The sequence below is a fragment of the Abyssibius alkaniclasticus genome (genome assembly GCF_020447305.1).
GTDB classification, from domain to species: domain Bacteria; phylum Pseudomonadota; class Alphaproteobacteria; order Rhodobacterales; family Rhodobacteraceae; genus Abyssibius; species Abyssibius alkaniclasticus.
This window is the reverse complement of record NZ_CP095732.1, coordinates 2,937,891-2,992,905: the sequence shown is the minus strand read 5'-3', so window position 1 is coordinate 2,992,905 and position 55,015 is coordinate 2,937,891. Positions and strand designations below refer to the sequence as shown.

Sequence of the window (55,015 nt, the reverse complement as noted above, 5' to 3'; positions counted from 1 at the left end):
TCATAGCCGCCGACATCGGTTTCGGGGTCGGCCTCGGCATAGCCTTTGGCCTGGGCGGCGGCCAGCACATCGGCATAATCGGCGCCGGTCGCCTCCATCACGGTCAGGATGTAGTTGCAGGTGCCGTTCATCACGCCCATCACGCGGGTGATGTCGTTGCCCGCCAGCCCTTCGCCAAGCGATTTGATGATCGGGATGCCGCCGGCGATGGCGGCCTCATACCGCAAGGACACTGCGCAATCTTCGGCCAATGCGGCCAGCATATTGCCGTGTTTGGCCAGCAAGGCCTTGTTGGCGGTGACGACATGCTTGCCGAATTTCAGCGAGTTTTCGACGCAGGCCTTGGCGGGGCCGTCTTCGCCGCCCATTACCTCGACCACCAGATCGACGTCGGGGCGGCGGGCGAGCGCGATCGGGTCATCCTCCCAGGCGTATCCATCGAGCTTGACGCCCCGGTTCTTGGAGCGGGAACGCGCGGAAATGGCGGTAATGACAATGGGCCGGCCCGCGCGGGCGGCCAGCATATCGCCATGTTTTTGCACGATTTTCACAATACCAGCACCCACGGTGCCAAGCCCGGCAATGGCAATGCGCAAGGGGGCCGGGGAATGGGGTGCAGTCATGTGATCAGTCCTTTTGTCCATTTGCATATGCCGCCAGCAGGGCCGGGGCGTTCTGCAACACTTTCCTGACGCCGCGCGCCGCCTGGCGGATACGGTGTTCGTTTTCCACAAGGCCAAGGCGCACATAGCCTTCGCCGTATTCACCGAAACCGATGCCGGGCGCAACAGCTACGCCCGCTTCCGCCAAAAGAATTTTGGAAAAGCCCATGCTGCCAATCTCGGCAAAGGCGGCCGGAACCGGCGCCCAAGCAAACATTGTGGCGGGGGGCGGGGGAATGTCCCAACCGGCGCGGCCCATCGCATCGATCAGCACATCGCGACGGGCTTTATAGGTGGCGCGGATCTCGTCGATGCAATCATCCGGCCCGTTCAGCGCGGCGGCTGCGGCCACCTGCACGGGGGTGAATGCACCGTAATCGAGGTAGGATTTGATGCGGGTAAGCGCGCCGATCAGCCGTTCATTGCCCACGGCAAAGCCCATGCGCCAGCCGGGCATGGAATAGGTTTTGGACAGCGAGGTAAACTCCACCGCCACATCGCGCGCACCTTCGATTTGCAGAATCGAGGGCGGCGGCGTGTCGTCGAAGTAAATCTCGGCATAGGCAAGGTCGGACAGCACCCAGAGATGGTGCTTTTTGGCGAATTTGATGAGTTCGCCGTAAAAGGCAAGGTCGCAGACCTGCGCGGTAGGGTTGGAGGGGAAGTTGACCACCAGCGCCACCGGCTTGGGCACGGAATGGGCGACGGCGCGGTCAAGCGCGCGAAGGTAATCTTCGGGGTCGAAACGCCCGTTCACCTGCGCGGGCACATGGCGCAAGGTGCCACCGGCGATCATGAAGCCGTAAGGGTGGATCGGGTAGCTGGGGTTGGGCACCAGCATCACATCGCCCGGTGCGGTGATGGCCATAGCAAGGTTGGCCAGCCCCTCTTTCGAGCCAAGGGTGGCGATGACCTCGGTTTCGGGGTTGAGCGTGACACCGAAGCGGCGCGCATAATAGCCGGCCTGAGCCCGGCGCAGCCCCGGAATGCCGCGCGAGGCGGAATAGCGATGCGTGCGGGGCTTTTGCACGGTCTCGATCAGCTTCTGGACGATATGGGGCGGTGTATCCATATCCGGATTGCCCATGCCAAAATCGATGATATCCACCCCCGCCGCGCGCTGGGCGGCCTTGAGGCGGTTCACCTCGGCAAACACATAGGGTGGCAGGCGTTTGATGCGGTAGAAGTCTTCGGTCATCTGGCGGGGTTCCGGCTGGGGTTCGCGCTGGGTTATAGCGGCAGGCAAGCGGGCTGAATAGGGAAAATCGAGCGCCTAGCCGGCATTGCGTGCAAGTGCCGCAAGCAGGGCGGCGCGGCGTGCGGGCGTAAGCACGGGCGCGGCAAAGGCGGCGGCGGCACGGGCGCGCAGACTGGCGGCGCGGGCGGCAATGCTGGCCGGATCATCGGGCAGGCGGGCAGGGGTGCTGCGCGCAAAGCTGCCGATCGGCAGAAGCTGCGGCCAGTCCAGCCCGGCAATGCTGGTGGGCAGGTCGGCGCGCGCATCGCGCAGACTGGGGCTGACCGAGCAGCCCGCCAGCACAAGCGCCGCACACATCGCGGTGCAGAGCGCAACATTTCGGCATGTTTGGCGGCGCGGCATGGGCGACCTTCAGGATAAGCATTTGGCGTGGGCGTTTGACCCCGCTACACTGGTAGCCTGCCCCGCTGCGAAGGTAAAGCGGGTGCCGAACGGAGGATTGCACCATGACCGCGCCAACACCACTGCCCCCGGAGGCCGAAGCCAGCGCCGCTTTTGCCGCCAATATGGCCGAAGCCGCCCAGCTTATGCAGGCGATCTGGGCGAAGATGGCCGAGGCACAGGGCGATGGCACGCAAGAGGCCGACCCGCTGAACACCATGCCCCTGATGGCCGAAATCACCCAGGCCCTGTGGCGCGACCCGGCCCGGCTGGCCGAAGCAACGGTGAATTACTGGCAGGGCCAACAGGCGATCTGGCAGGCGGCAATGGCAAAGTTCATGGGCGGCGCGCCCGGGCCCGTGCCGCGCCTGCCCGATGGTGGCAAACGTTTCGCGCATAAGGACTGGCAGGAAAACGCGCTGTTTGAGAGCATCAAGAACAGCTACCTGCTGATGTCGTCTTTCGTGCAAAGCCAGGTGACCGATGCAAACCTGCCCGCGCGCGACCAGCGCAAGGCGGCGTTTCTGACCCGCAATGCTGTCGAGGCGATGAACCCTGCGAATTTCTTCGCGCTCAACCCCGAAGTGCTGGAAACCACCTATAGCGAGCATGGCGCAAACCTTGTGCGCGGCCTCAAGATGCTGCTGGAGGATGTGACGCGCGGCAAGGGCAAGCTGCTGATCCGCCAGACCGATATGGACGCGTTCGAGGTGGGGCGCAACATGGCGGTGACGCCGGGCAAGGTGATTTGGGAAAACAACATCGCCCAGCTCATTCAGTATGCGCCCGCCACGGAAAAGGTGACGGCCAAGCCGTTCCTGTTCGTGCCGCCCTGGATCAACAAATATTATGTCGCCGATCTCAACCCCAAGAAATCGCTCATGAAATGGCTGGTTGAGCAGGGGCATAGCGTGTTTGTCATTTCCTGGGTGAACCCGGATGCAGCCCAGGCGGGCGAGACCTGGGACAGTTATTTGCGGACCGTTATGGAAATTATCGACGTCGTGCGCGCCGAATGCGGGCAAGAGCAGGTGAACCTTGGCTCTTACTGCATTGGCGGCACCCTGGCGGGCACCTTGCTGGCCTATATGGGCAAGACGGGCGACAAACGCGTCGCCTCGGCCACGTTTTTCACCGCGCAGCTTGATTTTGAGGATGCGGGCGAATTGCAGGTCTTTGTCGATGACAAAACCCTGTCGATGGTCGATGAGCAGATGGATGCAGGCTATCTGCCCGCCGATGTCATGGCCAGCGCGTTCAACGCCTTGCGCGCCAATGACCTTGTCTGGAATTACGTGGTCAACAATTACATGCTGGGCAAAGACCCGTTCCCCTTCGATCTGCTCTATTGGAACAGCGATTCCACCGCCATGCCCGCCAAGGTGCATCATTTCTATCTGGAGCAGTTCTACATCAGGAACGCCTTTGCCAGGGGCGATTTGCGCGTGCTGGACACGCCGGTTGCGCTGGGCGATATCAACCTGCCGGTTTACCATGTGGCCACGCGCGAAGATCATATCGCGCCGGCCAATTCGGTTTATCTTGGCGCGCAGATGATGACCGGCGCGAAAGTGAAATTCGTGCTGGCAGGCTCGGGGCATATTGCCGGGGTGATCAACCCGCCCGCCGCCGGGAAATACCAGCATTGGACCGCGCCAAACCTGAAGGCGGAGACGGTGGAAGCCTGGCGCGAAAAGGCCAAAGAGGTGGCCGGAAGCTGGTGGCCCGATTGGGACAAATGGCTGAAAAAGCACGGCGGCGGGCAGGTGGATGCGCGCAAGCCCGGCGCGGTTGCCGGGGTGATAGAGGATGCGCCTGGGCGCTATGTGAAGCTGCGGTTTGACCAGCGTTAAGTGCTGGCATTTGAACAAATGTTCATTTAACTTGCTGCCAGTGGAGTGAACATGGCACGCAAATCCGGATCATCGGGCGAAAAAACCAAGGCTGAACTGCGCGCCGCCGCCACGCGGCTTTATGCGCGCTATGGCTGTGCGGCGGTTTCGGTGCGCCAACTGGCGGCCGAAGTGGGCGTGCAGGCCGGCGCGGTCTATCTGTATTTCGATGACAAGCAGGCGCTGCTGTTCGATCTGCTCGACACGCATTTAACCGCCCTGGCCGAGGCCTGGGAAAAGGCGAGCCGTGTGCCGCTGGATGACCCGCTGGCCCGGCTTGAACGCTTCATCTGCTTCCATCTGCGCTGGCATCTGGTGCGCAAGGATGCGGTGTTCATTTCCTATATGGAGCTGCGCAACCTGACGCCGGAAAACTTTGCCAGGATCGAGGCCAAGCGCCACGCCTATGAAGACGTGCTTGACGGGATTTTGCGTGACGGCGTGGCGCGCGGCACGTTCAGGCTGGCCGATACGCGCATGGGCGTGTTCGCCATTCTCGGCCAGCTCAACGGTGTCAATGTCTGGTATAAGGAAGGCGGGCGGCTGTCGCTTGATGCGCTTTGCGCCGTGCAGATGGATATGGTGCGCGGGCTGGTCGGCATGAATTCGCAGCGCGAGTTGGTTCAGGCCGCGCAATAGGCTCAGGCGGCGGCGCGGTGGGCCTGGCCCCAGTCGCGCAGCGCGTTGGGGGTTACGAAACTGTGGCCGCGCGCATCGCCCCGGATCACATCGAACGGGGCTTCGGGGCAGCCAAGATCGGACAGGACCAGCGCCGCCCCCTCAAACCGATGCGAAGATGTGTAAAGCCCCGGCGTGGCCAGCACCCGCAACCCGGCCGCAATGGCGGCCTTCGCCCCGGCATCGCTGTCATCGATGGCAAGGCAGTGCGGCGGCGTCAGGCCCATTGCGCCGATCACGGCCTGATAGGGGTGGGGCGCGTCGCGGCTGTCATCCTGGCAGCGCACACAGTCAAACCAGCCAAGCGCATCAAACCCGAAGGCGTGAAAGACCAGAAGCTCGAAATCGATCAGGCTGCCGGTGCTGACGGCGGCAATCGGCAGACCCTCGGCGCGGGCTTCGTTCAGCAGGCGAATCGTGCCTTTGCGCGGGGTTGCGGCCCCGGCGCGCAAAGCGCGGGCATAGGCGGCGGTCTTGGCGGCAGAGAGCGCGCGCAACTGCGCATCGGTGCAGGGGTTTTCGGGGTTTTGCGCCTGTTCATAGGCGCGCAGCCGCGCCACACCATCGGGGATGTGCAGAAGCGTTGAAAACAGCGCCCGCCCCCAATGCCACGGCAGGCCGCATTGCGCAAAACTCGCATTCCACGCCTGACGGTGAAGATCGGCGGTTTCCGCCAAAGTGCCGTCAACGTCGAAGATAATGGCCTGAAGTTGCATCTTCCTGCTCCGCTTTATGCTTGGCACAGTTTTGCGGCAGAAAGATGAACAGTGTCTTACCAAAAGCGCGCAGGGCCGCAAAATTGCGCGGCCCCACACCAGGTTTTGTGGTTTTAGTGGTTGGGATACATAGGGAAAGCGGTGCAGAGCCTGGCCACTTCGGCGCGCACAGCGGCCTCGACCGCCTCGTTTCCATCCGGCCCGTTGGCGGCAAGCCCATCGACCACCTGCACGATCAGCTCGCCGATTTTGGCAAACTCGGCAAGGCCGAAGCCGCGCGTTGTGCCCGCGGGCGAGCCAAGGCGCACACCGGAGGTGACGGTCGGCTTCTCGGGGTCAAACGGGATGCCGTTCTTGTTGCAGGTGATATGGGCGCGGCCAAGCGCGGCCTCGGTATCATTGCCCTTCACGCCTTTGGGGCGCAGATCGACCAGCATCAGATGCGTGTCGGTGCCGCCGGTCACGATGTCCAGACCGCCCTTCATGAGGGTTTCGGCCAGCTTCTGGGCATTGGCGATGACGGCGGCCTGATAGGTCTTGAATTCGGGGCGCAGCGCCTCGCCAAAGGCCACGGCCTTGGCGGCGATGACATGCATCAGCGGGCCGCCCTGAATGCCGGGGAAAATGGCGGAATTGACCTTTTTGGCGATAGCCTCGTCATTGGTGAGTATCATGCCGCCGCGCGGGCCGCGCAGGGTTTTATGCGTGGTGGTCGTGGCAATATGCGCATGTGGAAAGGGCGATGGGTGCAGGCCCGCCGCCACCAGCCCGGCAATATGCGCCATATCGACCATGAGAATTGCGCCAACCTCGTCGGCAATTTCGCGAAAACGTGCAAAATCAAGCTGGCGGGGAATGGCGGAGCCACCGGCGATGATCAGCGCGGGTTTGTGCGCGCGCGCCAGTTCGGCCATCGCGTCATAGTCAAGCAGGCTGTCTTGCTGGCGCACGCCGTATTGCACGGCGTTGAACCATTTGCCCGACTGGTTGGGCGCCGCGCCATGCGTAAGATGCCCGCCGGAGGCAAGATTCATGCCCATGATCGTATCGCCCGGTTTGATGAGCGCGTTGAACGCGCCCTGATTGGCCTGGCTGCCGGAATTGGGCTGCACATTGACAAATTCGCAGCCGAACAACTGCCTGGCGCGCGCGATGGCCAGATTTTCGGCCACATCCACCCAGTCGCAGCCGCCATAATAGCGCCGGCCGGGATAGCCTTCGGCATATTTGTTGGTCAGCACCGAACCCTGGGCTTCCATCACCGCGGCGGAGACGATGTTTTCCGAGGCGATCAGCTCGATCTCGTCGCGCTGGCGGCCAAGCTCGCCGGTCATCGCGGCAAAGATTTCAGGGTCGCGGGAGGAGAGGGATTCGGTGAAAAAACCGGCGTCGCGATTGGCAGTTGTCATGGCGCATCCTTTGGCTGTTGGTGGCGCAGTGGTAGCAGAGTCGTTTCCGATAGGAAACATGTGAAAGCGACACGGTATCGTGTGAACTCGACGCGGCGCGTTCTGGCGCGTGTTTAGGGGCGCGCGCGCAGCACAAACACCCCGGAAATGCGGAAATGCTGGCGGATTGTCACAAGTTTGTTGCCGAAAGTGGCCAAAGCTTTCCCATATTGGCGGGCGGGGCACGATTGCAACGCTTGTGTTCATGGCCCCTGCAAGCGAAACTGTGGCCAAATGGCAGAACGCGGCAAATCGGGGGCCAGTTGAGTTTGAGCAGAATCAGGTTTTTGGCCAGCGCGGCCGACACGGCCCAAAGCGCCCTGGCGGCGCTGGTCGCACGTTACGGGCAGGCCGAGGCGGCAGATGCCGAAGTAATTGTGGCGCTGGGCGGCGACGGGTTCATGCTGGATACGCTCAACCGCAGCCAGGCGCTTGGCCTGCCGGTTTACGGCATGAACCAGGGCACGGTCGGGTTCTTGATGAATGCCTTCAGCATTGAAGGGCTGCTGGCGCGGCTTTCCGGTGCCGAACGCGCGGTGATCCATCCGCTGCGGATGCAGGCACTGGGGCGCGATGGCGTGGTGCATAAGGCGCTGGCGATCAACGAGGTCTCATTGTTGCGCACCGGCGCGCAGGCCGCGCGGCTACGCATTTCGGTGGATGGGCGCGTGCGGATGGACGAGCTGGTCTGCGATGGCGCGATGGTTTCAACCCCGGCAGGCTCGACCGCCTATAACTATTCGGCGCATGGCCCGATTCTGCCGATTGGCGCTGAAATTCTTGCGCTGACGCCAGTTGCCGCCTTTCGCCCGCGCCGCTGGCGTGGCGCGCTGTTGCCGATGGGCGCAAGCATTGGCTTTGAGGTGCTGGAGCCCGAAAAACGCCCCGTGAACGCCATTGCCGACAGCAGCGAGGCGCGCGATGTGCTGCGGGTGGATATTTCCAGCGCGCGCGACATAAGCCATACATTGTTGTTCGACCCCGGCCACGGGCTGGAAGAACGCCTGTTAAGCGAGCAATTCCAATGAGCGAGACCAACAAGAAACCCGCCTTGATGCAACTGAGCGCACAGCAGAAAACCCGCTACTGGCTGATCGGCCTGGCGCTGGCCATTGCCCTGCTATGGCTGCTGGGCAACGCGGTTGTGCCCTTTCTGGTGGCGACCGCAATCGCCTATTTTCTGGAACCCGTCGTGCAGCGCCTGCAAAAGCTGGGCACCAACCGGCTTTGGGCGGTTATCCTGATTTCGCTTCTGGCGCTGATCGTGGTGGTTGCGATTTTCCTGCTTGTCGTGCCCATGCTCATCCAGCAGGCCACGGCCTTGTTCTCGGTCGCGCCTGAATATATTGCGCGGCTGACCAGCTTTCTGGGCGAACGTTTCCCGGCGCTGTTTGAACCGGACTCGCCGCTGCGCAAGGCCATGACCGGGCTGCAAACAGTGCTGAAGGATTTTGGCGTGGCCGTGGTCAACCAGGCGCTGAACACCTCGTTGGCGCTGGTCGACTTTCTGCTGCTGGTCTTCGTGGTGCCGGTGGTGACCTTCTATCTGATGCTCGACTGGCCGCGCGTGATCGCGGCGGTGGATAGATGGCTGCCGCGCGACCATGCCGGCACGATGCGGATGCTGGCCGGGCGGGTTGACAAGGTGCTGGCGGGCTTTGTGCGCGGGCAGTTGACGGTATGCGCCATTCTCGGCGGGTTCTACGCGCTGGCGCTGGCGGCGATCGGGTTGCAATTTGGCGTGGTGATCGGGATATTTGCCGGGCTGGTTTCCTTCATTCCCTTTGTCGGCTCGCTGCTTGGCGGGGTGCTGTCAATCGGGCTGGCGCTTTACCAGTTCTGGGGTGATCCGGTCTGGATTCTGGCGGTCGCGGCGGTGTTTCTGGTGGGGCAACTGGTGGAGGGCAATGTGCTGACACCGAAGCTTGTGGGCGGCTCGGTGGGGCTGCACCCGGTCTGGCTGCTGTTTTCGCTGTCGGCCTTTGGCGCGCTGTTCGGATTTGCCGGGCTGTTGGTGGCCGTGCCGGTTGCCGCCAGCATTGGCGTGCTGGGGCGCTATGCGCTGTCGCAATATCTGGAAGGCCGGTTCTATCTTGGCAATGATCAGGACGAGCCATGACGACCGCTGAACAACTGGTGCTGGACCTGCCGGTCAGGCGCGCGCAGGGGCGCGATGATTTCTTCGTTGCCCCCAATAATGCCCTGCCGCTGGCCATGCTCGATGCGCCCGAAACCTGGCCGCTGCACCGGTTGGTGCTGCACGGGCCAAAGGCCAGCGGCAAAAGCCATTTGCTGAATATCTGGGCCGATGAGCGGGGGGCTGCGCGCCTGGATGGCGCGGGGCTTGCAACGGCTGACATTGCCGCGCTGATCGGCGCACCCGCCGTGGCGATTGACAGGGCCGAGGGTGTGGCGGCCGATGCGGCGGCGCAGACCGCCCTGTTCCACCTGATCAACGGGCGCATGGCGCGCGCCGCACCGCTGCTTATGGCCGCACGCCAGCCAAGCGCGCGCTGGGGGGTTGCGCTGGCTGACCTGCATTCGCGGCTGGAGGCGACCGCGCAGGCCGAGCTTCTGCCGCCCGATGATGCGATGCTGGCCGCCCTGTTGGTGAAGCTGTTTGCCGATCGGCAGATAGATGTGGGCGCCGACCTTGTGCCCTATCTGATCAACCGGATCGACCGGTCATTTGCGGCGGCGATTGCGGTCGTCGCGCGGCTGGACCGCGAGGCGCTGGCGCGCAAATCGCGGCTGACGGCCCGGTTTGCGGGGCAAATTCTGGCGCTGGATGCAGAAGGCGGGCAACATGGCGATTGATGGCGATTTTTTGCACAATGCAACCGGCCCGCTGGCGGCGGGCGAAACGGTTGCCGCCGATGCACCACAGCGGTTTTTCAACCGCGAAATTTCGTGGCTCGCCTTCAACTGGCGGGTGCTGGCGGAAAGCGAGAATGCGCGCATTCCGGTGCTGGAACGGCTTCGGTTTCTGACAATCTCTGCCAGCAATCTGGATGAGTTTTACACCGTGCGCGTGGCGGGCTTGCGCGAAATGGTGCGCAAGGGGCTGCGCAGCCTGTCGGCCGACGGGCTGAGCCCCGAAGAACAGCTTGACCTGATCAACGCCGATGCCCGCGCGCTGATGGCGCGGCAGTTTGTAAGCTGGCGCGGCATTGCCGCTGATCTGCGCGCCACGGGGATTGCGGTTGTCACCCCAGATGACCTTTCAAAGGAGGATATTGCCGCGCTGGAGCCGGTGTTTCTGGACGAGGTGTTTCCGGTGCTGTCGCCGCTGGCAATAGACCCGGCGCATCCGTTTCCCTTCATCGCTTCGGGCGGGTTTGCGCTGGCGCTGCAACTGCGCCGCAAGCGCGATGGTGCCGATCTGTTCGCCCTTCTGCCGGTGCCCGCCCAGGTGCCGCGCTTTCACCGGCTGGCCGATGGCGCCGATGGCGTGGCGCGCTTCTTGGCGCTGGAACATATGATAGAGGTGTTTCTGGCGCGGCTGTTTCCCGGCTATGCCGCGCAGGGCCATTGCGCCTTTCGTGTGCTGCGCAATTCCGATCTGGAGGTCGAGGACGAGGCCGAAGACCTTGTGCGCGAGTTTGAAACCGCGCTGAAACGCCGCCGGAGGGGCGAGGCGATCCGCCTGAAAATTGCCGCCGATGCGCCGCGCAAACTGTATGAGCTTGTCGTGCGCAACCTGCATGTCAGCGAAGATGAGGTCATCGCGATGGAGGGCATTATCGGCATTGCCGATCTGCGCGAACTTGTGCTGGACAGCCGCCCCGATCTGCAATGGCCGCCCTTTACGCCGCGCACGCCCGAACGTGTGCGCGACCATGACGGCGATATTTTCGCCGCCATCCGCCAGAAGGACATGCTGCTGCACCATCCCTATGAAACCTTTGATATTGTTGTAAGATTCCTGCAACAGGCGGCGCTGGACCCGGATGTGGTGGCGATCAAGCAAACGCTGTATCGCACCAGCCGCAATTCGCCCATTGTGGCGGCTCTGGCGCAAGCGGCAGAAGAGGGCAAGTCGGTTACTGCGCTGATCGAGCTGAAGGCACGTTTTGACGAGGCGGCGAATATCCGGCAGAGCCGCGCGCTGGAACGGGCCGGGGCGCAGGTGGTTTACGGGTTTATCGACCAGAAAACCCATGCCAAAATTTCCACCGTTGTGCGGCGCGAGGGGGGCAAGCTGGTGACATATACCCATTTCGGCACCGGCAATTACCACCCCGGCACGGCCAATGTATATACCGATTTAAGCCTGTTCACATGCGATGCGGCGCTTGGGCGCGACGCGACCAAGGTGTTCAATTACGTTTCAGGCTATGCCGAACCCGAGGGGCTGGAGGCGCTGTCGATCGCGCCATTGTCGCTGAAGCAAACCCTGCTGGAGCATATCGCCGCCGAGGCTGAATTTGCCCGCGCGGGCAAACCAGCCGCCATCTGGGCCAAGCTGAACGCGCTGGTCGACCCCGATGTGATTGATGCGCTTTATGCGGCTTCGGGCGCGGGTGTGAAAATAGACCTTGTGGTGCGCGGCATTTGCGGGCTGCGGCCGGGGCTGGCGGGCTTGTCGGAAAATATCCGCGTCAAATCCATCGTCGGGCGGTTTTTGGAGCATTCGCGGATTTGCTGCTTTGGCAACGGGCACGGGCTGCCCTCGAACAAGGCGAAGGTGTTCATTTCATCGGCCGATTGGATGGGCCGCAACCTTGAAGGGCGGGTGGAAACGCTGGTGCCGATCTTGAACAAAACCGTTCATGCGCAGATTGTCGAGCAGATCATGGCCGCGAATCTGGCCGATCAGGCGCAAAGCTGGGTGCTGATGCCCGATGGCCGCTATCTGCGCGATGAAACCGAGGAGCGCCCGTTCAACTGCCACAGGTTCTTTATGGAAAATCCTTCCATGTCGGGGCGCGGGCGCGTGGGGGCCAAGGATGCCCCGCGCCTGACGCATAGCCATGATTAGGGGGGCCAGATGAACGCCCAGAGTAATGACCGCGTTGCGGTGATTGACGTTGGCTCCAACTCTGTCCGGCTTGTGGTGTTTGACGGGGCGGCGCGCAGCCCGGCCTATTTCTTCAACGAAAAGGTGCTGGCGGGCTTGGGCGCGGGCTTGGGGCAAAGCGGGCATTTGCACCCCGAAGGCCGCCGCCGTGCAATGGCCGCGCTACGGCGTTTCGCCGCGTTGCTGGAACGGCTGCGCCCGGCGCGGGTGATGACGATTGCCACAGCCGCCGTGCGCGATGCCGCCGACGGGCCGGAATTTTGCGCGCAGGTGCTGGCCGAAACCGGGCTGGAACTGACCGTGGCATCTGGCCCCGAGGAAGGCCGGCTTTCCGCCCAGGGTGTGCTGCTGGGTTGGCCCGAGGCCGAGGGCATGGTCTGTGATATCGGCGGGGCAAGTCTGGAGCTTGCGCAGATTTCCGGCGGGCAGGTGCTGGCGGCCGAAACCGCCCCGCTTGGCCCGCTGCCGCTGATGGAGTTTGAAGGTGCGCCGCGCGCGCTGCGCCAGCGTATCAAGCGCGACATGGCCAGGCTGCGCAGCAATTTCAGCGGGCCGGTGCCGCGGCTGTTTCTGGTGGGCGGAAGCTGGCGGGCCGTGGCGCGGCTCGATATGGCGCGGCGCAATTATCCGCTGCATGTGCTGCATGAATATGAACGGCCAACCGCCGATATTTTGCGCATTGCCAACTGGATTTCGCACCAGGAGCCCGCGCATCTGGCCACGCTGACCGATACATCGCTGGAGCGTTTGCGCCTTCTGCCCACGGCGGCCCTGGTGCTGAAACAACTGCTTGATGCGCTTGCGCCCGGCACGGTGGCCTTTTCAAGCTACGGCATTCGCGAGGGGATGCTTTACGAGGCGATGCCGCCGGATGTGCGCGCGCTCGACCCGCTGATCGAAGCCTGCCGTTATACGGAATCGCAGAATGCCCGCTTCCCCGGCTTTGGCGATGCGCTGTTTGACTGGTTGCAAAACCTGTTTGGCGACCTTCCCGCCGATGATGTGCGCCTGATGCGCGCCGCCTGCCTGTTGCATGACACGACATGGCGCGCGCATCCCGATTACCGCGCTGATATGTGCTTCGAGGCGGTGACCCGCGCCAATATGGGCGGGGTCGACCATGCCGGGCGGCTGTTTTTGGCCGTGGCCAACCGCGCGCGCTACAAGAATGACGGCTCGGCGGTGGATGACCACCCCGCGATTGCGCTGCTTCCAGCCGAACGTGTGAAGCTTGCCACGTCTATTGGCCGTGCGATGCGGCTGGGGGCCATGCTGGGCGGTGCCCATCCCGATACCTTGCCCGATACCGAATTGCAGCTAAAGGCGGGCCAGTTGCGGCTGGTGCTGCGCGGCGGCGCTCAGGAGCTGATGGGCGAGGTGGTGGAGCGGCGGCTTAACGGGCTGAACACGGCGCTTGGCCTTGATCTGCCGGCCATGCTTGATATTCAGGCCAAAGACTAGGGCAAGGGGGCAAATCATGCGGCGCAAGGGCGGACCGGTTGTGCAGGATGCGCTGGCCTTGCGGCTGGACGGGGCGGGCAATGCGGCGCCGATAACGCTGGCCACGGCCATGAAGCGCGCAAGCGATGCGCCGGGCTTTACATGGCTGCATCTGCACCGCGACGAGGTGGAAACCCGCGCGCGTTTGCGCAAATGCGGGCTGGACCATTTCATTTGCGATGCGTTGATGGCCGATGAAACCCGCCCGCGCTGCACCGTGCATGGCGACGGGGTTATTTTGAACCTGCGCGGTGTGAACCTCAATCCGGGGGCCGAGCCGGAGGACATGGTCTCGGTCCGGCTATGGGTGGAAGCCGGGCGGGTGATCGGCGTCTGGCTGCGCAAACTTTCCGCGGTCGATGATCTGGGAGAGGCGATTGCGCGCGGCCAGGCCCCAAGCACGCCGGGTGGCTTTGTGGCCGCGCTGGCGCTGCGGCTGGCCGCGCGGGCCGAGCCGACGATTGCCGCGCTGAACGAAGGAATAGACGGGCTGGAGGAGCTGGTGTTGCAAGACAGCGCCGATGTGCCGCGCAGCCAGCTTTCGGCCTTACGCCGCAGCGCGATTTTGCTGCGCCGCTATATGCTGCCGCAGCGCGATGCGCTGACCGCGCTGGAGATCGAGCCGCTGGCCTGGCTTGGCGAGCAGGATCGCAGCCATTTGCGCGAGGCGGCCGAGCGGATTTACCGGCTGGGCGAAGACCTTGATGCCATTCGTGACCGCGCCCAGGTGGTGCATGATCAGGTGATGGATGCCCGCGCCGAGGCGATGAACCATCAGATGCTGGTGCTGTCGGTCGTGGCGGCGGTTTTTCTGCCGCTGGGGCTGATCGCCGGGCTGATGGGCATGAATGTGGGCGGCATCCCGCTTTCGGCCACCAAATGGGGGTTTGGCATTGTGCTGCTGGGCATGGGCGGGCTGACCGCCTTGCTTATCTGGTGGTTTCGCAAGATCGGGCTGTTCCGCTAGGGGCGGCGGGCGCTACTGCGCCCATTCCCCTTTGCGAAACACGGGTATGCGCGTGCCATCGGCGGCGATACCGTCGATATCGGTCTCACCCGAGCCGATCATCCAGTCGACATGGATCAGGCTGGAATTGCCACCCTTGGCGGCGATGTCGTCATCAGACAGCGTCGCGCCACCCTCAATACATTCCGAATAACACTGGCCAAGCGCAATGTGGCAGGCGGCGTTTTCGTCAAACAGCGTGTTGTAAAACAGCAGCCCGCTTTGCGAAATGGGCGAGGAATGCGGCACGAGCGCCACTTCACCCAGCCGCGCGGCCCCCTCATCGGTGGCGATGAGGTTTTTGAACACGTCCTGCCCGGTCGAGGTTTTGCTCTCTACAATCCGCCCGCCCTCGAAGCGCACCTCGATATTCTCGATCAGGCTGCCCTGATGCGACAGTGGCTTTGAGGCGCGCACAACACCTTCCACCCGCTGGGCATGGGGGGTGGTGAACACCTCTTCTGTGGGAATGTTCGGGTTGCAGATAACGCCGTTCTTGGCGGGGGCCGCGCCACCCGCCCAAAGATGGCCATCGGCCAGACCCACCGTAAGGTCGGTGCCGGGGCCGGTGAAATGCAGCGCGGAGAAGCGCGCATCATTCAGCCAGGCCGTGCGTTTGGCAAGGTTGGCGTTATGCGTGGCCCAAGCCGCCACCGGGTCGCCACCATCAACACGCGCGGCGGCGAATATCGCATCGGCGAGCCTGGCGACGGCGGCGTCATCATCCAGATCGGGGAACATCTGTTTTGCCCATGCAAGGCCGGGATAGGCGATGATGCTCCAGTTGATATCGAAATTCGTGATATGCTTGCCCGCAGGCTTGTAGGCGATGGAATTCGCCTTGCCCGCGCGCGAGACCTTGGTGCTATCCTGAGCGGCCAGCAGCATCGGGTTGTCGCCCAGAATCGCAAGGCGCGCCGCCCCTGTGGCATAGGCGCTGGCCATGCCCTCGTAAAGCCAGGCGGGGGCGGCATCGAATGCCGCATCATGGCCGTGCTGGAATTTGGCCAGCGTGATTTCATCATCCGACAGGATGGGCGTGACCACGTTCGCACCGGCCTTATAGGCGGCGGCAACCACGCGGCGCACCAGCGGCAGGGTGTTGACATTGCCGGTGAGGATCAGGTCCTGGCCTTCCTGCAGGTTCAACCCTGTGCGGATGGCAAGCTCGGCCAGCAGGTCGAGTTTTGCGGGGTCGATCGGGCCAAGGTTTTCTGGCTGTGTCATGGTGGCTCCTTCAGGCAGGGTGCAGCTTGCCAGCGTCCAGCCGCAAAACGCGGTCCATCTGGCCGGCAAGGGCGTGGTTATGGGTGGCGATCAGCGCGGCAAGCCCGGTTTGCCGCACAAGGTTCAGCAAAACTGCAAAGACCTGATCCGAGGTTTCGGGGTCGAGATTGCCGGTCGGCTCGTCGGCCAGCAGGATTTTCGGGCGATTGGCCAAAGCCCGGCAAAAGGCCACGCGCTGCTGCTCGCCGCCCGAAAGCTCGGCCGGGCGGTGGTTGGCGCGGTGGCCAAGGCCCACCTGTCCAAGCAATTCACGCGCACGGGCGGTGGCGGCGGCACGGGCCACGCCATTGGCGCGCTGCGGCAGGCTTACGTTTTCAAGCGCGGAAAATTCCGGCAGCAGGTGGTGGAACTGATAGATGAAGCCGATGGACTGGCGGCGCAATCGGGTGCGCTGCGCATCGCGCGCGGTGCTGGCATCGACCCCGTCAACGGTGATCTGGCCGGCATCGGCAGAGTCAAGCAGGCCCGCCACTTGCAGCAGCGTGGATTTGCCCGCCCCCGATGGCGCGATCAGCCCGACGATTTCGCCCGGCATCAGCGCCAGATCGGTGCCTTGCAGCACATGCACGGCATGGTCGGTGTTGAGCAGGAAGCCCTTTTTGATGCCCGAAAGGCTGAGAACGGGGCTATTCATAACGCAACGCCTCGGCAGGTGACAGGCGCGCGGCGCGGCGTGCGGGCGCAATGGTGATGAGCAGCGACAGCACCAGCCCAAGGCCCATTGCCGCGCCCACATCTTCGGCGCGCAGCACAGCGGGCACCGAGGTGAGCAGGCGCACGCTCGGATCCCAGACCTGCCCGCCCGAGGCCCATTCGACCAGCGCCTGAATGTCCTGAATATAGGTGGCAAACAGGCTGCCCGCGATCACGCCCAGAATGGTGCCGATAATGCCGATCAGGCTGCCGCAGATGAAAAACACCCGCATGATGCTGCCTTGTGTCAGGCCCATCGTGCGCAGGATGCCAATGTCGCGCCCCTTGTTCTTGACCAGCATGACAAGGCCGGAAATGATGTTCATGGCGGCGATCACCACGATCAGCGACAGCACGATGAACATCATCCGGCGCTCGACATTCAGCGCATCCAGAATGCCCTGATTCGCCTGGCGCCATGACCAGAACCCAAAATCGGGGCCAAGGGCTGCGGCCATTGCCGGGCGCAGCGCATCAATGGAAGCCGGCTCGTCTACAAATACCTGCAAGGCATCGGCAAAGCCTTCGCGGTTGAAAAAGCTTTGCGCATCGCCAAGCGGCAGATAGGCGCGAATACGGTCGATATCATAGCGCCCGACCCTGAAAATATAGGTTACAGGATAGGTGTTGATGCGCGGCGCAATGCCAAAAGGCGTGGCAACGCCGTTCAGCGAGGTGAGGGTGATCCTGTCGCCGATACGCAGGCCAAGCTCGCGCGCGATTCCTTCGCCAATGGCGATGCCGCCCTCAAAATCATCAAGGCTGCCGATTTTCTGTTCGGGGTTGGAGATGAGCGGGATTTGCCGCAGATCCGCCTCGGCAATGCCGACCACCTCCACGCCGATATTGCGGTTATTGCCGCTGGCCATAAGCTGGCCGGTCACAACGGGCGCGACATTGGCAACGCCGGCAACCGCGCGCAGCTTTTCGGCCTCGGCCTCGTAATCGGCGATAAGGGCCGCGGCATTGGTATCGGCGTCATAAAGCGCCGACATAACGGTGGAATGCGGGTTGGCCCCCAGCACACGGGCGGTGAATTCCTCACGAAACCCGACCATGACGGCCTGCACAACGATCAGCGTGGCCACGCCAAGCAGAACGCCGATCAGCGCATACCAGGCAATGACGGAAATGCCGCCTTCCTTGCGGCGGGCGCGCAGGTAGCGCCAGGCGATCATCCATTCGAATGCGGCAAAGGGTTTGGTGGCCATAGATCCTCGGTTTTGCTGGGTGCAAACTGGGCTGTTGGGGTGGAATGGTCAAGCGGGCTGGCGCGATTGTGACGATGGCTCGGCGGGATGGTGCGCAATGAATGCGCACCCTACGGGTGTTGAATACGCCATAGAGGTGGCGGGTAGGGTGCGCATTTATTGCGCAGCTTCATTGCGGTTAAACGCCCGCGTAAATCTGCGCCAGACGGTCGATTGCGGCCTCGGGTGTCAGCTCTTCGCTTTCGTTCGTGCGGCGGCTGGTCAGTTCCACCACACCCTTGGCCAGGCCGCGCGGGCCAACGGTAATCCGCCAGGGCAGGCCGATCAGGTCCATCGTGGCGAATTTGCCGCCCGCGCGCTCGTCCCGGTCATCATAAAGGGCTTCGAGCCCGCGGGATGCGAGCCCCGCAAATAGCGCATCACAGGCGGCATCGGCGGCAGAATCGCCCTGTTTGAGGTTGACGATACCGGCATGGAACGGGGTAACGCCCTCGGGCCAGATGATGCCGCGCTCATCGTGGTTCGCCTCGATCAGCGCACCGATCAGGCGCGACACGCCAATGCCGTGGCTGCCCATTTCGGCGGGCACGCGGCTGCCATCGGGCATGACCACATCGGCACCCAGAGCTTGCGAATATTTCGTGCCGAAATAGAAGATCTGGCCAACCTCGATGCCGCGCGCGCTCATCTGCCGCTCGGCGGGCACATCGGCGTAGATCGCCGCATCATGGGTTTCGTCGGTGCGGGCATAGGGCGTGGTGAATTCTTCGCAGATCGCCGCGACCTGCTTGACATCGGCGTAGTTCACCGCGCGCTCGCCAAGTTTTAGGTCGGTCACGGCGCGGTCGTAGAACACCTCGGATTCACCGGTTTCGGCCAGCACCAGAAATTCGTGGCTGTAATCGCCGCCAATCGGGCCGGTATCGGCCTTCATGGGGATCGCTTGCAGGCCCATACGTTCATAGGTGCGCAGATAGCTGACCATGTGGCGGTTATAGGCGTGGATGGCGCTTTCGCGGTCCATATCGAAGGAATACCCGTCTTTCATGAAGAACTCGCGCCCGCGCATGACACCGAATCGGGGGCGGATCTCGTCGCGGAATTTCCACTGGATATGGTAGAGCGTTTTCGGCAAATCCTTATACGAGCTGATCGTCTGGCGAAAAATATCGGTGATCAGCTCTTCATTCGTGGGGCCATAAAGCATGTCGCGGCCATGACGGTCGGTAATGCGCAGCATTTCCTTGCCGTAATCATCATAGCGGCCGCTTTCGCGCCACAGATCGGCCGATTGCAGCGTGGGCATGAGCATGGGGATATGGCCCGCGCGCTGCTGTTCCTGGTGAACGATGTCCTCAAGGCGGCGTAACACCTTGAATCCCAAGGGTAACCACGAATAAATGCCCGCCGATGCCTGCTTGATCATGCCGGCGCGCAGCATCAGCCGGTGGCTGGCGATCTGCGCCTCGGCGGGGGTTTCTTTAAGCACGGGCAAAAAATACTGGGTCAGGCGCATGGGAGATTATCCTGTGAAGAAGCGTTCGCATCGGTTTAGGGCAAGGTTTGCGGGCGTGCAATGCCGCAAGCTTTGCCAGATGGTCAAAAAATCCTGTTTGCATTGGGGCTTTGCATCTGCTTTAACCCCTTTACGGAACGTGACAGCGGCGCCGTTTGGGGCAACCCGGACAGGACGAACCGGCGCTCCGACATGATTAAGGGCTACCATAACGGCTCAAGTCTTGGGGAGAGAGAATGGCTCGCGCTTGCGGGCCATTTTCGCATTCAGGGGGCGGGTTTTGCGCCCGCGCCAAGCCCAGCCATCATTGCTGCCTTGCGCAGGGGCTCGACCCCGTGCAGCAGTTTCAGCCCCTGGCGGCGCAGGTCGTGCAAGGGTGCGGCACTGGCCATCGAGGCGCGGTTGAGCGCATCGACCCCGGCAATACGCGCGGCCATATCGGGCATACGCGCGCGGCTGTAGCGCGCCAGAAGCGCGGGCGCGCCGATATCCTGGCCAGCATTGCGTGCTTCGGCAAGCAGCCCGGCCAGCGCGGCCAGATCGGCCAGCGACATGTTCAGCCCCTGCGCGCCGATGGGCGGGATGACATGGGCGGCTTCGGCCAGCAAAGCAAGGCGCGGGCCGTCAAGCCGCGCGGCCTGCTGGGCGATGATCGGCCAAGTCGCGCGCCCTGCGACAAGCGTGAGCGCGCCAAGCACATGCGCGCTGCGCGCTGTGGCGGCTTGACCGAAGGCGGCATCGTCAAGCGTGTTGAGCGCGGCAATTTCGGGGCCGGTCGCCATCCAGACCACCGCCGATTGGTGCGCATCGGGCAGGGGCACCAGCGTGAAAGGGCCGCCGGATTTATGCACCTCGGTCGAAACATTCTCATGCGGCATATCGGGATGCTGCACCACGAACACCAGCGCCTTTTGCCCGTAGGACCATTTTTTGGCGGCAATCCCGGCGGCCTTGCGCAGCGGTGAATTGCGGCCATCGGCGGCGATGACCAGCGGCGCACGCAGCTGCCTGTTGCCCGACAGGGTGACGATTGCACCGCTGCTGCGCGCCAGCATCCCTTCCACCCGGCAGGGGGCCAGAAGCTGGGCATTGGCGCGGGTTTGCAGATGCGCCAGCACCTCGCGCCGGATCAGCCAGTTGGGCAGGTTATAGGCAAAGGCGGGCTGGTTAATGTCATCCGACACAAAATCGGCGGTTTCAAGCGCGCCCTCCGCTGCGCTGGCATCGACAATGCGCATGATGCGCAAGGGCGCGGCATGGGCGGCAAGGCGGGGCCAGAGCCCGGCACGTTCCAGCAGTTGCACCGAGGGCATGAGAAAGGCGGTGGAGCGGGTATCGGCCCCCGCAGCCGCGCCATCGGTCACAGGCGGCACAGGGTCGGCGCAGATGACATCAAAGCCGATTTCGGCCAGCACGGCACTGGCCAGCAGCCCGGCGATGCCGCCACCGGCGATCAGGATGTCTGTGTCAATACGCTCCATGCGCAAATAGGTGGCACGGGCGGGCAGGCCGCGCAAGGCCTGCGGCGATTTGCCTAGGCGGCAATCACCCGCAAAAAGCGCGCCAGATCATGCGTTTGGAAATGCAGATGCGGGGCCGGGTCGGCGGCACCGATCAGCACGCATTTCATGCCAAGCGCATGGGGCACGGCAAGGTTGCGCGGGTCATCCTCAAACATCGCGGCTGTGCTGGTGGTCAGCTTGGCGGCTTTGAACACACGGTCAAACGCCTCGGCATGGGGCTTGGCGGCAAAGCCTGCATCTTCCACGGCGTAAAGGTCGGAAAAGCAGCCATCCAGCCCCAGATGCCCGACAAGCCGGTGGCCATAGGCGCGCGCGGCATTGGTGTAGATGACCTTGCGCCCCGGCAGGGCGAGAATGGCATCGCGCAAGGCCGCGCTGGGGGTGAGCGCCGACAGGTCGACCTGATGCACCTTGTCCAGAAACGGCACCGGGTCGATATCATGCTCGGCCATCAGGCCCGCCAGCGTGGTGCCGTATTTCACCCAGTAGGATTTGCGCAGCACATTCGCGGCGGGCTGGTCAATATTCAGGTTTTCGGTGATAAAGTCGACCATCAGGGCTTCGATCTGCTCGAACAGGCGCGACCCGGCGGGGTAGAGCGTGTTATCAAGGTCAAAGACCCAGGTATCGACATGGCTGAAGGCTTCGCGTGACATGGATTTTGCCTAACCTATCGGGCGGGCGGGGGCAATGCGCACTTTCACTGCCGCAAATTTCTGTTTAGCGTATGCCGAGCTTTGGAGCCTTTATGGACACACAAAACAACACGCGCGACGCCTATGCCCTGGTGCTGGAGGCGATAGACCGGGGCGATTATCAGCCCGGCGACAGGCTTGTGGAATCGGAACTTGCCGAACGGTTTGGCGTGTCGCGCACACCCATCCGCGAAGCCCTGCAACGGCTGGAAACCCAGGCCGTGCTGGTGCGCGACGGGCGCAGCATGGTGGTCGCCTCGCTCAGCCATGACCAGTTGGGCGAGCTTTATGTCGTGCGCGCGGCTTTGGAGGGGCTGGCGGCACGGCTGGCGGCGCAGCACGCCGGGCCAGAGGAAATTCGTGTGCTGTATGACATGATTGCCGCCGACCGGAAATTCATGACCGACCCCAAGCGCCTTTCGCGGGCCAACAAGCGGTTTCATCGGCAATTGCATTTGGCAAGCCACAACCGGTTTTTGATTCAGCAGCTTGAAATGGTGCATCGGACGATGGCGCTTCTGGCGACAACCTCGCTGGCCGCCGAAGGCCGCCCCGAAAAGGCGCTGGATGAGCATGAGAAAATTGTTGCCGCGATCGAGGCGCGCGACGGGGTGGCGGCGGAAGCCGCGCTCAAGGCGCATATTTCCAAGGCATTCGAGACCCGATTGAAGCTGAACGCGGAGGCACGACACCATGACTGAGGCAAGCCAGTTTGTTCTGGACAACCTGCAAAGCCGGGGCTGGTTTGCGCCGGAACCGGGCTATTTTGGCGATAACGCCGCCGCCTATGGCGCCCAGGATGAAGCCCTTGGCGAATTGGCAAAAGCGCGCGGCGGGATCGGCGGCTACAAGATTGCCTATAACTCGAGCGCCCAGCTTGCCGCCCTTGGCCAAAGCCAGCCCGGTGCGGCCTATGTCTGCGCCGCTCAGATTGTGCAAACCGGCGCGAAACTGGCGGCAGCGGATTACGATAACCTGATGATCGAGCCGGAAATCGGCGCGGTTCTGGGCGCAGAGCTTGTGCCGGGAAAAACCTATACCGCTGCCGATATGGCCGGGCTTGTGGCGCGCTGGTTGCCGGTGTTCGAGCTGCTCGACCGGCGCAATAGCGACGGGCATTTTCATGTGCCAACCGTGCTGGCGCATAATATTTTCAACGAAGGCGCTGTGCTTGGCGGGCCGGGCGTGGCCGAACTGCCCGAACTGGCGGCGCTGCATTCTGTGGTGTTTGACAATGGCGCCCGCCTGCATGATGCAGCCGGCGCCGCCCCGCAAGACCCGGCCGAGGCCGCGGCCTTTCTGGCCAACCATTTTACCGGCCGCGGGCAGGTGATGAAGGCCGGAAGCCTGCTGCTTTGCGGCACGCATATGCCCATTTTCAAACCCGAAGCGGGCCACGAGTTGCGCTTCGAGCTAGGGGCGCTTGGCGCGGTCAGCTTCAGCATTGTCAAGTAGCAGCCCGTGGGTGGTTTTCGCCCAGTAGAACGGCGCGGTGATGATCTGCGCAACCGCACGAAAGGCCGCAAACGCCCCGAGCGGCCAGTAAAACGGCATGGTCAGCACAAAGGGCAACAATCCGCGCCGCGCGGGGGCGCGCAGGGCCAGCCAGGCGACAGCCAGCATGATGGACTGGCCCAGAATTGACGTGATGAAAAACAGCGCAACCACCGGGCCGGGCAGCACCGATAGCAGCGAGGTCCAGCCGGTAAGCCAGCCCGCCCACATGCCCCAGACCAGCGGCATGGAGATATAGGCGGTGAGCGTGCCCATGACCAGAACCTGAAAGGCCAGAAAGTTGCGCAAGCCCATTTCGCGCAGCAATCGCAACGGGTTGCGCATATGGCTTGCCCAGGTCATGGCATAGCCCTTCAGCCAGCGAGAGCGTTGCTTGACCCAACCAAAGGGCAGGCAATTCGCCTCTTCCCAGGTTGTGGTTTCAACGATTTCGCAGCGATAGCCGTAGCGGGCCAGACGAAAGCCCAGATCGGCGTCTTCGGTGACATTATGCGCATCCCATCCGCCAATTTCCTCCAGCAGGGCGCGGCGGAAAAATACCGTCGTGCCGCCAAGCGGTATGGGCAGGCCAAGCCGCTGCACGCCCTTGAGCAGCACGCGAAACCACACGGCATATTCAATGGTAAAGCAGCGCGACAGCCAGTTGGCGCGGCTGTTGTAGAAATCGAGATAGCCCTGCACGCAGGCAACATCGGGGGCGGCGGCCTGCAAATGCGCAACGACCTTTGAAATCTGGTCCGGTTCGGGGCGGTCCTCGGCATCATAAATGCCGACAATACTGCCATAACAAAAGGGCAGCGCATAGTTCATGGCCTTGGGTTTGGTGCGCAAGGCATCCTCGGGCAGGCGCAAGACGCGGATCCAGGATGGCAGCTTGCGCCGCGCCAAAGCCTTGGCGGTGATCGTGTCATCAGCCTCGGTCAGAATGATCACATCCAGCAATTCATGCGGATAGTCAAAGGCGGCGATGCGCGAAAACAGCGATTCAAGCACCGCATCTTCGGCCAGAAGCGGAATGAGGACAGAGACTTTCGGGCGCGGGCGATGGGCGGAAAGCTGGGGCAGGGCGGCGGGCGGGGCACTGTGCCGGGGCAAATGCGCAAACAATGCGCCAAGCCGCAGCAGGCTGGTGGCCGCGTTCATCAGCACAAACCAGCACAGCGCCAGCACGATGGTGGTAATCGGGGCCAGCGCCAGCCCGGCGGCAACCAGCAACACCCCGGCGCTGATGAAATGGCGCAAGCCCGGCGCAATGGTCCGGCACGAAAGCGCGGGCGGGCAAAGCTGGTGGGCGCGTGCCAGAAGCGATGCGCCAAAGGCGGCGCTGATCGCCGGATGCAGCGTGCCAAGCCTGGCGCGCCGCAAGCGCAGCCCCGGCAAACTGGCCCAGTCTGGCGGTAAATCGGACAGGGAAATTCCGGTTTCGCTGACAATGACCGTGCGCCCGGCCACGCGCCGCCAGGGCAGCCAGCCGTCGCGCAAACACTCCAGCGGGTTGATCTGGGCGAGCAGGGCCGGGTCGGGCGGCTCTTGCGCCAGGTCAACCGGCGTGGCGCCGTCCTGCTGGGACAGCGCCTCATCCAGCGCCTGCTGGCTGATCTGGCCATTGGCCAAAAGCACCTCACCCAGGCGCACATTCAGGCCGGATTGGCGCTGCAAGGCCAGATCAAGCTCGGCGGCGGCCAACAGCCCGTTGCGGCAGAGAATTTGACCAAGCGGCTCGGGCTGATTGGGCGCGGGCAATGCCGCTTGGGCATGGGGGGCAAGGGCCAAATATCACCTACAGGCAGAACGCAATACTACGCGCTCAGCTTGCAGTGATTGTGCTTAACAACTCGTTAAGCCGGCATGGCTAGGCGGTGGCGGCCATCGCGGCGACGAAACGGTCGAACAGATAGGTGCTGTCCATCGGGCCGGGGCTGGCTTCGGGGTGGTATTGCACCGAAAACACCGGCCGGTCCTGCATCCGGATGCCGCAATTGGAGCCGTCAAACAGCGAGACATGCGTCTCGATCACGCCATCGGGCAGGCTTTGGCCATCGACCGCGAAACCGTGGTTCATCGAGGTGATTTCCACCTTGCCGGTTTCGATATCCTTGACCGGATGGTTGGCGCCATGATGGCCGTGATTCATTTTCAACGTGCGCCCACCCAGCGCCAGCGCCAGCATCTGGTGGCCAAGGCAGATGCCGAAAATCGGCAAGGCGGTGCGCGCCATGATATCGCGGATCATCGGCACGGCATAGGCGCCGGTGGCTTCCGGATCGCCCGGCCCGTTGGACAGGAACACACCGACGGGGTTATGGGCCAGCACCTCGTCTGCCGTGGCGGTGGCGGGCAGCACGGTTACATCGCAGCCCGCGCTGGCAAGGCAGCGCAGAATGTTGCGCTTGGCGCCGTAATCCAGCGCCACGACCTTGTGGCCGGCCCCCGTGCGGCGCGGATAGCCATTGGGCCAGGCCCAGCGCATTTCATCCCAGCGGTAGGATTGCGCGCAGGTCACATCCTTGGCCAGATCGAGCCCGACAAGGCCCGACCAGGCGCGCGCGCGTTCCTGCAGGGCGGCCACGTCGAACTGGCCATCGGCGGCGTGCTGTATGGCGCAATGCGGCGCGCCCTGGCGGCGGATGGCGCGGGTCAGGCGGCGGGTATCAACCCCACCCAGGCCAATGCGGCCACGGCGCGCAAGCCATGCGCTCAAAGTCTCGGCCGCGCGCCAGTTGCTTGGTGTGGTCGGGTCCCATTTCACCACCATGCCGGCGGCAACGGGGTCGTTGCTTTCGTCATCCTCGGCGTTGATGCCGGTATTGCCGATATGCGGGAAGGTGAAGGTCACAACCTGCCCGGCATAGCTCGGGTCGGTCATGATTTCCTGATAGCCGGTCATCGCGGTGTTGAAACACAGCTCGGCCACGGCCACACCCTCGGCCCCAAAGCCGCGCCCGTAAAACACCGAGCCATCGGCCAGCGCAATGCAGGCGGTTGGCATTGTGCCCGGCGCGGGGCTGAAAACCGGTTTTGTTTTTGCGGAATCGGCACTGACCATTGTGGTCCCCTTATGCAAATTGGGCGGAAACTACGGCTGCAAGGCAGGCGCGTCAAGGGGGTAGGTCAACTTAAAAGTGTAACAATATCAACAACATAGCATATTTGTTAGCTGTTGTGATTCGTGCCCTTAGGGGCTATATTCCCCGACTTGGGCCGCGTGGCGGCGCTGATAGGGTGAGAGTTATGTTGCGCAAACGGTTTGCGGATGCGACGAAAGATGCGATGAAATCAAAGGAAGCGGCGCGTTTGTCGACGCTGCGGCTGATTTCGGCTGCGATCAAAGACCGCGATATCGCGGCGCGCAGCGATGATGGCGCCGAGGGCGTGTCGGATGATGAAATTATGGCCGTGCTGGCCAAGATGATCAAACAGCGCCAGGACAGCGCCAAAGCCTATGAAGAGGCCGGGCGCATCGAGCTGGCCGATAGCGAGCGCGCCGAGATCAAGGTCATCTCCGAATTCCTGCCCCGCCAGCTAAGCGCCGAGGAAACCGAGGCCGCCGTCGCCGCCGCCGTGGCCGAGGTGGGGGCTGAAAGCATCCGCGATATGGGCAAGGTAATGGCCGTGCTGAAGGGCAAATATGCCGGGCAGATGGATTTCGGCAAGGTCGGACCCGCGGTGAAAGCGGCGTTGAGTTAAGCGTAGGGTGCGCATTTATTGCGCACCGTAACGAGCCGCCAAAGGTGCGCAATGAATGCGCACCCTACGGTGTGCCGTTCCGAAAATCTTATGATTTGGAAGGGTTGGTGAGCGCAAGCGCGCAAAGCGCCCCTACTCCCCGCGCACAATCTTCGCAAACTTGTCGAAAATCCCTTCGCCCGCCACAACCAGCTCACCGGCTTTCAGCGGGTCGTCGCCTTTGGTGATGCCATCGACAAAGCCACCGGCTTCGCGCACGAGGATCAGGCCGGCGGCAATGTCCCAGCTATGCAGGTTGCGTTCCCAGAACCCGTCAAACCGGCCAGCGGCGACATAGGCAAGGTCGAGCGCGGCCGAGCCCATGCGGCGCACGCCAGCGCAAGTGGGCATGATGCGGCCAAGGTCGGATAGGGTTTCGGGCAGGTCGCGGCGGCCCCCAAAGGGGATGCCGGTTGCAAAGATACATTCGATCAGGTCGCGGCGGCCCGATACGCGCAAGCGCCGGTCATTCATCCAGGCACCGGCACCTTTTTCGGCGGTGAACATCTCGTCCTTGATCGGGTCGTAAATCACCCCGGCGACGATTTCGCCCTTGTGTTCAAGCGCGATGGAAATGGACCAATGCGGCAGGCCGTGCAGGAAATTGGTGGTGCCATCGAGCGGGTCGACAATCCAGCGGCGGGTCGGGTCGGCGCCCGCAACTTCCACGCTTTCCTCGCCTACCCAGCCGTAATTCGGGCGGGCTTCGCGCAGCTCGTCATGGATTACATCTTCGGCCTTGCGGTCGGCCTTGGTCACAAAATCACCGGGGCCTTTGGGCAGCACCTGAAGGTTTTCCACCTCGCCAAAATCGCGGATGAGGTGGCGGGCGGCTTTGCGCGCCGCTTTGATCATGACATTCAGGTTGGCCGAGGCGATCATGGGGTTTGTTCCTTATGGTCGCAGCCGGAATGCTGCGCGGGCATGGGGCGTAAAACATGAAATTGCGCGCAAAGGCAAGCCCTGCGCGCAACCAAGGATGTTTCGCGGCGGCTAAGCGCGCTCGACGTATTCGAACAGTTCGGTATTGACGATGATCGCCTCACCCTCGCCCACAAAGGGCGGCACCATGACGCGCACGCCATTATCCAGCACGGCGGGCTTGAAGCTGTTGGCGGCGGTCTGGCCTTTGACGACCGGCTCGGTCTCGGTGATCGTGCAGGTCACTTTCTGGGGCAGGGTGGCGTTAAGCGCCTCGGCCTCGAAATACTCGATCTGGATGGTCATCCCGTCCTGCAAAAACGGGCGACGGTCGCCCAGAATATCGGCGGGCAGTTCGATCTGCTCATAGGTTTCGCTATCCATGAACACCAGCATCCCGTCGGATTCATACAGAAACTGCTGGTCTTTTTGCTCCAGCCGGACCTGTTCAACCTTGTCAGCCGAACGAAAGCGTTCGTTGAGCTTGGAGCCGGTGCGGATGTTCTTCATCTCAACCTGTGCAAACGCGCCACCCTTGCCGGGTTTGACGTGCTGGGTTTTGACCGCAATCCACAGCCCGCCCTCATGTTCGAGGATATAGCCGGGGCGGATTTCGTTACCATTGATTTTGGGCATGTTTGACCTATGCGTTAAAGCTTTGGCGCGCTTCTAGCCTATTGCACCCCCAAGGCGCAAGCTGCGACAGAAATGGTCGCAAAAGCGCATGAAACCTATCGACCCCTTCGCCACGCTCTCATATGCTGCGCAAGATTTCGGGGGGCATATGCGCTATTCGGCATTTCAGATTCTAAAGCAGGGGCTGACCGGCAACAAGGGCTGGGCACCGGTTTGGCGCAACCCTACGCCCAAGGCTGAATATGATGTGATCATCATCGGCGGGGGTGGGCACGGGCTGGCCACGGCGTATTATTTGGCCAAAAACCACGGGCTGACGAATATCGCGGTGCTGGAGCGCGGGTATCTGGGCGGCGGCAATGTCGGACGCAACACCACGATTGTGCGCGCCAATTACTATATGAACGGCAATTCCGAGTTTTACAGCCATTCGCTGAAGCTGTGGGAAGGGCTGGAGCAAGAGCTGAATTACAACGCCATGATGAGCCAGCGCGGCGTGCTGAACCTGTGCCATTCCGACGGGCAGTTCGATTTTTACACCGAGAAGGCCAACCGCATTCTGGCGCAGGGCGATGATGCCGAAATGCTCGACCGCGCGGGTGTCAAGAACCACGCGCCGTTCCTGAGCTTCAAGAACGAACGCTTCCCCATTCGCGGGGGGTTGTTGCAGCGGCGCGCGGGCACGGCGCGGCACGATGCGGTGGCTTGGGGCTTTGCGCGCGGGGCCGATATGCGCGGGGTAGACCTGATCCAGAATTGCGAGGTGACGGGGATTGATGTGGAGGGCGGCCGTGTGGCCGGTGTGCAAACCACGCGCGGCGCGATCAGGGCCAAAAAGGTGGGCATGGCGGTGGCGGGGCGGTCAAGCCAGGTGGGGCAGATGGCGGGTTTGCGCCTGCCGATCGAAAGCCATGTGTTGCAGGCTTTTGTGACCGAGGGGCTGAAGCCGATCATCCCCGGCGTTGTGACCTTCGGGATGGGGCATTTCTATATCAGCCAGTCCGACAAAGGCGGGCTGGTATTTGGTGGCGATATCGACGGCTATAACTCCTATGCCGCACGCGGCAACCTGCCGATCATGGAGCATGTGATGGAGGCCGGCATGGCCATGATGCCCGCGCTGGGAAAGGCCCGCGTGCTGCGCGGCTGGGGCGGGATTGTGGATATGACGATGGATGGCTCGCCCATCATCGACAAAACGCCCATCGAGGGGCTGTTTTTCAATGGCGGATGGAACTATGGCGGCTTCAAGGCCACGCCGGCCTCGGGCTGGTGCTATGCGCATCTTATCGCCACGGGCAACCATTCTGAATACGCAACCAGGCTGCTGATGAATCGCTTCGAGACCGGCCATGTGCTGGACGAAGAGAAGACCGGCGCGAACCCCAACAAGCATTAGGAGCCGTCATGCAACTGAACTGCCCCCATTGCGGCGCGCGCGACTTGCGCGAATTCAGCTATCTGGGCTCTGCCAAGCTGATCGCACGGCCCGACCCCGCCGATCAGGCGGCGATGGTCGATTATGTGCATTACCGCGACAACCCCGCAGGCGCGAATGCCGAATTGTGGCAGCACGACACCGGTTGCCGCGCGTGGCTGCATGTGCTGCGCAATACGCTCACCCATGAGGTGCTGCGCGTTGAACTGGCGCGTGACACAGCCTTGGAGGCAGGGCGATGAGCCGTTTGCCAAAGGGCGGGTTGATTGACCGCAGCCGCACGATTCCGTTCAGCTTTGACGGGGTTACGCTTAGCGGGCATCCGGGTGACACGCTGGCCTCGGCCCTGCTGGCCAATGATGTGCGGCTGGTCGGGCGCAGCTTCAAATACCACCGCCCGCGCGGCATTCTAAGCGCGGGCAGTGAAGAGCCGAATGCGCTGGTGGAACTGGGCGAGGGGGCGGCGCGCCTGCCCAATACCCGCGCCACAACGCAAGAGCTTTTTGCCGGGCTGGTGGCGAGAAGCCAGAACCGCTGGCCGAGTCTGAGCCGCGATGTGCTGGCGGTGAATGACCTGATGGCACCCTTCCTTGGCGCGGGGTTCTATTACAAAACCTTCATGTGGCCCAAGACGTTCTGGGAAAGGGTTTATGAGCCGCTTATCCGCCGCGCCGCAGGTCTTGGTCGGCTTTCGGGCCAGCCCGACCCCGACCATTACGACAAAGGCTTTTTGCATTGCGATCTGCTGGTCATTGGCGCTGGTCCTGCCGGCCTGATGGCGGCATTGGCCGCCGGGCGCGCCGGTGCGCGGGTTGTTCTGGCCGATGAGGGCGCGCAAATGGGCGGGCGGCTGCTGGCCGAGCGGTTGGAGCTTGACGGGGCGTCGGGCAACGACTGGGCGGCAGGCGTGGTTGCCGAACTCGCCAGCCTGCCCAATGTGCGGCTGATGCCGCGCACAGCGGTAACCGGGGCGTATGACCACGGTTCTTACGCTGCGCTGGAACGTGTCGCCGACCATCTGGCCAAGGCCCAGGGCGCACCACGGCAGATTTTCTGGCGCATTCAGGCGCGGCGCGCCATTCTGGCGGGCGGGGCGATAGAGCGGCCCATAGCCTTCGCCAATAACGACCGCCCCGGCATTATGCTGGCGGGTGCCGTGCGCCGCTATGTCAACCAATATGGCGTGGCCCCCGGTGCGCGCATCGCCGTGTTCGCCAATAGCGATGAGGGCGCGCGCACGGTGGCCGATTTGCAGGCGGCGGGGGTTGAGGTTGCCGCATTGCTCGATGCCCGCCACGATGCGAAAGCGCCCGAAGGCGTGCCACATTTCGCGGGTGCCGTGGTGGTCGATACACGCGGGCGGCTGGGGCTGAAATCCGTCACCATCCGCACGGCCAACGGCGGCACCCAAACCATCGCCGCCGATTGTCTGGCTGTTTCCGGCGGGTGGAACCCGAATGTGCATCTGACCTGCCACCAGAATGCGCGCCCCGTCTGGCGCGAGGACATCGCCGCCTTTGTTGCGCCCGATGGCGCTGTGTCGGCTCTTGCGGCGGTGGGCGCGGCGGCGGGGGCGTTTTCAACCCATGCCGCCTTGCAAACGGGGCTGGAGGCGGGCAAGGCCGCGCTGAAAGAGCTTGGCCTGAAACCCGCCAAAACCCCGCTGCCAAAGGCCGAGGATGCGCCCGCTCACATCACCCCGCTGTGGCATGTGCCGGGCAAGGGGCGGGCCTGGCTCGACTTTCAGAACGATGTGACCGTTAAGGATGTGAAGCAGGCCCATGCCGAAAACTTTGTGCCCGTCGAACATCTGAAGCGCTACACGACCTTGGGCATGGCGACGGATCAGGGCAAACTCTCCAACATCGCGGGCCTTGCGATTATGGCCGAGCTGACGGGGCGCAGCATTCCTGAAACTGGCACAACCACCTTCCGCCCGCCCTATCTGCCGGTGCAGATTGGCGCGATGGGGGCGCATGGGGCGGGGCAGGGCTTTGCGCCGCATCGCCAAACGCCATCTGATGCGCTGTCGCGCGAATATGGCGCAAGCTGGCTGGAGGCCGGGCTATGGCACCGCGCCGCCTGGTATCCGCAACCGGGCGAGAAATTCTGGCGGCAGGCCTGCGAGCGTGAGGTCGGCTGGGTGCGCAACGCGGTCGGCATTTGCGATGTGACCACCCTGGGCAAGATCGACATTCAGGGGCCGGATGCGGCCGCGTTCCTCGACTTCGTTTACACCAACACCATGTCGACGCTGAAAATCGGCCGCGTGCGCTATGGGCTGATGCTGCGCGAGGATGGCACGGTGGTGGATGATGGCACATGCGCGCGGCTGGGCGATACGCATTATGTGATTACCACCACCACGGCGGCGGCGGGGCCGATCATGGCGCATCTGGAATTTGTCGCACAGGTTTTGTGCCCGCAGCGCGATGTGCAGATGGTCAGCGTTACCGAGCAATGGGCGCAGTTTGCCATTGCCGGGCCGAAATCGCGCGCGCTGCTCAACGGGCTGCTCGATACCCCCATTGATAACGACAGCTTCCCCTACATGGCCTGTGGGCCGGTTGCTGTTGGCGGCATTGCCGCGCGGCTGTTCCGCATTTCATTCTCGGGCGAACATGCCTACGAGCTTGCCGTGCCCGCGCGCTATGGCGACAGTCTGGCGCGCCTGCTAGTCGACCGTGCCAAGGCGCTGGGCGGCGGGCTTTACGGGATGGAGGCGCTGAATGTGCTGCGCATCGAAAAGGGCCATATCACCCATGCCGAGATTGACGGGCGTTACAGCGCCTTTGACATTTCCATGCCGCATATGCTGGCAGCGGGCAAAGACTGCATCGGCAAGGCAATGGCCGCACGCCCCGGAATGGTGGAAGCCGAACGCCCGCAGCTTGTGGGGCTGAAACCTGCCGGCGTGGTCAAGCAGCTCAAGGCGGGGGCGATCATGGTGGAGCTTGATGGCGAACCGGTGCGCGAACAGATCAGGGGGCATGTGACCTCGGCCTGTTTCTCGCCCACGCTTGGCCACCCGATTGCGCTGGCTTTCGTGGCCGGTGGCACGGCGCGGATCGGCCAGCAAATCCGCGCGGTCGACCTGCTTGGCGGGGTCGACACCCTGTGCGACATCGTCGCCCTGCCGTTTTATGACCCTGAAGGAGGGCGCTTGCGTGGATAAGATCACCCTCATCGCCCGCGATGCCTTTACCGGCCTTGGCCTGCCCCATGCGGCGGGCCATGCCAGCCTGCGCGCCGACACGCCCGCCAGTTTGCTGGCGATAGCGCCCTTTGCGGGGCAGGGGGCTGCGGTCTCGGACGCGCTTAAAAAGCTTGGTGGTGCGGCTTTGCCGGGTGCTGGGCAATCGGCAAAGGGCAAGGCGATGGCGCTGTGGTGGGGCGGGCACGGGCAGTGGCTGGCGCTGGGTGCCGATATTGGCGCGCTGCACGCTGCATTGGCGGGCAAGGCGGCGGTGGTCGATCAATCCGACGGCTGGGTTGGCTTTGCGATTTCGGGCAGCGCGGCGCGCGACGTTCTGGGGCGGCTCTGCCCGCTCGACACCCATGCCAGCGCCATGCCCCCCGGCCATGTCGCGCGCAGCCAGTATGCGCATATGATGGCCATCATCCATGTGCTGGAAAATGGGTTCCAGGTGCTTGTCATGCGCTCCTTCCTGAAAACCGCGATTGAAGAAACCAAAGCCACGCTCGACCGGCTGGCCGCCGAGGCGGCTTTGCGCGGCTAGTCGCGCTGTTGGCGCGCTTCCAGCGCATCGGCAAAGGCGGCGCGCTGTTCATCGCTCATTGCAGCGATCTGCTCGGCCAGCGCCGCATGAACATTGCTCTGGATTTCGCCCATCCGCGCGCGCTGACCGGCCAGAACGGCGTTGAAGGCCGCTATGTCAAAAGGCGTGGCGCGCAGGGTTTCGGCCAGTGCCGTGCCGAGCCCGCGCTGGTGGCGAATGCTTGCACGCAACCCTTCGCCGGCGTCGCGCATGGCTTCGCGCATGGCGCGCTGGTTCTCACGCGGCAGCGCACGGGCGAGTTCCATCATCGAATCGCCACCATTGCGGGCGATCGGGCCACGCAGGGCCAACCCGATCGCCAGCCCCAGAACGGCCAGATTGGCCGCGAGCGACAGGGTCAGTGTCAGTTTCATCCAGCGCGGTGCGCCTGTGGAAATCGTCATGCCTCAGCCCTCACTCAGAAATACTGTCAGCGCACTATAGCTGTCGGTGCCGGTGGTCGTGGAATATCCGGCAACAATATCGCCGAGGCCCGGCACCGCCAAAAGCGAATCCGTGCCGCCATAGCCAAGCGCCACGCCCAGCAGGGCCGAGGCCGCCATTGCGCCCGCGCTTACCCATGTCCAGATCTGGCGCGCGGGGTGGAGCGCGACGATATTCGCGGCCGGGTTCAGCGCCAGTTGCGCGGCGGTTGCATCGGCCAGCACGCGCGCCATCAATCCCCGGGGCAGGGCCGGGGGCAGGGCTGAAGGCTCTGCGGCGGCGTTCAGGCGTTTGATCATTTCATCTTCTGTCATTTCACCCTCGCAATTTCTGGGGCACCACCGGTGCGGTCTTTCGGGGTCAGCATGGCCACCAGGGCCCGTCTTGCGCGCCCCAGCAGGCTTTCAACCGCCTCGACGGTCGTATCCATCAGCGCGGCCACCTCTGGCTGGCTGAGCTGTTCCAGATGGCGCAGCGTAATGGCCCGGCGCTGGCGTTCGGGCAATTTGCCAATGGCGCTGTGCAAGGCCTGGTCACGCTGGCTGGCAATCATCTGTGCTTCAACCCCCGGGCTTTGGTCGGGCACCAGATCCAGCGCATCGGGGTCTTCATAGCCGTGGCGCTTGCGTGCGCGCAACCGGTCGGTCGCAAGGTTGGAGGTGACGCGGTAAAGCCAACTGCCAAGCTGCGCGCGGCCTGCCTCCCAATCCGGTGCGAACTTCCACAGGCGCAGCATGGCTTCCTGTGCAACATCCTCGGCCTCGGCGCTGTTGCCAAGCAGGCGCAATGCCAGCCCATAGACGCGCGGCAGGTGCCGGTTGGCAAGCTGGCGCGCGGCCATCGGGTCTCCGGCCACGAAAGCCGCCAGAAGGGCGGCGTCGTCGTCAATCGCTTCGGTATCGGCATTTGGCTGCATAGGGTCTTCATAATCCGCATTTGCCCAAGTGTCGCGCATTCAATGCCCCGCGCCAAAGCGTTTTTGGCGCGGGGCAAGGGTTTTTAGTTTCCACGGCCCCAGTTGAACCAGCCGCCCCGGTCGCCGCCCCGGTCGCCGCCCCGGTCGCCGCCCCGGTCGCCACCCCGGTCGCCGCCCCGGTCGCCACCCCGGTCGCCACGTCCGCCGCGATCTCCACGGTCATCACGATCACCACGCGCGCCGCCATCGCCGCCACGATCACCCCGTTTTGCGGCGATCTGGTCATATTCCCATTCCGATACCGCGCCGTCATCATCGCTGTCGATCCGGGCAAACATTTCGGCAAGGTTGGGCGGGCGCATTTCGGTCGCGCTCAGCAGGCCATCGCCATCGCGGTCCATCCGCGCAAGCATACGTTCGGCCATTGCCGGCAGACGGTCGCCCATACGATCGGACATGCGCGACGCGCGCTCGGCATTGGCTTCGCTGGCCATCGCAATGCGGGCTTGCATCATTGCATCCATCGCGGCGGTCAGCTCGTCGCTGTCAAGCGTGCCGCTTGCATCGGCATCGGCCGCGGCAAAGCGCGCCAGCAGCGCGGCTTCAACCTCGTCAAGCGAAACGCTGCCATTGCCATCGGCATCCAGCTCGGCAAAAGCCGGAAGCGGGCCTGCGGGCGGTGTTGCGGCTTCGCCGGTCTGGGCGATTGCGGCCAGAGGGCTGAGACCAAGCGCCGTAACCAGCGCCAGAATTGAAATCTGTTTCATCGGTTTTCCTTTTTGACTGCAGCAGGCTGTCTTGCCGGCTTCGAGGGTTAAACGGGCGGGCGTGAAATTTCCGTCGGTCACAGGGTTGTGAGCGGCATCCGGCGGGGCAACCTGTCACAGGTTCAGGCCGGGTTTGCCTTGCTATACAGGGGCCATGAACACCCCTGATGCGCCCATCGACCGCCCTGTTCGCCCCGCACTCTTGCGCGGCTGGAAGCGGAAATGCCCGGCCTGCGGCAGCGGGCCGCTGATGAGCGGTTTCTTGACCGTGCGCGATGAATGCGCGGTCTGTGGCGAGGAACTGTTCCACCAGCGCGCCGATGACGGCCCAAGCTGGGCGACCATTCTGATCACCGGGCATCTGGTTGCGCCAACCATGCTGATTGTCTTTACCACGCTGCGGCCTGAACCCTGGGTTATGGCCACCGGCTTTTCCATTGTCTTTGTGCTGCTGACAATCTTTTTGCTGCCGCGCATCAAGGGCATGTTTGTTGCGCTGCAATGGGCCAAGCGGATGCATGGGTTTGGCGCCGCCCCCGACCCGCTGGACAAGCCCATGCAACCATGACAGCCTGCTGTCATGACCGATGACATCCGCGATGCTGCCAGCGTAATTCTGCTGCGCCAGGCCAAGGCCGGGCCGCAGGTGCTTATGGGGCTGCGCGGTGCGGGTGCGGTCTTCATGCCCTCCAAATATGTATTTCCCGGCGGCGGGGTCGATGCGGCAGATCTGCGCCCCGCGCCCGATTGTCTGGCCCCCCGGTGCCGCGCGCGCCTTGCCCAGCACAGCCGTGCCGATCTGGGCGATGCGCTGGCCAATGCCGCCTTGCGTGAATTGAACGAGGAAACCGGGCTGCGGCTGACCGGGCGCTTGCGTTTCATGTTTCGCGCCATCACCCCGCCGGGCCGCACGCGGCGCTTTGATGCGCGGTTCTTCATGGCCGATGCGGCCGGCTTGCAAGACGATGCCGATGATTTCTCGCGCGCATCCGGTGAGCTGAGCCATCTGCACTGGATTGCGCTGGCCGAGGCGCGCAGCCTGCCGCTGCCCTTCATCACCGAAGTTGTGCTTTCAGAGGTGCAGGCGGTGCTGAACGGTGCCTCTGACCGGCCCGTGCCGTTTTTCAGCCACGGTGCCGCGCAGAGCAATTTTTTGATGCTGGATGGTGCTTAGGCGCGGCGGCGGGGTTGACTCCGCCCCTGACACGTGTAGATAGCACCCCTTGAGATATGTAGCCATTGGCTGCAAGTAACTGATGCGGCCTGCCCGCGAGGAGATCGACACATGGCGAAGCCAACCACGATTAAAATCCGCCTGAATTCGACCGCGGATACCGGCCACTTTTACGTGACCAAAAAGAACTCGCGCACGATGACAGAGAAAATGTCGGTCAAGAAATATGACCCCGTCGTGCGCAAACATGTTGAATACAAAGAAGGCAAGATCAAGTAGATCGCCTATCGAACGCCGCGTGATATGCGCGGCGCTGAGCAGACAGGGCGCGGTGCAATTGCACCGCGCCTTTTCTTTTATGCGCAAGGCATAAAAGAAAAGCGGCCGGGAGACCCCGGCCGCCCGTCTGCTGGTCGATCGACCCGGCGTTTGGTTATTCGCGTCCGCCCATGAACTGGAGCATGAACATGAACATGTTGATGAAGTCCAGATACAGGTTCAGAGCCCCCATGATCGCGCCTTTTTGCAGCCATTCCTGGCCGCCGGGCACCTGGGCCATCTGGATATAGGTCGTCTTGATCTTCTGGGTGTCATAGGCGGTGAGGCCCGCAAAGATCAGCAGGCCAATGGCCGAGACCGCGAATTGCAGCGCCGAGCTTTCCAGAAAGATATTGACGACCGAGGCAATGATCAGCCCGATCACGCCCATGATCAGGAAGGTGCCCCAACCCGAAATGTCTTTCTTGGTTGTGTAACCCCAGAGCGACAGGCCGGCAAAGGCAATCGCGGTGATCAGGAAGGTTTGTGCGATCGACATATCGGTATAGATGATGAAGATCCAGCTGATCGACAGGCCCATAAGCGCGGCAAACAGGAAGAATATTCCCTGCGCTGCGGTTTTGGACAGGCGATTGATAGTTGCGCTGAACAGGATCACCACCGCCAGAGGCGCGAACATGATGATATAGCGCACCGGCGAGGTCAGCATGGTTTCGATCATGCCATAGCTCAGGATCATTGTGGGCTGGTTGTTGAACGCAGCCGCCATATCCTGCCCGACGACATAGGCGACGAGCGCCGTAACCGCCATTGCGATGGACATCAGCCCGTAGACGCTGTTCATATGGGCGCGCAGACCCGCATCAATTTCAGCAGTGCGAACCCCTGCGCCAGCCCGCCTTACGCTGCCATATTCGGCCATGATCATCTCCGTTGATCTAATTCATTTCTGCCCCGCCGTGCAAAACACGCCGGAATTCTCTCTAATATCGGGCTTATCGCCCTGCATTTCAAGCGTCATGGGCAGAAAATGCGCATTAATCGCGCGCGCGCAGCACCTGGGCGGGGCGCACGGCCAGCGGGCGGATGGCAAAAAGCAGCCCGGCGGCCAGGTTCACCAGCGCACCGCCAAGGATGATGAACACCGAAACCTGTAAATTGAAGGTGAAATCGGAATGCATGACAAGGCTCATCACCCCCCATCCGGCCAGCCCGCCAAACAGCAGCGCGACCAGCCCGGCCGCCGCCCCCAGCAAGGCTGCGCGCAGTGCAAAGCTGAACAGAATCCGCCCGCGCGTTGCCCCGAGGGTCTTGAGAATGGCGGCTTCAAACACCCGCGCGCGCTCGCCGCCCGCAGCGGCCCCGATCAGCACGAAAAAGCCGGTCAGCAGGGTAATGCCCGCCCCCCCGGCTATGCCCAGTGCTATGCCCTCCAGCGCCCTGGCGCCACGCTCTATCGCTTCGCGGATGCTGATGGCGGTGACGTTGGGAAAGGGCGCGGTCAGGTTGCGCAACAGGCGGTTTTCGGCCTCGGGCTCGGCGTAAACGGTTGAAATGAACGCGTGTGGCGCGCCGGAAACCGCGCTGGAGTTGAACACCATCACAAAGTTGATGCCAAGCGAGGCGAAGTCGATCTCGCGCAGGCTGGCCACGGTGGCGACCATATCGCGGCCCAGAATGTTGACGGTAATTTGATCACCCACCACAAGGCCGATTTCGCCCGCTTCCTCGGCGGAAAAGCTGACCAGCGGCGGGCCGGTATAATCGGCATCCCACCATTCTCCGGCGGTGAGGGTGGAATTTTCGGGCAAAGTATCGGCATAGGTCACGCCACGGTCGCCCGACACAACCCAATGGTTGCCCACGGCCTCGCGCGCGGGCACGCCATTGATGGCGGTAATGATCCCGCGCAGCATGGGGGCGCTGGATATGCGGCTGACACCGGGGTCACTTTCGGCAATTTCGCCAAAGGCGTCGATCTGGTCTTTCTGGATGTCGAGAAAGAAGAAGGCCGGGGCCTCGGCGGGCAGGTCATTGCGGATTGTCGCCTGCATATTGGCGTTGATCTGGCCAATGGCGGCCAGCACCGACAGGCCAAGCCCAAGCGACAAGATCACGCTGCTCGCATCGCCGCGCGGCCCGCCAATGGCGCCAAGCGCAAGTCGAAAGGCCGGGCGGCCGCGCAAAATGCGCCGTCGCGCGCCCCAGGCGGCCAGCCGCATGGTCAGCCACGCCATGAGCGACAGCACCACAAGGGCCGCAAACACCCCGCCCGCCGTGGCAAGTGTCAGCCGGAGCGAGCCGGACAGCAGAACCGCCGCGCCAACCAGCGTGGCGGTGAGCAGGCCGATCACCAGCAAATAGGGCCAGCGCGGCCAGCCCCCCCGGCCAAGGGCCGCATCGCGAAACAGCGTGGCGGCGCGAATATCCACCGCGCGCCCCAGCGGCAGCAGCGTGAAGATCAGTGCGGTCAAGGCGCCATAAAGCGCCGCTTCCGCCAGGGGCTTGGCATAGATGGCAAAGACCACCGGCACCGGCAGATCATTGCCCACGAACGCACCAATGACCAGCGGCAGAACCGCCCCCAGCACCAGACCCAGCGCAATGCCGACAAGCGCCAGCGCGCCGATCTGCACCAGATAGATGCCCAGAACCAGCCGCCGGCCCGCCCCAAGGGTTTTGAGCGTGGCAATCACCTCGCGCTTGCGTTCCAGATAGGCGCGCACGGCGGCGGCAATGCCAACCCCGCCCACAGCCAGGCCCGCAAGCCCGACGAGAATCAGAAAGTCGCTCATCCGGTCGACAAAACGCGCGATCGAGGGGGTTGCGTTGCGGCTGTCGCGCCAGCGCATTCCGCTGTCACGAAACGCATCTTTCGCGTCTCGTTCCAGCCGCGCCAGCCCGGTGCCGGGCGGCAAGGCAAGGCGGTAGCTGGTCTCAAACAGGGTGCCTTCGGAGATCAGCCCGGAATTTTGCAGCCCGTCGATATGCACCAGAACGCGCGGGCCCAGCGAAAAGGCCGAAGCCCCGCCATCGGGTTCAAAGGTCAGCGCGGCGCGCAGCTCGAAGCTTTGCGCGCCAAGCTGGACCAGATCACCGATTCTCAGGCCCAAACGGTCGATCAGCGCCTGGTCCACCACCATGCCGGGCAGGCCGTTTTGCAGCGCGAAAGCATCGGCAAGCGGCATGTCGGGCGACAGGCCAACCGCGCCATAAAGCGGATACATCGAATCCACCGCCTTGACCTGCACCAGCCCGCGTTCCTCATCGGGGCTGATCACCATCGAGCGGAAGTCGAATATCTCGCTGACCGCGGTGGCGCGGTCGCGCATGAACGCCCATTCAGCCTCATTCGCGCGGCGATAGGTGAAGCGCATTTCGGCATCACCACCCAAAAGCGTTGTGGATTCGGCGCTGAGCCCGGCTTCGACCGCCATGCGCACCGAGCCGATGGCCGCAATGGCCGCCACGCCAAGCGCCAAACACACCAGAAAGATGCGAAAGCCCGCAAGCCCGCCGCGCATTTCGCGCCATGCCAGTCGGAAAGCAAGGCTCATGCGGCGTCCACCATGCCATCGCGCAGATTGACGACACGATCGCAGCGCGCGGCCAGGGCGGCATCATGGGTGACAAGCACCAGCGTGGCCCCATGCGCATCGCGCAGCGCCATCAGCTTGTCCATGATCGCCGCGCCGTTCTTGGCATCAAGGTTGCCGGTTGGCTCGTCGGCCAGCAGAATTTGCGGACGGGTGACAAAGGCGCGGGCCAGAGCCACGCGCTGCTGCTCGCCGCCTGACATTTGCGCGGCATAATGGTGGATGCGTTCGCCAAGGCCAACATCGGCCAATGCGGCTTCGGCCCGCTCGAACGCATCGCGCGCCCCCGCCAGTTCCAGCGGGGTTGCAACGTTTTCAAGCGCGGTCATCGTCGGGATCAGGTGGAAGCTTTGGAAAACAATGCCCATATGCGCGCGACGAAACCGCGCCAGCGCATCCTCGTTCATCGTGCCAAGGTTGTGCCCCAAGGCCTGCACCGTGCCGCCGGTTGCACGCTCGAGCCCGCCCATCAGCATAAGCAGCGAAGACTTGCCGGAACCGCTGGGGCCAACCAGCGCCAGCGTCTCGCCCACCTTTACACCAAGGTCGATGCCCTTAAGTATGTCTATGCGCCCGGCATTGCCCGAAAGGCTGAGTTGGGCATTGGTTAGGCTTAAAACAGGGTCAGACATGCATAGACTTTCATTGCGGCGCTACAGGTTTGGATATGGTCTGAAACGGGCCATGCGCAAGGGCGGAATGCTGATTGCCGCGCTACTGGGCCTGTCGGGGCCGGTTTTTGCGCAGGATGACACAATTGTGATCGCCGCCTTTGGCGACTCGCTGACGGCGGGCTATGGCCTGCCGGTGGAGGACGGATTCGTGCCGCAGCTGCAACGCTGGCTGGATGCGCAAGGGGTGGATGTGATCGTTCAGAACGCCGGGGTGAGTGGGGATACCACGGCAGGCGGGCTTGCCCGGCTGGACTGGGTTCTGGGCGATGATGTCGATGCGGTGATCGTCGAGCTTGGTGCCAATGACATGCTGCGCGGGCTCGACGCAAATGCCGCGCGCGCCAATATGGACGAGATTCTGAGCCGGATTTCGGCGCGCGGCCTGCCCATTCTGGTGAGCGGCATGAAGGCCCCGCCGAATTTCGGGGCCGAATATCAGCGCATTTTCAACAGCATGTATGGCGAACTGGCGGCGCAATACGGGGCCGAATTCCACCCGTTTTTCTTGCAGGGGCTGGGGAGCAATGTGTCGATCTCTGCGCTGTCGCAGCTCATGCAGCCCGACGGGTTGCACCCGAATGCCGAAGGTGTGACAAAAATCGTGGCCGATATCGGCCCCTATGTGCTGAAGTTGATCGCGCGCGTATCTTCGGATGGTGCGCAATGAATGCGCACCCTACCGGACATCATTCGGCGATCAGCGCCAGAAGGGTTTGCGCAGCTCTTGGCGGGCGGCGCGGGCGCTGATGCCGATATCATTCAATGCGGCGGCATCAAGGCGGGCCAGCGCGCGGCGTGTGCGGGCGCGCTCGGCAAAATAGATCAGCGTGCCAAGCAGCGGCAATGTGGCCAGCGGCGCCAGAGCGGTTGCAATTTCGTGCATACGGATCGAGCTTGCCATGCGATTTTCCTTCATTTCCCAAAAGCTTCGGTCATTCATTCTTGATGCTTGTTATATGGCGACGAATCATTCAGATTAAAAATGAATTGTTGATCCTGAAAGCATCACGGAATTTGATATGTTAAGGAATCTGGACCTGACGGCGCTGCGCAGCTTTGTTACCGTGGCCGATAGCGGCGGGGTGACTCGCGCCGCCGGGTTGCTGCATCTCACGCAATCGGCCGTGTCGATGCAGATCAAACGGCTCGAGGAATCGCTCGGCATCAGCCTGCTGATGCGCGACGGGCGCGGCGTGCGCCTGACCGGCGAGGGCGAAAAACTGCTGGGTCATGCGCGGCGGATGCTGGCCATCAATGACGAGATTCTTGCGCAACTGACCGGGGCGGCCTTTGAAGGCGAGGTCATGTTCGGGGTGCCGCATGACATTGTCTATCCCTATATTCCCGGCATTTTGCAGCGTTTCGCATTGGCCTGGCCGCGCATCAAGATCAATCTTGAATCGAGCTATACCGCGCGGCTGAAGGATTCGCTGGCGCGCGGCGAGCTGGATATCATCCTGACCACCGAAGAAGGCCGCGACGAGGGTGGCGAGCCGCTTTCGACCGTGCCGCTGGTTTGGGTGGGCGCCCCCGGCGGGCAGGCCTGGAAGGAACGCCCATTGCGACTGGCTTTCGAGCATCAGTGCCGCTTCCGCTCGATCGCGCAAGACGCGCTGGATGCGGCCAATATCCCCTGGGATATGGCGGTAAACTCCGAAAATACCCGCACGATCGAGGCGAGTATCTCGGCCGATCTGGCGGTTCATGCCTGTCTGGCCGGTTCCTATTCGCCCTATGTCGAGCTTGTGCCGCATGGCGGTGCGTTGCCGCAACTGCCCGAAACCAACATCAATATGTATGTCGGCAAGGGGGCGGCGCGCGCGCAGGCTGAACGTTTGGCCGAAATGGTGCGCGCCGCCTATTGCGGGGCGCTTGCCCAGGCCGCTGAATAGGCTAGGGGCGCAGCACGATGCGCGCCGGCGCCTGGCGGTTGCGCAGCAAATCGAGCGCCCGTTCGGCATTGGCCATCGGCAGGGCAAGGGGTGTCGCGGGGTGCAGCCTGCCGTTTGCATGAAGCGCCATCAGCCCCTGCAGCCCTGCCGCCATCGCATCGGGCGCAAAATCGGGGTAGCTGTTCCAGTTCACACCGATCATGTCGAGATTCTTGACCAGCAGATGGTTGAGCTTGACCTCGGGCACATGGCCAGAGGCGAAGCCGAAGCACACCAGCCGCCCTTCGGGCCTGGTGGCGCGCAACGCCTGGGTGAAGTTTTCACCGCCTGCCGGGTCAAACACCACATTTGCGCCGCCAAGTGCCAGAATGGCGCCGCGCAGGTCCTGGACATCGCTGTCGATCACATGGTCGGCGCGGGTAAGGCGCGCCAGCCGCGCCGCCCCGCGCGACACCGCAATCACCCTTGCCCCAAGCGCGCGGCCAATATCGACCGCCGCCAGACCCGCCCCGCCGCTCGCGCCCAAAACAACCAGCGTTTCGCCCGCTGCAAGTAGCGCACGGCGTGCCAGCGCCAGATGGACCGCGCCATAGGCGATAAGAAAACTTGCGGCAATATCATCGGGCATGTCATTTGGCAGGGCCACGCACTGCGCGGCCGGCAGGGTAATGTGGCTGGCAAAGGCCCCATGCCCGCAAAACCCGGCCACGCGGCTGCCCGCCGGCAGATCACCCGCCAAAACCTTGCCCGCGAACTCCATGCCCGGTGCAAAGGGCAGGGGTGGAATGCGCTGGTAGCTGCCGGAAACAAGCAACGTATCGGCAAAATTCACGCCCGCAGCGGCAATCTCGACCAGAACCTCGCCCTGTTTGGGTGGCACAAGCGGGCCTTCAACCCGTTCAAGCGGCGAGTTGAAGGCGCGAAGCTGCATTGAAAACTGTGCCCTGGTTTGCATGGGCCACAGGTTAACGCCAATTCGGGCGGGGGCAAGCCAGCACTTGCTTTTTGGTGGCCGGGCCTTTATGCGCAGCCGCAAAGGGGCTGGCGCCCCGCTGCCATCCCATCTTAAGGAAACTCAATGGAACTGCGCAATATTGCGATCATCGCCCATGTTGACCACGGCAAAACCACGCTGGTCGATGAAATGCTCAAACAATCCGGCGTGTATCGCGAGGGCCAGGCCTCGGTCGAGCGGGCTATGGATAGCAACGATATCGAGCGCGAGCGCGGCATCACCATTCTGGCCAAATGCACGAGCGTTGAATGGGAAGGCGCGCGCATCAACATTGTTGACACGCCGGGCCACGCCGATTTTGGTGGCGAGGTCGAGCGTATCCTGAGCATGGTTGACGGGGTCGTGCTGCTGGTGGATGCCGCCGAAGGCCCGATGCCGCAAACCAAATTCGTAACCGCCAAGGCGCTTGCGCTGGGGCTGCGCCCGATCGTGGTGCTGAACAAGGTCGATAAATCGGATGCCGAGCCGGACCGTGCGCTGAACGAATGCTTTGATTTGTTCGCCAATCTGGGGGCCGATGATGACCAGCTCGATTTTCCGCATCTCTATGCTTCGGGCCGATCTGGCTGGGCCGATACGGAACTGGATGGCAAGCGCGAGAACCTGCACGACCTGTTCGAACTGATCATGAAGCATGTGCCAGCGCCTTCGGTGCAAACCGATACTGAAAGCCCGTTCCGGATGCTGGCCACCACGCTTGGGCGCGACAACTTCCTTGGCCGCTATCTTACCGGCCGCGTTGAAGCCGGCCGCCTGAAGCCCGGTCAGATGATCAAAGCCATCGGGCGCGATGGCAAGCTGATCGAGAATTTCCGCGCCACCAAAATTCTGGCCTTCCGTGGCCTTGGCCAGACCCCGGTGGATGAGGCTGTGGCGGGCGATATTGTGGCCATTGCCGGCATGACCAAGGCGACCGTTGCCGATACGCTATGCGACCCGTCGGTGACTGAACCCATTCCCAGCCAGCCGATCGACCCGCCGACCATTTCGGTGAATTTCGGCATCAATGACAGCCCCTTGGCGGGCCGCGATGGTGACAAGGTGCAAAGCCGCGTGATCCGCGACCGGCTCATGCGCGAAGCCGAAGGCAATGTTGCGATCAAGATCGAAGACACGCCGGGCGGTGAAAGCTTCATCGTGTCGGGGCGTGGCGAATTGCAGATGGGCGTGCTGATTGAAAACATGCGCCGCGAGGGGTTCGAGCTTTCGGTGTCGCGCCCGCAGGTGCTGTTTCGTGATATCGACGGCACCCGCCACGAGCCGGTGGAAGAGGTTACCATTGACGTAGATGACGAATATACTGGCGCGGTGATCGAAAAGCTGACACAACGCAAGGGCGATCTGGCCGAGATGAAACCGGGCGGCGTGGGCAAAACCCGCATTGTGGCGCATGTGCCCAGCCGGGGGCTGATCGGGTATCATGGCGAGTTTCTGACCGATACGCGCGGCACCGGCGTTCTGAACCGCGTGTTCCATGAATGGGCACCGTATAAAGGCAAGATCGAAGGTCGCCGCCAGGGCGTGCTGATTTCCATGGAAGACGGTGTGACCGTCGCCTATGCGCTGTGGAACCTGCAAGACCGTGGCCGCTTTTTCATTGGTGTGCAGGAGCAGGTCTATCAAGGTATGATCATTGGCGAGCATAACCGCCCCAACGACCTTGAGGTGAACCCGCTGAAGGGCAAGAAGCTGACCAACATGCGCGCCTCGGGCAAGGACGAGGCGGTTGTGCTGACCACGCCCAGCCGGTTCAGCCTCGAAGAAGCCATTGCCTATATCGACAATGACGAGCTGGTCGAGGTGACACCCCGCCATGTGCGCCTGCGCAAACGCTTTCTGGACACGCACGAGCGCAAGCGGAACGCGAAAACCGCCGATTAGCTTCGCGTTTCGCGGCGAGGTTTTGCAAAATGCAACAAGAAAAACGCGCTCAACCAGAGCGCGTTTTGCGATTTGCAAATAGCAAACGCGTAGAAATGGTTAATCTCCATACATCCCTAGGTTTTGTGCCGTTTCAGGCGAAATTCGGGCTTGGCACGATTCCTGCAAGTATATCCGCAAGAGGATTTATTTTTTGGGAGCGTAAAATGAAGCATCAGGTAGACGTCCATGTAGGCAAGCGCGTGCGCCATCGTCGTTGGATGGTGGGCATGACCCAGCAGCAGCTTGGCGAGGCGGTCGGGATCAAGTTTCAGCAGATCCAGAAATACGAAACCGGCATGAACCGCGTTTCGGCTTCGCGCCTGTGGGACATTGCCGCCGCGCTGGGCGTGCCGGTCTCGTTCTTCTTTGAAGGGCTGGCGACCGACCAGGTTGATGGCGATGTGCCAATCACCGAAGCCCAGGGCGATTTGCTGGCCGACAAAGAGGCGCTGGAGCTGGTGCGCTCTTACTACGCTATTCCCGAAGCACAGCGCCGCCGCCTGTTCGATCTGGCGCGCGTGCTGAGCGACGCCGCCTAGTATAACCAGTATTCAGCGCGCTTGACCTGCGCTGGTTTGTATGAAATTCCCGGCCTATCAGGGCCGGGAATTTTTTATGCAATCTGACCAGATCAAACGCGAAATTGTCGATACCGCACACGCGCTGGCCGATGTGGCGCGCATCGAAACGCTCAAACATTTTCGCGGTGGTGCGCTGGGTGTTGAAAACAAGCTCGCCCGCGGGTTTGACCCGGTGACCATTGCCGATCGTGCCGCCGAAACCGCCATGCGCGCGGTTCTGGCCAGGCGCCGCCCGGATGACGGGATCATGGGCGAGGAATTTGGCACAACCCCTGGCACAACCGGCCTGACCTGGGTGCTGGACCCGATTGACGGCACGCGCGGCTACCTGTCGGGCACGCCCACCTGGGGGGTGCTGATTGCCGTGCAGGCCGAAACCGGCCCAATCTTTGGCATTATCGACCAGCCCTTCACCGGCGAGCGGTTTATCGGCGGGTTTGGCATGGGCGCATGGCAGCGCGGCGAAGCGCGCCGCCCGCTCAAATCGCGCCCCTGTGCGGCGCTGTCACAGGCCATCTTGTTCTCGACCTTTCCCGAAGTCGGCACGGCCGATGAAGGTGAAGCCTTCAAGGCGGTGGCTAGCCAGGCGCAACTGGTGCGCTATGGCACGGATTGCTATGCCTATGGCCTGCTTGCGCTGGGGCAGATTGATCTGGTGATCGAGGCCGGTTTGCAGAATTACGACATTCAGGCCCCCATCGCGGTGATCGAGGCGGCGGGCGGCATTGTCACCAACTGGCAGGGCGGGCCGTGCTGGAACGGGGGCCGCGTGCTGGCCGCGGGCGACCGCGCCGCACATGCAGCGGCTTTGGAAATTCTGAAAACCTGCTAGAGACCTTGCGCGTTCAGGAATGCGTCAATCGCATCCCAGCCCTGGCGCTGCAATTCGGGCTGCTCCATCCAGATTTCGTGGCGCGCGCCGGGAATTTCAACCAATGTGCCATTCTCGAACCGCGCCATCTGGCGGCGCACGGCGCTGGCATCCACCACGTTTTCATCGCCACCCAGCAGGGTCAGCAGCGGGGTTTGCGGCATTTGAGCGGCATCAAAGCGCGCGAATTCCTCGCGCGCTGCATCCAGCCAGCGCAGGGTCGGGCCGCCAAGGCCAAGCTCGGGGCGGGCTTTGGTATGGCTTTGCATCCAGGCCCAGTATTCGGCATCGCCGGTAAGCAGATTGTCTTCAAACGGGTCTGACAGAACATAGGTTTCGGCTTTTGTGCCGGGCATTCGCAACGCGCCCTTGCCAAGCTTGCTGCCGGCGCGGGCAATCACTTCGCCAATGGGTTTGACATAGCGGTTGATGGCGATGCCCCACATCGGCCCGGAAAAAACCGCCGCGTCCGGTTTGAAGCCGTTCAACAGTGCGCGCAGCCCGATGCAGCCCCCCATCGAATGCGCGAACATCAGGCGCGGGCCGGGCAGGGCGGCTATGGCAGGGTCGGCCAGCAGGGTCTGGAAATCATCCTGATATTCGGCGAAATCCTCGACATGGCCAATGTCGCGCCGCCCGTCCAGATGGTCGGACAGGCCCTGACCGCGCCAATCTATGCACACGGTTGCAAAGCCGCGCGCCGCCAGGTCGCGCGCAACGCGGCCATATTTTTCGATGTATTCCGTGCGCCCGGGCAGCAGCAGCACATGGCCGCGCACCGCCTTGCCCCAGATCGCCCGGCGCAGCCTTGTGCCATCGCCGGCTGTCAGCCAGGCCGCGTCAACCGGCAGGCTGTTATCGGCCAGATCGGCGAAATAGGGCGCGGGCTGCATTTAACCGAAGACCGAACCCAGCCGCATGGCCGTGCCCATATCGCCATCGACCTTCAGCTTGCCGCTCATGAAGGCTCCTGCGGGGTTCAGATCGCCCTCAAGCAGGCGGCGGAAGGTTTCGGCGCTGGCTGAAATGGTGCAATCGGCCTCGGCATCGCTGGCGCTTGCGCCGGTCTCGTCTACGCGCACGGCACCTTCGCCTTCGATCTCAAACTTCACCGACCCGTCAAAGCCGCCATCTGCCAGTTTGGCGTTCAAGGCGGCTACGGCTTCATTGATGACTTCGCTCATGTTCAACTCCTGAATGTGTTGAGGGCAATGTAGCAAGTTTGCATGGCCGTTAAAGCGACAAGATTGCCCGACGTGGCGTAAGCCGCCGAAAACAACCAATGCTTGCCGCCTGCACGCCCTGACATGGCCCTGACATGGCCCTGACACGGCCCCGGGGCTTGGCGCGCCAGACCCGTGTCGCGCAACTGTGAATTTTCCGCTGCGCTTTGCCTGTGGTGTTGCGCCTGAAAGCCGCTAAAATTGCCCTATGTGGATTCGCGCTATTGCCTTGTTGCTTACCCTGTCAGCCCCGCCCGCCTTTGCCGAGCTGCTGACCCCCGGTGATCTGCGCGAAGACCGTTCGCCGGGGCTGGAACAGTTGTTCATCGATCTGCGTTCGCCCGACCGCGAGGTATGGCGCCTGGCCGAAGAGGCGCTGATCAACCGTTTCAACCGCTCCGGCTCTGCGGCGATGGATTTGTTGCTGAAGCGCGGCCAGGCCTTGCTGGAGGCAGGCGACTATCCGGCTGCGGTTTGGCATCTATCCACGCTGATCGACCATGCCCCGAATTTTGCCGAAGGCTATAATGCCCGCGCGACCGCCTATTACCTGATGGGGGAATACGGGCTGGCCTTGCAGGATTTGCGCGCAACCCTTGCGCTGAACCCCCGCCATTTTGGCGCGATGAGCGGGCTTGGCATTGTGCTGAGCGAGCTTGGCTATAACGATCAGGCGCTTTCTGCGCTGCGCGCCGCGCAAATCATCCATCCGAATATGCAAAACGTGAACGAGAATATCGAACAGTTGCTGCAAAACCGGGATATGAGCCTTTAGCTGAAGGGCGTGGTGGCTGTTGCTGTCGGCGGATGATGGCATGTTGCGGTGAATGCGGGGCTGTCAGCGGTTGCGCAGGGGCGCTGAATCGGGTTTGGTGCGCAGCCTAGCCGCTGCCTTATGACAACCGAGCCATTCCCATGCCCTCAGACATCATTGCCGTTCTTGGCCCCACCAATACGGGCAAAACGCATTATGCCATAGACCGGATGCTGGGCTATCGCAGCGGGGTGATCGGCCTGCCGCTGCGGTTGCTGGCGCGCGAGGTTTATGACAAGCTGGTCGCGCTGCGCGGCCCCAGCGTGGTGGCGCTTGTCACCGGTGAAGAACGCATCGTGCCGCCGCGCGCGCAATATTGGGTATGCACGGTCGAGGCGATGCCTGCCGGCATTGGCCCCGAATTTCTGGCCGTTGACGAAATCCAGCTTTGCGCCGACCCCGAGCGCGGCCATGTGTTTACCGACCGTTTGTTGCACGCGCGCGGACGCGTTGAAACGCTGTTCATGGGGTCGGACACGATGCGCGGGCGCATTGCCAACCTCATTCCCGAAGCCCGCTTTGTGCATCGCGAACGGTTTTCGGCGCTTAGCTATACCGGCGTAAAGAAAGTCAGCCGAATGCCGCCGCGCGCCGCGATTGTCGCCTTTTCGGTGGACGAGGTTTACGGGCTGGCCGAGCTTTTGCGCCGCCAGAAGGGTGGCGCTGCGGTGGTGATGGGTGCTCTCAGCCCCCGCACACGCAACGCGCAGGTGGACCTGTATCAGAACGGCGATGTCGATTATCTGGTTGCCACCGATGCGATTGGCATGGGGCTGAACCTTGATGTCAGCCATGTTGCCTTTGCGGGCACGTCCAAATTCGATGGCCGCCGCCATCGTTACCTTCGCGCCGATGAGCTGGCGCAGATTGCCGGGCGGGCAGGGCGGTTTACCACGCCGGGCAGTTTCGGGGTTACGGGGGCGGCCAATGCGCTGGAGCCTGACGAGGTCGCGGCGATTGAAAACCACCAGTTTGCCCCGCTGCGCAAGCTTGAATGGCGCAATTCGGTGCTTGAATATGGCTCGATCGCGCGGCTGATTGCCTCGCTCGAACTTAACCCGACCCATCAGGACCTTGTGCGCGCCCGCGATGCCGATGACCTGATCGCGCTCAGAACCCTTGCCGCCAACCCCCATGTTGCGGGCCGCGCCCAGGGGGCGCCGCGCGTCAAACTGCTCTGGGATATCTGCCAGGTGCCGGATTTTCGGAAGGTTTCCGCCGGTGAACACGCCAACCTGCTGGCCCGGCTTTATGACTATTTGACAGATACAGGCCGAATCCCCGATGATTTCATGGCCCGACATGTGGCAATGGTGGACCGCATCGAAGGAAATATCGACGCGCTTTCAAAAAGACTCGCCTTTATCCGCACCTGGACCTACGTTGCCCAGCGTCCAGACTGGCTTGACGATGCCGCCCATTGGCGCGATGAAACCCGCGCGGTCGAGGACCGATTGTCAGACGCGCTGCATATGCGGCTGACGCAACAATTTGTCGACCGGCGCACTTCTGTGCTGACGCGCCGGTTGAAACTAAAGGAGGCCCTTGTGGCGGAACTGAATACTAAAGGCGAAGTAACTGTCGAGGGTGAATTCATCGGACGGTTGGACGGGTTCCGGTTCCAGCAGGACCCTTCGGCCAGTGGCGAGGCCGCGCGCACCCTGCGTGCCGCCGCATTGGCCGCACTCGCGCCCGCGTTTTCACTGCGGGCCGATACGTTTTACAACGCGCCCGATACCGAGATCGATTTCACCGAACAGGGTGGGTTGATGTGGGGCGAACATGCGGTTGGCAAGCTGACCAAGGGCGCCGATGCGCTTTCACCCGGTATTGAAGTTTTTGTCGATGAGGATGCCGGCCCCGAGATTGCCGAAAAGGTTCGCCGCCGTCTGGGCCATTGGCTGGACCGCCGGATATCGGCACTGTTCGAGCCGCTGATCGGGTTGAAGAATGATGAAAGCCTGACGGGGCTGGCGCGCGGTGTGGCCTTTCGTTTGGTTGAAAGCCTTGGCGTGCTGCCGCGCCACGAGGTTGCCAGCGATGTGAAATCGCTTGAGCAAGACGCGCGCGGCGCGCTGCGCAAGCATGGCATCCGCTTTGGCCAGTTTACCCTGTTCATGCCGCTGATGCTGAAACCCGCGCCAACGCGGCTGCGCCTGCTGCTTTGGGCGCTGAACAATGACCTGGCCGATTTTCCGCCCGCCCCGCCGCCGGGCCTAGTGACCATTCCGGCGCTTGAAGGTGTCGATGCCAGCTATTACCCGCAATCGGGCTATCGGCTGTGCGGCGCGCGCGCCATCCGCATTGATATGCTGGAGCGGCTGGCCGATATGCTGCGCAGCGCCGATACGCGCGGCGGGTTTGAAAACACCGCCGATATGCTGTCGATCACCGGGCTGACGCTGGAGCAGTTTGCAGCCCTCATGCAGGGCATGGGCTATAGCGCCGAGCGCGGCGAGCGCCCCAAACCTGTGCGTGTGGCCGAAGGTGACGGCGCTGAAGCGCCCAAGCCCGATGAAGCCGAAGCAACACCCGCGCCGGATGCCGCACTTGAAGATGCGCCCGCCGCAGAAGAAGCCGCCCCCGAGGTTGAGCCGGATGCCGCCCCCGAAACCGCCCCCGAAACCGCGCCTGAAACCGCGCCGGAACTGGAGGTTTTCTACACCTTCCGCTGGGCGCCGCCGCGCCGCACCAACCCGGCCAATGAAAACCGTGGCAAGCCGGCGGGCGAGGGGCGCAAGAAGCGTGCCGATGGCCAAGCGGGTGGCAAGCCGCAGGGCAAAGCGCCGCGCGGCAAGGGCAAGCCGGCGGGCAAGGCTGGCAAGCCGGGCGACAAACCCGGTGGCAAACCTGCCCCGCGCCCTGAACGCAAGGTCGACCCCGACAACCCATTTGCAATGGCCCTTGCCGGCTTCAAGCCAAAAAGCTGATCTTGGCCGACACGCTGCGACTGGATAAATGGCTTTGGCAGGCACGGTTTTTCAAAACCCGCACGCTGGCGGCCAAGTTTGTTGCCAGCGGTGGCGTGCGGCTGAACACCAACCGCGTCGACAAGCCGGCCGCCACGGTCAAACCGGGCGATGGGCTGGCCTTTGCACTGGGCCAGCAAGTGCGGGTGGTGCGCATTGTGGCGCTGGGCACACGGCGCGGCCCCGCCCCCGAGGCGCAGGCGCTGTATGACGACCTTACACCAGAGGCACCGACGCCCGCAAAACGGGTGGGCGCGCGGCCAACAAAGAAACAACGGCGTGATATGGAAATTTTTCGGGATGCTGTGGCACTTAGTGGCCTTGAATTCGACCCGAGTGCCGACTAAAACCCTAGCGCGCGTAAGGTGTGACAGGCTTTACAAATAAACACTGTAGATAGGGAAACCCATGACCTATATTGTCAACGATGCCTGTATATCGTGCAAATACACCGATTGCGTTGAAGTCTGCCCGGTAGATTGTTTCTACGAGGGTGAAAACATGCTGGTGATTCACCCCGATGAATGTATCGACTGTGGTGTATGCGAGCCTGAATGCCCCGCCGATGCGATCCGCCCCGATACCGAGCCGGACGCCGAGAAATGGGTCGAGTTCAACCGCAAATACGCCGAGCTTTGGCCGGTGATCATTACCCGCAAAGACCCGCCCCCCGATGCCAAAGAGCATGAGGGCGAGGCCGGCAAGCTTGAGAAATACTTCTCGGAAAGCCCCGGAACCGGCGGCTAGGCGATTCGCAGCTGTGGCAGGAATGGGCGCATTTTTGCCGTAAATTGCGCCAAAACAGGGGTTTGCGCGGCGAAATGCCGCCAGACCCCGCAAGCGCCGTGCTTTTTTCACACTCAATTATGTGATATGATCATTTTGTAAATTGTCGGCAAGTATCGCCATGACACGGTGTTATGGATCAGCCCTGCCAGCCCAGAAAATTGGAAATCCGCGCGCTGTAAATCCAGTCGAGGATGCTCCTTTCTGCGCTTTCAGGGGCAATACGCAGTCGGCAGGAAATGGAGCCAATATGAGCAAGTCCAAGAACAACGCAGATTTCAGCCCGAATGAATTTGTCGTCTATCCCAGCCACGGCGTTGGGAAAATCATCTCTGTGGAAACGCAAGAAGTTGCGGGCCTGTCGTTGGAAATGTTCGTGATCTCATTTGAAAAAGACAAGATGACCTTGCGCGTGCCAACCGCCAAGGCAACCGCTGTTGGAATGCGAGCCTTGTCGAGCAATGACATTGTCAGCAAGGCGATGGACACGCTCAAGGGCCGTGCGCGTGTGAAACGCGCCATGTGGTCGCGCCGGGCACAGGAATATGAACAGAAGATCAACTCGGGTGATCTGATCTCGATCGCCGAAGTGGTGCGCGATTTGCACCGCAACGATGACCAGCGCGAGCAATCCTATTCCGAACGTCAGCTTTACGAGGCGGCTTTGGAGCGTCTGACCCGCGAAGTTGCCGCTGTGAAAGGCCTGTGTGAGGATTCAGCGCAGCGCCATGTGGGCGATGTTCTTGAAAGCCGCGCCGCCTAAGGCCGGCCAGCCGACACAAGAAACGCGCGTCCCTCGGGGCGCGCGTTTTGCTTTGCGGGGTGCCTAGTAAAGCAAGGCGACCGCTGCCATCAGGCCAATCGCCTCGGCGCTTTGCTGGGTGGCGCCCAGCACATCGCCGGTTTGGCCGCCGATCTTGGCTTTTGCCAGCATCATCAGCCCAAGCGCGGGCAGGGCCATGATGCCCACCAAAAGCGCGCCGGAAATGCCTGTCATGGCAATGGCGCCGACAAGGCCAATGGCCAGCCCCAGCCCGGCGCTTGCGGCAGACGGTTTGCCAAAACCCGCCGAAGCCCCATCGCTGCGGGCATTGGGCAGGGCAAACATCAGCCCGCCCATCAGCGCGCGCGACATGCCGCCAACCGCCGCCAGTTGCAGCACGAAATTCCAGCCGCCAAAGCTGACAACACCGGTAATGCGCAGATAGATCACGATCATCAGCGCCAGCGCCCCATAGGTGCCGATGGAACTGTCGCGCATGATTGCCAGAATGCCGGCCTTGTCCTTGCCGCCGCCAAACCCGTCGGCGCAATCGGCCAGCCCGTCTTCGTGCAAGGCGCCGGTGATCAGCACCAGATAGCCGATGGTCAGCGCCCCAACCCCAAGGCGCGGCACGCCGATCCAGGCCAGAAACCAGGCCAGCAGGCCCGCACTGGCGCCAAGCACCATGCCGACAATCGGAAAGGCCCAGACGCTGCTGGCGCTGGGGGCTTTTTCGCCATCGGGCAGGGGCAGGCGGGTCAGGAAGCGAAACGCAGCACTTATATCGGCTGGCGAAGGGCGTTGGTCGGTCATGGCACTTTGTCTTC

At 62.7% G+C, this 55,015-nt stretch carries 55 protein-coding genes (1 of these 55 running past the window's edge); 28 read left to right on the top strand and 27 right to left on the bottom strand.

Annotation, left to right across the window (positions count from 1 at the left end):
• The 3 genes from LGT41_RS14895 to LGT41_RS14885 form a co-directional block, all read right to left on the bottom strand.
• Positions 1-623 carry the 5' portion of a homoserine dehydrogenase gene (locus LGT41_RS14895; protein WP_274127712.1) on the bottom strand. 679 nt of this gene lie to the left of the window's left edge, so the window shows 623 of its 1,302 coding nt (coding positions 1-623); its start codon is at positions 621-623; the stop codon falls past the left edge of the window.
• A gap of 4 nt (positions 624-627) precedes the next feature.
• On the bottom strand, positions 628-1,860 hold the full coding sequence (locus LGT41_RS14890; RefSeq protein WP_274127711.1) for an LL-diaminopimelate aminotransferase: 1,233 nt from the start codon (positions 1,858-1,860) through the stop codon (positions 628-630).
• Positions 1,861-1,935: 75 nt separating this feature from the next.
• The gene (locus LGT41_RS14885; RefSeq protein WP_274127710.1) at positions 1,936-2,262 is read right to left on the bottom strand and encodes a hypothetical protein; all 327 of its coding nucleotides are present in this window, start codon (positions 2,260-2,262) and stop codon (positions 1,936-1,938) included.
• Between the two features lie 104 nt (positions 2,263-2,366).
• On the opposite strand from LGT41_RS14885, the gene LGT41_RS14880 reads away from it, so the two are divergent.
• Both LGT41_RS14880 and LGT41_RS14875 read left to right on the top strand, forming a co-directional pair.
• On the top strand, positions 2,367-4,154 hold the full coding sequence (locus LGT41_RS14880) for a PHA/PHB synthase family protein (protein WP_274127709.1): 1,788 nt from the start codon (positions 2,367-2,369) through the stop codon (positions 4,152-4,154).
• A 51-nt stretch (positions 4,155-4,205) separates the two neighbouring features.
• On the top strand, positions 4,206-4,832 hold the full coding sequence (locus LGT41_RS14875) for a TetR/AcrR family transcriptional regulator (protein ID WP_274127708.1): 627 nt from the start codon (positions 4,206-4,208) through the stop codon (positions 4,830-4,832).
• 2 nt (positions 4,833-4,834) lie between these two features.
• Here LGT41_RS14875 and LGT41_RS14870 read toward each other — a convergent pair whose 3' ends face one another.
• Together LGT41_RS14870 and glyA are read right to left on the bottom strand one after the other, a co-directional pair.
• Positions 4,835-5,587: an HAD family hydrolase gene (locus tag LGT41_RS14870; RefSeq protein ID WP_274127707.1), complete on the bottom strand. Its 753-nt coding sequence runs from the start codon at positions 5,585-5,587 to the stop codon at positions 4,835-4,837.
• A 113-nt stretch (positions 5,588-5,700) separates the two neighbouring features.
• The gene (gene glyA / locus LGT41_RS14865; RefSeq protein ID WP_274127706.1) at positions 5,701-6,996 is read right to left on the bottom strand and encodes a serine hydroxymethyltransferase; all 1,296 of its coding nucleotides are present in this window, start codon (positions 6,994-6,996) and stop codon (positions 5,701-5,703) included.
• Positions 6,997-7,298: 302 nt separating this feature from the next.
• Between glyA and LGT41_RS14860 the strand changes: the two genes are divergently transcribed.
• The 6 genes from LGT41_RS14860 to LGT41_RS14835 are packed head-to-tail and all read left to right on the top strand — an operon-like array spanning position 7,299 to position 14,522.
• Positions 7,299-8,063 carry an NAD kinase gene (locus tag LGT41_RS14860; RefSeq protein WP_274127705.1) on the top strand — a complete coding sequence of 255 codons (765 nt, stop codon included), beginning with the start codon at positions 7,299-7,301 and terminating at the stop codon, positions 8,061-8,063.
• On the top strand, positions 8,060-9,154 hold the full coding sequence (locus tag LGT41_RS14855; protein WP_274127704.1) for an AI-2E family transporter: 1,095 nt from the start codon (positions 8,060-8,062) through the stop codon (positions 9,152-9,154). The genes LGT41_RS14860 and LGT41_RS14855 overlap by 4 nt, the downstream gene beginning before the upstream one ends.
• A complete protein-coding gene (locus tag LGT41_RS14850) occupies positions 9,151-9,852 on the top strand; it encodes an HdaA/DnaA family protein (protein WP_274127703.1) in 702 nt (233 codons plus the stop codon). The genes LGT41_RS14855 and LGT41_RS14850 overlap by 4 nt, the downstream gene beginning before the upstream one ends.
• Positions 9,842-12,016: an RNA degradosome polyphosphate kinase gene (locus LGT41_RS14845; RefSeq protein WP_274127701.1), complete on the top strand. Its 2,175-nt coding sequence runs from the start codon at positions 9,842-9,844 to the stop codon at positions 12,014-12,016. Before LGT41_RS14850 ends, LGT41_RS14845 begins: the two co-directional genes overlap by 11 nt.
• A 9-nt stretch (positions 12,017-12,025) precedes the next feature.
• Positions 12,026-13,516, top strand: a complete 1,491-nt coding sequence (locus tag LGT41_RS14840; protein ID WP_274127700.1) for a Ppx/GppA family phosphatase — start codon at positions 12,026-12,028, stop codon at positions 13,514-13,516.
• A 16-nt stretch (positions 13,517-13,532) separates the two neighbouring features.
• Positions 13,533-14,522, top strand: coding sequence for a zinc transporter ZntB (locus tag LGT41_RS14835; protein WP_274127699.1), 990 nt, complete (start codon positions 13,533-13,535; stop codon positions 14,520-14,522).
• A 12-nt stretch (positions 14,523-14,534) separates the two neighbouring features.
• On the opposite strand, the gene LGT41_RS14830 is transcribed toward LGT41_RS14835, so the two are convergent.
• The 6 genes from LGT41_RS14830 to LGT41_RS14805 form a co-directional block, all read right to left on the bottom strand.
• Positions 14,535-15,788 carry an aminopeptidase gene (locus LGT41_RS14830; RefSeq protein ID WP_274127697.1) on the bottom strand — a complete coding sequence of 418 codons (1,254 nt, stop codon included), beginning with the start codon at positions 15,786-15,788 and terminating at the stop codon, positions 14,535-14,537.
• Between the two features lie 10 nt (positions 15,789-15,798).
• Positions 15,799-16,482 (bottom strand): ABC transporter ATP-binding protein, encoded by a 684-nt coding sequence (locus LGT41_RS14825; protein WP_274127696.1) that lies wholly within the window; start codon positions 16,480-16,482, stop codon positions 15,799-15,801.
• Complete coding sequence (locus tag LGT41_RS14820) at positions 16,475-17,752, bottom strand: lipoprotein-releasing ABC transporter permease subunit (protein WP_274127693.1); 1,278 nt, start codon at positions 17,750-17,752, stop codon at positions 16,475-16,477. Before LGT41_RS14820 ends, LGT41_RS14825 begins: the two co-directional genes overlap by 8 nt.
• Before the next feature lie 178 nt (positions 17,753-17,930).
• A complete protein-coding gene (gene proS, locus LGT41_RS14815; protein WP_274127691.1) occupies positions 17,931-19,268 on the bottom strand; it encodes a proline--tRNA ligase in 1,338 nt (445 codons plus the stop codon).
• 266 nt (positions 19,269-19,534) lie between these two features.
• On the bottom strand, positions 19,535-20,749 hold the full coding sequence (locus tag LGT41_RS14810) for an FAD-dependent monooxygenase (RefSeq protein ID WP_274129743.1): 1,215 nt from the start codon (positions 20,747-20,749) through the stop codon (positions 19,535-19,537).
• A gap of 53 nt (positions 20,750-20,802) precedes the next feature.
• Positions 20,803-21,447, bottom strand: coding sequence for a pyrimidine 5'-nucleotidase (locus LGT41_RS14805; protein WP_274127689.1), 645 nt, complete (start codon positions 21,445-21,447; stop codon positions 20,803-20,805).
• Positions 21,448-21,539: 92 nt separating this feature from the next.
• Here LGT41_RS14805 and LGT41_RS14800 point away from each other — a divergent pair, with 92 nt between their 5' ends.
• The gene (locus LGT41_RS14800) at positions 21,540-22,187 is read left to right on the top strand and encodes a GntR family transcriptional regulator (RefSeq protein WP_274127688.1); all 648 of its coding nucleotides are present in this window, start codon (positions 21,540-21,542) and stop codon (positions 22,185-22,187) included.
• Positions 22,180-22,941: a hypothetical protein gene (locus tag LGT41_RS14795; RefSeq protein ID WP_274127687.1), complete on the top strand. Its 762-nt coding sequence runs from the start codon at positions 22,180-22,182 to the stop codon at positions 22,939-22,941. The genes LGT41_RS14800 and LGT41_RS14795 overlap by 8 nt, the downstream gene beginning before the upstream one ends.
• Here the strand turns inward: LGT41_RS14795 and LGT41_RS14790 are convergent.
• Positions 22,900-24,774 (bottom strand): glycosyltransferase, encoded by a 1,875-nt coding sequence (locus LGT41_RS14790; protein WP_274127686.1) that lies wholly within the window; start codon positions 24,772-24,774, stop codon positions 22,900-22,902. The two genes, LGT41_RS14795 and LGT41_RS14790, sit on opposite strands and share 42 nt — an antisense overlap.
• 79 nt (positions 24,775-24,853) lie before the next feature.
• Positions 24,854-26,047: a glutamine-hydrolyzing carbamoyl-phosphate synthase small subunit gene (gene carA / locus LGT41_RS14785; RefSeq protein WP_274127685.1), complete on the bottom strand. Its 1,194-nt coding sequence runs from the start codon at positions 26,045-26,047 to the stop codon at positions 24,854-24,856.
• Positions 26,048-26,232: 185 nt separating this feature from the next.
• On the opposite strand from carA, the gene LGT41_RS14780 reads away from it, so the two are divergent.
• Positions 26,233-26,688: a GatB/YqeY domain-containing protein gene (locus tag LGT41_RS14780; RefSeq protein ID WP_274127684.1), complete on the top strand. Its 456-nt coding sequence runs from the start codon at positions 26,233-26,235 to the stop codon at positions 26,686-26,688.
• 132 nt (positions 26,689-26,820) lie between these two features.
• Here LGT41_RS14780 and LGT41_RS14775 read toward each other — a convergent pair whose 3' ends face one another.
• Together LGT41_RS14775 and efp are read right to left on the bottom strand one after the other, a co-directional pair.
• Positions 26,821-27,609: an inositol monophosphatase family protein gene (locus LGT41_RS14775; RefSeq protein ID WP_274127683.1), complete on the bottom strand. Its 789-nt coding sequence runs from the start codon at positions 27,607-27,609 to the stop codon at positions 26,821-26,823.
• 111 nt (positions 27,610-27,720) lie between these two features.
• Entirely contained in the window at positions 27,721-28,284 is a 564-nt protein-coding gene (gene efp, locus LGT41_RS14770) for an elongation factor P (protein WP_274127682.1), read from the bottom strand.
• A 148-nt stretch (positions 28,285-28,432) separates the two neighbouring features.
• Here efp and LGT41_RS14765 point away from each other — a divergent pair, with 148 nt between their 5' ends.
• Genes LGT41_RS14765 through LGT41_RS14750 form a run of 4 tightly spaced genes read left to right on the top strand, consistent with a single transcriptional unit; the run spans position 28,433 to position 33,462 of the window.
• Complete coding sequence (locus LGT41_RS14765) at positions 28,433-29,683, top strand: sarcosine oxidase subunit beta family protein (protein ID WP_274129742.1); 1,251 nt, start codon at positions 28,433-28,435, stop codon at positions 29,681-29,683.
• Between the two features lie 8 nt (positions 29,684-29,691).
• Complete coding sequence (locus LGT41_RS14760; protein WP_274127681.1) at positions 29,692-29,964, top strand: sarcosine oxidase subunit delta; 273 nt, start codon at positions 29,692-29,694, stop codon at positions 29,962-29,964.
• The gene (locus LGT41_RS14755) at positions 29,961-32,897 is read left to right on the top strand and encodes a sarcosine oxidase subunit alpha family protein (protein ID WP_274127680.1); all 2,937 of its coding nucleotides are present in this window, start codon (positions 29,961-29,963) and stop codon (positions 32,895-32,897) included. Before LGT41_RS14760 ends, LGT41_RS14755 begins: the two co-directional genes overlap by 4 nt.
• Positions 32,890-33,462, top strand: a complete 573-nt coding sequence (locus LGT41_RS14750; protein ID WP_274127679.1) for a sarcosine oxidase subunit gamma — start codon at positions 32,890-32,892, stop codon at positions 33,460-33,462. The genes LGT41_RS14755 and LGT41_RS14750 overlap by 8 nt, the downstream gene beginning before the upstream one ends.
• On the opposite strand, the gene LGT41_RS14745 is transcribed toward LGT41_RS14750, so the two are convergent.
• From LGT41_RS14745 to LGT41_RS14730, 4 genes are read right to left on the bottom strand one after another with little or no spacing between them, the layout of a single operon-like run.
• On the bottom strand, positions 33,459-33,905 hold the full coding sequence (locus LGT41_RS14745) for a periplasmic heavy metal sensor (protein ID WP_274127678.1): 447 nt from the start codon (positions 33,903-33,905) through the stop codon (positions 33,459-33,461). The genes LGT41_RS14750 and LGT41_RS14745 overlap by 4 nt on opposite strands.
• A 3-nt stretch (positions 33,906-33,908) precedes the next feature.
• The gene (locus tag LGT41_RS14740) at positions 33,909-34,259 is read right to left on the bottom strand and encodes a hypothetical protein (RefSeq protein WP_274127677.1); all 351 of its coding nucleotides are present in this window, start codon (positions 34,257-34,259) and stop codon (positions 33,909-33,911) included.
• Positions 34,256-34,900, bottom strand: coding sequence for a sigma-70 family RNA polymerase sigma factor (locus LGT41_RS14735; RefSeq protein ID WP_274127676.1), 645 nt, complete (start codon positions 34,898-34,900; stop codon positions 34,256-34,258). The genes LGT41_RS14740 and LGT41_RS14735 overlap by 4 nt, the downstream gene beginning before the upstream one ends.
• 44 nt (positions 34,901-34,944) lie before the next feature.
• Positions 34,945-35,628 carry an EF-hand domain-containing protein gene (locus LGT41_RS14730; protein WP_274127675.1) on the bottom strand — a complete coding sequence of 228 codons (684 nt, stop codon included), beginning with the start codon at positions 35,626-35,628 and terminating at the stop codon, positions 34,945-34,947.
• A gap of 154 nt (positions 35,629-35,782) precedes the next feature.
• Here LGT41_RS14730 and LGT41_RS14725 point away from each other — a divergent pair, with 154 nt between their 5' ends.
• The 3 genes from LGT41_RS14725 (at position 35,783) to rpmG (ending at position 37,081) form a co-directional block, all read left to right on the top strand.
• The gene (locus LGT41_RS14725) at positions 35,783-36,196 is read left to right on the top strand and encodes a DUF983 domain-containing protein (protein WP_274127674.1); all 414 of its coding nucleotides are present in this window, start codon (positions 35,783-35,785) and stop codon (positions 36,194-36,196) included.
• 12 nt (positions 36,197-36,208) lie between these two features.
• Positions 36,209-36,802, top strand: coding sequence for an NUDIX hydrolase (locus LGT41_RS14720; protein WP_274127673.1), 594 nt, complete (start codon positions 36,209-36,211; stop codon positions 36,800-36,802).
• A gap of 111 nt (positions 36,803-36,913) precedes the next feature.
• Complete coding sequence (gene rpmG / locus LGT41_RS14715; protein WP_274127672.1) at positions 36,914-37,081, top strand: 50S ribosomal protein L33; 168 nt, start codon at positions 36,914-36,916, stop codon at positions 37,079-37,081.
• 154 nt (positions 37,082-37,235) lie between these two features.
• Here the strand turns inward: rpmG and LGT41_RS14710 are convergent, their stop codons facing one another.
• From LGT41_RS14710 to LGT41_RS14700, 3 genes are all read right to left on the bottom strand, one after another.
• A complete protein-coding gene (locus tag LGT41_RS14710) occupies positions 37,236-38,003 on the bottom strand; it encodes a Bax inhibitor-1/YccA family protein (RefSeq protein WP_274127671.1) in 768 nt (255 codons plus the stop codon).
• Positions 38,004-38,118: 115 nt separating this feature from the next.
• Positions 38,119-40,638 (bottom strand): ABC transporter permease, encoded by a 2,520-nt coding sequence (locus LGT41_RS14705; protein ID WP_274127670.1) that lies wholly within the window; start codon positions 40,636-40,638, stop codon positions 38,119-38,121.
• Positions 40,635-41,309, bottom strand: coding sequence for an ABC transporter ATP-binding protein (locus tag LGT41_RS14700; protein ID WP_274127669.1), 675 nt, complete (start codon positions 41,307-41,309; stop codon positions 40,635-40,637). Before LGT41_RS14700 ends, LGT41_RS14705 begins: the two co-directional genes overlap by 4 nt.
• Between LGT41_RS14700 and LGT41_RS14695 the strand changes: the two genes are divergently transcribed.
• Positions 41,308-42,018 carry an arylesterase gene (locus LGT41_RS14695; protein WP_274127668.1) on the top strand — a complete coding sequence of 237 codons (711 nt, stop codon included), beginning with the start codon at positions 41,308-41,310 and terminating at the stop codon, positions 42,016-42,018. The two genes, LGT41_RS14700 and LGT41_RS14695, sit on opposite strands and share 2 nt — an antisense overlap.
• A gap of 30 nt (positions 42,019-42,048) precedes the next feature.
• On the opposite strand, the gene LGT41_RS14690 is transcribed toward LGT41_RS14695, so the two are convergent.
• Entirely contained in the window at positions 42,049-42,252 is a 204-nt protein-coding gene (locus LGT41_RS14690) for a YjiS-like domain-containing protein (protein WP_274127667.1), read from the bottom strand.
• A gap of 118 nt (positions 42,253-42,370) precedes the next feature.
• On the opposite strand from LGT41_RS14690, the gene LGT41_RS14685 reads away from it, so the two are divergent.
• A complete protein-coding gene (locus tag LGT41_RS14685; protein ID WP_274127666.1) occupies positions 42,371-43,243 on the top strand; it encodes a LysR family transcriptional regulator in 873 nt (290 codons plus the stop codon).
• 1 nt (position 43,244) lies between these two features.
• On the opposite strand, the gene LGT41_RS14680 is transcribed toward LGT41_RS14685, so the two are convergent.
• Positions 43,245-44,174, bottom strand: a complete 930-nt coding sequence (locus LGT41_RS14680) for an NADPH:quinone oxidoreductase family protein (RefSeq protein WP_274127665.1) — start codon at positions 44,172-44,174, stop codon at positions 43,245-43,247.
• Between the two features lie 147 nt (positions 44,175-44,321).
• On the opposite strand from LGT41_RS14680, the gene typA reads away from it, so the two are divergent.
• The 3 genes from typA to LGT41_RS14665 all read left to right on the top strand — a co-directional run bounded on the left by typA (position 44,322) and on the right by LGT41_RS14665 (position 47,594).
• Complete coding sequence (typA, locus tag LGT41_RS14675) at positions 44,322-46,139, top strand: translational GTPase TypA (protein ID WP_274127664.1); 1,818 nt, start codon at positions 44,322-44,324, stop codon at positions 46,137-46,139.
• 206 nt (positions 46,140-46,345) lie between these two features.
• On the top strand, positions 46,346-46,720 hold the full coding sequence (locus LGT41_RS14670; protein ID WP_274127663.1) for a helix-turn-helix domain-containing protein: 375 nt from the start codon (positions 46,346-46,348) through the stop codon (positions 46,718-46,720).
• Positions 46,721-46,796: 76 nt separating this feature from the next.
• On the top strand, positions 46,797-47,594 hold the full coding sequence (locus LGT41_RS14665) for an inositol monophosphatase family protein (protein WP_274127662.1): 798 nt from the start codon (positions 46,797-46,799) through the stop codon (positions 47,592-47,594).
• On the opposite strand, the gene LGT41_RS14660 is transcribed toward LGT41_RS14665, so the two are convergent.
• Positions 47,591-48,526, bottom strand: coding sequence for an alpha/beta fold hydrolase (locus LGT41_RS14660; protein WP_274127661.1), 936 nt, complete (start codon positions 48,524-48,526; stop codon positions 47,591-47,593). The genes LGT41_RS14665 and LGT41_RS14660 overlap by 4 nt on opposite strands.
• Positions 48,527-48,817 carry an SCP2 sterol-binding domain-containing protein gene (locus tag LGT41_RS14655; protein ID WP_274127660.1) on the bottom strand — a complete coding sequence of 97 codons (291 nt, stop codon included), beginning with the start codon at positions 48,815-48,817 and terminating at the stop codon, positions 48,527-48,529. It lies immediately after the preceding gene.
• A gap of 247 nt (positions 48,818-49,064) precedes the next feature.
• Here LGT41_RS14655 and LGT41_RS14650 point away from each other — a divergent pair, with 247 nt between their 5' ends.
• From LGT41_RS14650 to LGT41_RS14630, 5 genes are all read left to right on the top strand, one after another.
• Complete coding sequence (locus LGT41_RS14650; protein ID WP_274127659.1) at positions 49,065-49,631, top strand: tetratricopeptide repeat protein; 567 nt, start codon at positions 49,065-49,067, stop codon at positions 49,629-49,631.
• Positions 49,632-49,771: 140 nt separating this feature from the next.
• Positions 49,772-52,600: a helicase-related protein gene (locus LGT41_RS14645; protein ID WP_274127658.1), complete on the top strand. Its 2,829-nt coding sequence runs from the start codon at positions 49,772-49,774 to the stop codon at positions 52,598-52,600.
• A complete protein-coding gene (locus LGT41_RS14640; RefSeq protein ID WP_420720218.1) occupies positions 52,597-52,986 on the top strand; it encodes an RNA-binding S4 domain-containing protein in 390 nt (129 codons plus the stop codon). Before LGT41_RS14645 ends, LGT41_RS14640 begins: the two co-directional genes overlap by 4 nt.
• Before the next feature lie 61 nt (positions 52,987-53,047).
• Positions 53,048-53,386 (top strand): ferredoxin FdxA, encoded by a 339-nt coding sequence (gene fdxA / locus LGT41_RS14635; RefSeq protein WP_274127656.1) that lies wholly within the window; start codon positions 53,048-53,050, stop codon positions 53,384-53,386.
• A gap of 289 nt (positions 53,387-53,675) precedes the next feature.
• Positions 53,676-54,188, top strand: a complete 513-nt coding sequence (locus tag LGT41_RS14630) for a CarD family transcriptional regulator (protein WP_274127655.1) — start codon at positions 53,676-53,678, stop codon at positions 54,186-54,188.
• 63 nt (positions 54,189-54,251) lie between these two features.
• Here the strand turns inward: LGT41_RS14630 and LGT41_RS14625 are convergent, their stop codons facing one another.
• Positions 54,252-55,001, bottom strand: a complete 750-nt coding sequence (locus tag LGT41_RS14625) for an adenosylcobinamide-GDP ribazoletransferase (protein WP_274127654.1) — start codon at positions 54,999-55,001, stop codon at positions 54,252-54,254.
• Between the last annotated feature and the right edge of the window lie 14 nt (positions 55,002-55,015).

Bases quoted from the DNA above. Each gene is read 5' to 3' on its own strand.
- LGT41_RS14820 (WP_274127693.1), bottom strand. From the start codon at position 17,752: ATGGCCACCAAACCCTTTGCCGCATTCGAATGGATGATCGCCTGGCGC.
- LGT41_RS14880 (WP_274127709.1), top strand. From the start codon at position 2,367: ATGACCGCGCCAACACCACTGCCCCCGGAGGCCGAAGCCAGCGCCGCT.
- glyA (WP_274127706.1), bottom strand. From the start codon at position 6,996: ATGACAACTGCCAATCGCGACGCCGGTTTTTTCACCGAATCCCTCTCC.
- LGT41_RS14655 (WP_274127660.1), bottom strand. From the start codon at position 48,817: ATGAGCGAAGTCATCAATGAAGCCGTAGCCGCCTTGAACGCCAAACTG.
- LGT41_RS14875 (WP_274127708.1), top strand. From the start codon at position 4,206: ATGGCACGCAAATCCGGATCATCGGGCGAAAAAACCAAGGCTGAACTG.
- LGT41_RS14825 (WP_274127696.1), bottom strand. From the start codon at position 16,482: ATGAATAGCCCCGTTCTCAGCCTTTCGGGCATCAAAAAGGGCTTCCTG.
- LGT41_RS14630 (WP_274127655.1), top strand. From the start codon at position 53,676: ATGAGCAAGTCCAAGAACAACGCAGATTTCAGCCCGAATGAATTTGTC.
- proS (WP_274127691.1), bottom strand. From the start codon at position 19,268: ATGCGCCTGACCCAGTATTTTTTGCCCGTGCTTAAAGAAACCCCCGCC.
- LGT41_RS14845 (WP_274127701.1), top strand. From the start codon at position 9,842: ATGGCGATTGATGGCGATTTTTTGCACAATGCAACCGGCCCGCTGGCG.
- LGT41_RS14730 (WP_274127675.1), bottom strand. From the start codon at position 35,628: ATGAAACAGATTTCAATTCTGGCGCTGGTTACGGCGCTTGGTCTCAGC.
- LGT41_RS14765 (WP_274129742.1), top strand. From the start codon at position 28,433: ATGCGCTATTCGGCATTTCAGATTCTAAAGCAGGGGCTGACCGGCAAC.
- fdxA (WP_274127656.1), top strand. From the start codon at position 53,048: ATGACCTATATTGTCAACGATGCCTGTATATCGTGCAAATACACCGAT.
- LGT41_RS14855 (WP_274127704.1), top strand. From the start codon at position 8,060: ATGAGCGAGACCAACAAGAAACCCGCCTTGATGCAACTGAGCGCACAG.
- LGT41_RS14740 (WP_274127677.1), bottom strand. From the start codon at position 34,259: ATGACAGAAGATGAAATGATCAAACGCCTGAACGCCGCCGCAGAGCCT.
- LGT41_RS14695 (WP_274127668.1), top strand. From the start codon at position 41,308: ATGCATAGACTTTCATTGCGGCGCTACAGGTTTGGATATGGTCTGAAA.
- efp (WP_274127682.1), bottom strand. From the start codon at position 28,284: ATGCCCAAAATCAATGGTAACGAAATCCGCCCCGGCTATATCCTCGAA.
- LGT41_RS14645 (WP_274127658.1), top strand. From the start codon at position 49,772: ATGCCCTCAGACATCATTGCCGTTCTTGGCCCCACCAATACGGGCAAA.
- LGT41_RS14745 (WP_274127678.1), bottom strand. From the start codon at position 33,905: ATGACGATTTCCACAGGCGCACCGCGCTGGATGAAACTGACACTGACC.
- LGT41_RS14725 (WP_274127674.1), top strand. From the start codon at position 35,783: ATGAACACCCCTGATGCGCCCATCGACCGCCCTGTTCGCCCCGCACTC.
- LGT41_RS14890 (WP_274127711.1), bottom strand. From the start codon at position 1,860: ATGACCGAAGACTTCTACCGCATCAAACGCCTGCCACCCTATGTGTTT.
- LGT41_RS14650 (WP_274127659.1), top strand. From the start codon at position 49,065: ATGTGGATTCGCGCTATTGCCTTGTTGCTTACCCTGTCAGCCCCGCCC.
- LGT41_RS14885 (WP_274127710.1), bottom strand. From the start codon at position 2,262: ATGCCGCGCCGCCAAACATGCCGAAATGTTGCGCTCTGCACCGCGATG.
- LGT41_RS14690 (WP_274127667.1), bottom strand. From the start codon at position 42,252: ATGGCAAGCTCGATCCGTATGCACGAAATTGCAACCGCTCTGGCGCCG.
- rpmG (WP_274127672.1), top strand. From the start codon at position 36,914: ATGGCGAAGCCAACCACGATTAAAATCCGCCTGAATTCGACCGCGGAT.
- LGT41_RS14755 (WP_274127680.1), top strand. From the start codon at position 29,961: ATGAGCCGTTTGCCAAAGGGCGGGTTGATTGACCGCAGCCGCACGATT.
- LGT41_RS14840 (WP_274127700.1), top strand. From the start codon at position 12,026: ATGAACGCCCAGAGTAATGACCGCGTTGCGGTGATTGACGTTGGCTCC.
- LGT41_RS14795 (WP_274127687.1), top strand. From the start codon at position 22,180: ATGACTGAGGCAAGCCAGTTTGTTCTGGACAACCTGCAAAGCCGGGGC.
- LGT41_RS14680 (WP_274127665.1), bottom strand. From the start codon at position 44,174: ATGCAGCTTCGCGCCTTCAACTCGCCGCTTGAACGGGTTGAAGGCCCG.
- LGT41_RS14870 (WP_274127707.1), bottom strand. From the start codon at position 5,587: ATGCAACTTCAGGCCATTATCTTCGACGTTGACGGCACTTTGGCGGAA.
- LGT41_RS14685 (WP_274127666.1), top strand. From the start codon at position 42,371: ATGTTAAGGAATCTGGACCTGACGGCGCTGCGCAGCTTTGTTACCGTG.
- LGT41_RS14775 (WP_274127683.1), bottom strand. From the start codon at position 27,609: ATGATCGCCTCGGCCAACCTGAATGTCATGATCAAAGCGGCGCGCAAA.
- typA (WP_274127664.1), top strand. From the start codon at position 44,322: ATGGAACTGCGCAATATTGCGATCATCGCCCATGTTGACCACGGCAAA.
- LGT41_RS14805 (WP_274127689.1), bottom strand. From the start codon at position 21,447: ATGTCACGCGAAGCCTTCAGCCATGTCGATACCTGGGTCTTTGACCTT.
- LGT41_RS14780 (WP_274127684.1), top strand. From the start codon at position 26,233: ATGTTGCGCAAACGGTTTGCGGATGCGACGAAAGATGCGATGAAATCA.
- LGT41_RS14735 (WP_274127676.1), bottom strand. From the start codon at position 34,900: ATGCGCGACACTTGGGCAAATGCGGATTATGAAGACCCTATGCAGCCA.
- carA (WP_274127685.1), bottom strand. From the start codon at position 26,047: ATGGTCAGTGCCGATTCCGCAAAAACAAAACCGGTTTTCAGCCCCGCG.
- LGT41_RS14705 (WP_274127670.1), bottom strand. From the start codon at position 40,638: ATGAGCCTTGCTTTCCGACTGGCATGGCGCGAAATGCGCGGCGGGCTT.
- LGT41_RS14700 (WP_274127669.1), bottom strand. From the start codon at position 41,309: ATGTCTGACCCTGTTTTAAGCCTAACCAATGCCCAACTCAGCCTTTCG.
- LGT41_RS14850 (WP_274127703.1), top strand. From the start codon at position 9,151: ATGACGACCGCTGAACAACTGGTGCTGGACCTGCCGGTCAGGCGCGCG.
- LGT41_RS14665 (WP_274127662.1), top strand. From the start codon at position 46,797: ATGCAATCTGACCAGATCAAACGCGAAATTGTCGATACCGCACACGCG.
- LGT41_RS14830 (WP_274127697.1), bottom strand. From the start codon at position 15,788: ATGACACAGCCAGAAAACCTTGGCCCGATCGACCCCGCAAAACTCGAC.
- LGT41_RS14710 (WP_274127671.1), bottom strand. From the start codon at position 38,003: ATGGCCGAATATGGCAGCGTAAGGCGGGCTGGCGCAGGGGTTCGCACT.
- LGT41_RS14625 (WP_274127654.1), bottom strand. From the start codon at position 55,001: ATGACCGACCAACGCCCTTCGCCAGCCGATATAAGTGCTGCGTTTCGC.
- LGT41_RS14810 (WP_274129743.1), bottom strand. From the start codon at position 20,749: ATGGAGCGTATTGACACAGACATCCTGATCGCCGGTGGCGGCATCGCC.
- LGT41_RS14670 (WP_274127663.1), top strand. From the start codon at position 46,346: ATGAAGCATCAGGTAGACGTCCATGTAGGCAAGCGCGTGCGCCATCGT.
- LGT41_RS14800 (WP_274127688.1), top strand. From the start codon at position 21,540: ATGGACACACAAAACAACACGCGCGACGCCTATGCCCTGGTGCTGGAG.
- LGT41_RS14720 (WP_274127673.1), top strand. From the start codon at position 36,209: ATGACCGATGACATCCGCGATGCTGCCAGCGTAATTCTGCTGCGCCAG.
- LGT41_RS14760 (WP_274127681.1), top strand. From the start codon at position 29,692: ATGCAACTGAACTGCCCCCATTGCGGCGCGCGCGACTTGCGCGAATTC.
- LGT41_RS14835 (WP_274127699.1), top strand. From the start codon at position 13,533: ATGCGGCGCAAGGGCGGACCGGTTGTGCAGGATGCGCTGGCCTTGCGG.
- LGT41_RS14660 (WP_274127661.1), bottom strand. From the start codon at position 48,526: ATGCAGCCCGCGCCCTATTTCGCCGATCTGGCCGATAACAGCCTGCCG.